We start from the raw sequence: 47,841 nt of genomic DNA, 5'->3' as shown, positions 1-47,841 counted from the left end.
GCTCAAGAACTTGAGCTGTTAGATAGCACTAATATCGTGTTTGCTTAACCAGATCTGAGGTTAACTTATACGTACTCATATGACATCGAGTACGACAGGACAACACCACACAAGGACTTATCATGTTAAAAACTCTGCTTATTACTAGCGCGTTAATGCTAACCAGCTTTGCCAACATGGCCAAACCTATCGCCAGTGACGAAAACAATGTCATGCCATTACTCAATGGTCACCAAATTCCCGCAGTTACCTTGCAAGATGTTGATGGCACCTCGGTTGATTTAGCAACATTAGTCGCCCAAAAACCAACTATTTTCTTTTTTTACCGTGGCGGTTGGTGTCCGTTTTGTAATTCACAAATGGGGCAGCTAAAAGCCATTGAACCTAAACTTATCGAAATGGGTTTTCAGCTTGTGGGGATTTCACCTGATACACCTGAGAAAATGCGCGCCTCATTAACTGATCAAAAGCTTGATTATTTATTGCTATCAGACAGCTCATTGACCGCATCACAAGCCTTTGGTTTAGCTTATTATACCAGTGCTGATATCACCCAAAAATACACCGCCAGTGTGGTGACTAATGAATTGTTTACCACGCCACAAGGCGAAAAACGCCTAGTATTGCCTGTGCCAGCGGTGTATTTAGCGGATACAAAGGGTCTGATTCATTTTCAATACGTCAACCCAAACTACAAAGTGCGCCCAGCTCCTGAGCTTATTTTGGCCGCTGCGGGTCTTTTGGCTAAATAAGTTGCACGTAATAATTTAGTCTCTATAACAAGCCAGTAATAGCATTGCTGGCTTGTTATTATCTCCCCTTGTTAACTCACTCTTACCGAGTTGCTTCAAGCCACTTATCGTAATTAAACACAATCTTACATCACAAAAAATCATACCTATTGTGATAAAATAGCGATTTAATGGTTTTTCTATTGGATTTTTTGTCCTTGGGAACGTTACACTGTTCGGCATATAAAAATATCCCTACATAAAGGCTATAAATCATCATGTCCATTCCTACTATATTCGGCACAGCAAACACACCTGGCACAATAAAAGCCATGTTATTAGGTTGCGGAGAGCTTGGTAAAGAGGTCGCCATTGAACTGCAACGTTACGGTATTGAAGTCATTGGTGTTGACCGTTACCCCAACGCGCCAGCAATGCAAATCGCTCATCGATTTCATGTGATTAATATGCTCGACGCTAACGCGTTAAAAGCGGTGATTGAGTTAGAACAACCCGATTTTGTTATCCCAGAAATTGAAGCCATTGCCACTCAAACCCTAGTAGAACTTGAGCAGCAAGGTTTACATGTGGTGCCAACCGCCAATGCCACTAAGTTAACGATGGACCGTGAAGGTATTCGCCGCCTTGCAGCAGAAACCCTCAATGTGCCGACATCAAAGTATTACTTTTGCGATACTCAAACCGAGTTTGAACAAGCCGTGGCTGACATTGGTATTCCTTGCGTGGTAAAGCCGGTCATGAGCTCGTCAGGTAAAGGCCAAAGTGTTATTAAGTCGAGCGATACCATTGCCAAAGCGTGGGCTTATGCACAAGAAGGTGGCCGCGCTGGGCAAGGCCGTGTAATTGTTGAAGCCTTTATTCCATTTGATTATGAAATTACCCTATTAACTATTAGCGCCGTTAATGGCATACATTTTTGCGACCCAATAGGTCACAGACAAGAAGATGGCGATTATCGTGAGTCATGGCAGCCGCAGGTGATGACGGATGTTGTTCTGCAAAAAGCTCAAGCTGTCAGCCAAAAAGTGGTCGAAGCACTAGGTGGCTTTGGTTTATTTGGTGTCGAACTGTTTATCAAAGGCGATGAAGTGTATTTTTCTGAAGTGTCTCCAAGACCACACGACACTGGCCTAGTAACTTTAATTAGCCAGGACATCTCTGAGTTCGCCTTGCATGTACGTGCTATTTTGGGTTTACCCGTCAGCAATATCGTTCAGCATGGTCCAAGCGCTTCTGCTGTGATTTTAGCAGAAGGCACCTCAACCAATATTCGCTATCAAGGCATGGCACAGGCGTTAGCACCTGCCGATACTCAATTACGTTTATTTGGTAAACCAGATATTGATGGTCGCCGCCGTTTAGGTGTTGCCCTAGCACGTGACACATCGATAGAAAGCGCCATTGAAAAAGCCAAGACTGTCGCCAGCCACATTAAAGTATTATTTTAATCTGCACAGCCTTGAGCGAGGCAAATAGCCTTGAGCTAAACCCAAAAGAAAGCCGCAAATCATTGCGGCTTTCTAGTAAGTTATTCATCAAACATCTTTTAACCGTTTACGCAATTAACCACATTCCCCTGCTGGAACTGCTTTACATTATCAACAGCAATGTTGAGCAGGTTTTGTCTTGCTTGCAAGGTTGCCCAAGCAATGTGAGGCGTAATGGTAATATTGGCAGCACTTAATAACGGGTTGTCGGGGCTTGGCGGCTCTGTCGATAACACATCAACGGCAGCAAAGCCGTTATTTTGATTAAGCCATTGCGCTAAATCAGTTTCATTAATTAAATCGCCGCGAGCGGTATTGACTAATAAACACCCCGGTTTAAGCAAGGCTAAACTGTCACGGTTTATCATGTATTGTGTGGCAGCAGTAAGCGGGCAATGCAGCGAAATAATGTCAGCTTGTTTAAGTAAGATGTCGCGCTCACACCATTGAATTGAAGGTGGTAACCCCGTTTTAGGCTTGGCACTGGTCACCAACACTTTCATGCCAAATGCGGCACCTAAATTAACCACTTGCTGGCCAATATCACCATAACCGACAACCCCTAAGGTGAGCCCTTTTAATGACGTTAACGGCGATAACGTAAAACAAAAATCGCGGTTGCGACTCCACTGTCCTGCTTTTACAGCTTGGTCGTGTAATGCCACTTGTTGATGGTGATGTAAAATATGGGCAAACACCATTTGCGCTACGGCATCAGGGCCGTAAGCAGGAATATTGGTCACGCGAACGCCATGTTGGCTGGCACAGGCTATGTCGACCACATTGGTGCCAGTTGCCAGTACACCGATGTAAGTTAATTGCGGCAGTTGGCTGAGGGTTTGGGCATTAAGCGGCGTTTTGTTGGTTAATACTATTTGCGCATCTTGACAGCGCGCCACAACCTCGTCGGCTAAGGTATGATCGTAAATAGTACATTCACCAAGTGCCTGTAATCCTTGCCAATCTAAATCACCTGGGTTGAGCGTATAACCGTCTAATACCACTATTTTCATCTATGACCTCAGTCCGTTGTTTGCATAAATTTGAGCGCCCTGAATTTAGCGCATTCCTCGAGATGTTTTAATACATTCATACGCAGCTTGAATGTCTTGCGCTTTGGTTTTGGCCAGGGCCATCATTTCTTCTGGCAACCCTTTAGCCACTAATTTGTCGGGGTGATGTTCATTCATCAATTTACGATAAGCACGCTTAATCTCTTGGTCGGAAGATGACTCTGAAAGGCCTAACATCACATAAGCGTCAGTCAACGGCATTTTATTGCCTTGCGGCGATTGATGATGGCTAAACTCAGCTTGCCAGCGAGCTAATAACGCATCAAGTTGCGATGCCATCCCCAGCTTATTAGCGATAATTGATAAAATTTGTTTCTCGTTTGCGTGCAATTCACCGTCAGACAATGCCGTTTGAATTTGGATCTCTAAAAACATTTGCGATAATTCAGCACGACCTTGAGTGACATGACGAAATTGCTCTAACTCTTTAGTTAAATCAAAGTCAGCCTGGCGACCATGCCTAAACGCTTCTTGAGCATCGATACGCGACTGCCCAGTTAACTTCATTTGATCCATTAGCATGGTGGCAATACGAATGTCGTTTTCAGTGACACGGCCCGACGCTTTCGCCATGTGTCCCATCACAGCAAAAGTGGCGTTAAAAAATATTGCCTGACGTTCGCTACCTTTACGCATTAACGACGCCAAACCCTGGCGTTTATCGTATGCATGCCCAAGCCACAATCCTAAAAATGCGCCAAAAAAACGGCCGAACATAAACCCGATAATAAACCCGAAAACTTTACCCCAAATGCGCATTTTACCTTCCGCTTTATTTAATGATTAACGTCTCTCATACCAGTATTTATTACACTAATGCTGAGCCTGTAACCTTGTATGTAATTGTTCAAGCCTTGCAATGGTGCCCACATCACACCAATAACCACTAAAGTGTTCGCCTTCTATACGTTGCTGCGCTATCGCATTTTTGAGTAAAGGGCCTAACGCTTGCTTACCTGCAGGCAAATTTTTAAATAATCGCGGATGATAAACCCCCAATCCCGAAAAGGTAAACTTTTGTTCATCGCTAAGGTTAAGCTTTGCCTGTGCGTTAATGGCAAAATCCCCTAACGGGTGATGCTGTGGATTATCAACCAACCATAAAAATGCATCGGCTTGATGCTGAGCAACCCGTTGGTAAGCCAAACTCACCTCAGGTAAATAGTCGATAAAAATATCACCATTAATCACTAAAAAGGGCTCATCACCTAAAAAGTTGAGCGCCTGTTTAATGCCTCCTGCGGTTTCTAATGCTTCGGTTTCATCGCTGTAGTTAATTTGCAGCCCCCAACGTTGTCCATCGCCAAGTTGCTCAGGCAGTTTATGCCCTAACCAAGCATGGTTAATCACCACCTGCTTAACCCCTAAGGCGGCGAGTTTTTCAAGATGATATTCAATCAAAGGTTTGCCGGCAACATTAACTAAGGGCTTTGGCAAGGTGTCGGTTAACGGGCGTAAACGCTCGCCTCGGCCTGCGGCCAAAATCATCGCTTTCATGGTTAATAACCTTTATTGGTTGTGTCTAATTGCTGTTTAACGGCAGTTTGTTCGACTAACGGGGCAATAACCGATTTAACCCAAGCACTAAACTCGGCAATTTGAGGGTATAACGCACCTATATCAACAATGTATTGCAAGGTTAATGGAATATCAGCCAAATAACCGCGCTTACCATCACGATGATATAAACGCGCAAAAATGCCAGCAGCTTTGATATGACGTTGTAACCCCATTAAATCAAACCATTGCTGGTAAGTTGCAAAATCAACCTCATCACCAAGTAACTTGTGCTGCTTGATTAATTGATAATGATATTGCATCAATTGTTGCACCTGCTGATTAGGCCAGCGCACATAACAATCGCGCAATAACGATACGGCGTCGTAAGTGATTGGCCCTAATACCGCATCTTGAAAATCAATCACTGCAAGTTCATCGGCATTGATGAGCAAATTGCGGCTATGGTAATCACGATGCATACCCACTTTAGGTTGCGACATGGCACTGTCAGTTAACGCGGCAAATGTGGCTGTGATCATTTGTTGTTCATTGTTCGTTAACGTGTAATCTATGTGCTTATTTACCAACCAATCAATGAAAATCATTAATTCTCGCTGCACAAACTCACCATCGTAGTCGGTTAACGGCCCCAGCTCAGTGTCTGTGACACTTGCAATGGTGGGTAATAGATTAAGCGCTTGTTGGTAATAGCTAATGACATTTTGCAGGTTGAGCACAGACAACAATTGCAGCTCACCCACATCTGTTTGCAAAACAAACCCTTGCTCATTACAGGTTGCAAGCACTTCTGGCACACATAAACCTGCATCATGGTAAGCCTTGGCAATAGCCACAAACGGTGCAATAGGCACTAGGTGTATAGGTGAATCTGACACAATGTAATGCTTGCCAAAATGCTGAATGCGAAAATAACGACGAAAACTGGCATCACCACAAATTAATGAAGGCGTCACCTCTGCCTCAAAATAATGGTTTAACCAGTGGCTTAAGGCGACAAATCTTGGATCGGATAAACTCATCTCAATGGCTCTTAACGAAAAATTGCTTTATTATAGCCAGCATAACATTTGGAAACAGCTAATGAATGGAATGTTTCATTTAGCTGAGTATCTTTTTCTCTCCAAAACTTTTCCTGAATATGAAATCATAAATTATTGACAACAATGCAGATCCGTTATTTTCTGGCACTATGCCTACTTCCCAATATCGTTCTAGCTGACGAAGCAGACTCGACTGAACTGCCAACATCGCAATGCTTTGTTACGCCACCGGTTTCTCGCTCTTTTGATGACAGAGCAGCATTAACAGGGATCGATGACGAACAAATCGTGATTATCAGTGATTTTTCTAACGCTGCATTTAACGCGCAAGCTGAATTTACTGGCGATGTCAGCTTTAGCCAGGGTCAACGTCATATTGCGGCTGACAGCGCGATTTTAGATCAAAAAAATCAACGATTAAACGCTAACGGCAACTTAATTTTTAAAGACGAATTGTTTACGGTTACTGCTGACTCACTTGAGGCCCAAATGAGCACCAACAGCGCCACATTACAAAAGGCGCAATACTGGTTGCATGGTCAACAAGTCCATGGTGACGCGAGCAAGCTGCAAATCACATCAGATAACAATTTATTACTGACCAAAACCAATTTTACCACTTGCCCTCCGGGCGATGAATCATGGCTGTTAGAAGCCGACATGATTAAAATCGACAGCACAGAAGAGTGGGGGGAGATTTGGAATGCAAAATTACGGATTGCCGATGTCCCAATTTTGTATATTCCATACATGACAGTCCCAGTGTCAGACAAACGTAAAAGCGGCTTTTTGTTTCCAAGCTTTAGCACCAGCACCACCAACGGTGTAGAAATCAGTACACCTTATTATTGGAATATTTCACCAGAATATGACCTGACCTTTACACCTCATTACATGTCATCTCGCGGTTTATTCACTAAAACTGAGTTTCGTTACCTTGCTGGTGAACAACAAAATGGCCAATTTAATGTTGAATATTTAGACAGTGATGACAACTTAAGCACAAAAGCTGACCGTTATCTTTATCACTGGAGTCACCAAGGTGCCGTTAATGCCAATTGGCGTGTCAGAGCTGACTACACTAATGTATCAGACAACAACTATTTCAATGATTTAGATTCAGACGTTAACCAGTCAACGGACAATCAATTATCACGTATTGGTGAGGCAAGCTACTTTGAACGCAATTGGGATTTCAATATACGCGTTCAAGATATTAAAGTATTAGGCGAAGATGAGAAACCGTATCAAGTGATGCCGCAGTTAAATTTTAATTACCGTACTGAAGATATTATTGAGTCAATTGATTTTAAATTTAACTCTGAGTTAACTAATTTCCGCCACCAAGATGACGAATACAATACCGCTAACCGCTTACATTTAGTACCGAGTTTAATCTGGCCAATTCAAGGACCTGCTGGATCATTTACCAGCGAAGTCAAATTGATGCAAACTCAGTATTGGCAGCAAAACTTAGACGATGATTCAACCTTAGATGAAACTGTAAGCCGTACTATTCCGCAAGCACGCTTGCACGGTCAGGTTAACTTTGAACGAGCAACACAGATGTTTGGTGAACAATATCGTCAAACATTAGAGCCGCAAGTGCAGTATTTATATGTGGGTTATGAAGACCAATCAAATATTGGTATTTATGACACCGCAGAACTACAAGAAGATTACTACGGTTTATTCCGTGACCGTCAATACTCAGGCCTAGATCGTATTGCTGATGCAAACCAATTTACTTTAGGTTTTACTACTCGCTTATTTGATCACTCAAACCGTGAAAAATTTAAGTTCAGTGTCGGGCAAATTATGTATTTGCAAGACTCTAAAGTGAGTATTGATGACACTTACGAAGAGAGTTCACCATCAACGTCAGTGTTAGCCGCTGAATTAGATGCCCAATTATATGATGATTGGTTTATTAGTGGTTCAGTGCAACATGACACTGAAACAGGCGAAAACAAAAAGAACGAAGTGACTTTAGATTTTCGTCCAAGCAATGACAAATTATTGCAGTTAAGTTATCGTTACGTACCTGATTTATTGAACACTAACACCAATGACCAGGTCGATATTTCACAGGCTGGTTTTCGAACATCATGGCCAATCAGCGATGACTTGTATTTTGTCGGTAACTACTATTACGACCTAAATGAGGATCGTAACATTGAAACCTACACAGGGGTTCAATATGAGTCTTGCTGCTGGGCGGTTCGCTTAAGTTACCATTACCGCATTAAAACCAATTATGACGATGATTTAACAGACATCGACAGCACCAGTGAAAAGTTTGAAAGCGGTGTATACCTCAACTTCGTGATTAAAGGTTTAGGCGGTTCTGGTCCATTAGGTGTCGCAGACATGCTAAACGAAGGCTTATTTAACTACCGTAAGCCACTTTACATGAGGAATTAGCATTCTTTTGTGATAGATTGCTGAACCTAGCGATAAACTCATAGTCCAATAACAACAAACATGCTGTTGAGTATGAAGTAGTAACCTTATTTTGGCGATATATCGCCAGTTTATATTGAATTGAATGTGCCAAGGATTTTGTGGATGAAACACAGTAAAAAAATGATTTTTGCATTACTTGCGCTGGCGATTAGCCATACTAGTGTTGCAGCACCAGTGCAATTAGACCGCGTATCAGTACAAATTAATGATGGTATTGTTCTCGAAAGTGAAATCAAAAACATGATTGTCACTGTAAAAGCTAACGCAAAAGCGGCTAATCAAACACTGCCTTCTGAAAGTGCGCTTCGCACCCAGGTGATTGAACGCCTCATTTTAACCCATTTACAAATGCAAATGGCAAAGCGTATTGGTTTACAAATCGGTGATTTACAATTAGACCAAACCATCCAAAATATCGCGAAAGAACAAAATATGACTGTGGCACAAATGCAACAGACAATCGAAAGCGAAGGTACCAGCTTTAGTCAATACCGTGAGCAATTACGCCAAGAAATCACCCTAGGTGAGATTCAACGTATTCAAGTTCAACGTCGTATTCAAGTGTCGCCACAAGAAATTAGCGGCCTGGTTAAACTGATTGAAGAACAAGGCTTAAAAGATGTTGAGTTTCAAATCGGTCACATCTTAATTGAAATTCCAAGTAACCCAAGCAGCGAACAGTTAGAAAACTCAAGTCGTCGTGCTGATATCGTATTAAAGCGCCTTAACGATGGTGATGATTTCCGCAGCACAGCTATTGCAGCGTCATCAGGCCCTAAAGCCCTTGAAGGTGGTATTTGGGACTTTATGAACATTAATGAAATGCCAACCTTGTTTGCTGAAGTGGTTAATGGTGCTAAAAAAGGCGACATTATTGGCCCAATTAAGTCAGGCTCTGGTTTTCATATCATCAAAGTTGTCGAAACGCGTGGTCTGCAAACGCAAGAAGTGTCAGAAGTTAAATCTCGCCACATTCTATTAAAGCCATCGCCAATTTTATCGGAAGAACGCGCTAAAGCGATGCTAGAAAGCTTCTTAACGCAAGTGCGTAGCGGAGAAGCAGACTTTGCTAAGCTTGCAAAACAGTATTCAGAAGACCCAGGTTCAGGCGCTAAAGGCGGTGAACTAGGCTGGGCAGACCCTAGCATTTATGTGCCTGAATTTACACAAGCATTGGCTAACTTAAACGAAGGCCAATACAGCGAACCGTTCCGCACTAGTCATGGTTGGCATATCGTTCAACTCGAGTCGCGCCGTAAAACAGACGCAACCGATCAACTCAACAGCAATCGTGCTCACCAGTTAATTTTCCGTCGCAAATTTAACGAAGAATTACAAAACTGGTTGGATGAAATGCGCTCAGAAGCTTATATTGAAATTATTGAGCCAGAAACGCAACGAGGTTAAACAAGATCAATGACTAAACGTATTGCCATTACTCCGGGTGAACCAGCAGGCATCGGTCCCGACTTAGTCATCAAACTCGCTCAGCAGGCATGGCCTGTTGAGTTAGTTGTTTGTGCCGATCCAGATCTTTTGATTAGTCGGGCAAAACGACTCGGGGTACCGTTACAATTAAGAACTTATAACCCAAACCAGCCACCGCAGCCCCAAGCGGCGGGCACACTGACGATTTCACCTTTTGCACTTGCAGAGCCTGCAGAGTGCGGCGTGCTAAATGAAGCCAACAGCGCTTATGTCGTCGACACCTTGCGTTATGCAGGTGAAAAAAACATGTCTAATGAGTTTGATGCTGTTGTTACAGGCCCTGTGCACAAAGGCATAATCAATCAAGCCGGTATTCCCTTTAGTGGCCATACCGAATTTTTTGCCTTACAAGCAAACTGTGCCGACGTAGTGATGATGTTAGCCACACCAGGATTGCAAGTCGCCTTAATGACGACCCACATTCCATTGGCGTATGTCGCTAAAGCCATTACACGCGACAGACTGCATCACATTATCAGTATTTTACACCGTGAACTTGTTAGTAAGTTTGGTTTAGGTTCACCAAAAATTTATGTGTGTGGCTTAAACCCACATGCAGGAGAAGATGGCCATTTAGGTCGTGAAGAAATTGATACCATGATCCCCGCGCTTAACGAGTTACGAGAGCAAGGAATGGACATTGTTGGCCCACTGCCAGCAGATACCCTATTCCAGCCTAAGTACCTTGAACAAGCTGACGTGGTGCTCGCGATGTATCATGACCAAGGATTACCTGTGCTTAAATCGTTAGGATTTGGCAAGTCGGTCAATATCACCTTAGGTTTACCTTATATCCGTACCTCTGTCGATCATGGCACTGCACTTGAACTTGCAGGCACTGGCAAAGCGGATAGCGGCAGTTTTACCTGTGCATTAAACAAAGCCATCGAATTGGCCTCAAAAAGTAAGTAACCCATTTTAATGAGCAATAAAGTACATTTAGGCCACACGGCCAGAAAACGTTTTGGACAAAACTTCCTCACCGACCAAGGGGTTATCAGCAGTATCGTTGGCGCGATAGCACCGGATAATGATCATGTGATGGTAGAAATTGGTCCAGGTCTTGGTGCGTTAACTGAACCTGTAGCAGACACAATCGACAACTTAACCGTTGTTGAATTAGACCGTGATTTGGTGGAACGTTTGCAAGTGCATCCGGTTCTTAAAGATAAGCTGACCATTCACCAAGGTGATGCGTTACAGTTTGACTTTATGAAGCTACAACAGCCTGGCAAAAAGATGAAAGTGTTTGGTAACTTACCTTACAACATCTCAACCCCGCTGATGTTTCATTTGTTTGAGTTTGCTGAGCAAATTGAAACTATGCACTTTATGCTGCAAAAAGAAGTGGTATTACGCCTGTCTGCCAGCCCAGGCACTAAAGCTTATGGCCGTTTAACTGTCATGGCCCAATATTACTGCCAAGTTGTGCCAGTACTTGAAGTGCCACCACATTGCTTTACTCCACCACCCAAAGTGGACTCAGCTGTGGTACGTTTATTGCCATATGAAGTTAAACCTTGGCCATGTAAAGACGTGAATGTATTACGTCATTTGTGCTCTACTGCGTTTAGTATGCGCCGTAAAACATTACGAAATAATCTAAAAGCCTTGCTGTCTGATGATGATTTTGCGTCATTAAACATCGACTCCAGCATGCGGCCAGAACAAATCAGTGTTCCGCAGTATGTCGCGATGGCGAATTTACTGTGTGACAACAAAAAGTAATAATAAGGGCATGCCAATTCGAGCATGCCCTTTTGTTTTAAAGACAGGAAATAGAATGAGCCAAGTCGAATCACCGATAAAAATAAAAATCGACACCCAATATCTAGAGCAACAATCGGATGTCGCTGACAGTAAATACCTGTTTAGCTATACCATTACTATCATTAATCTAGGTGATAAAAATGTAACCTTAAAAGACCGTCATTGGATCATTACTGATGCAAACGGAAAAGAGAGTGAAGTCAAAGGTCCTGGCGTGGTAGGTGAAACCCCAACTATTACCCCCAATACCGCATACCAATACTCTAGCGGAACCGTAATGGAAACGCCTGTCGGCTTTATGCGGGGCTTTTATGGCATGGAAGACGATAAAGGCGAGAGATTTCTAGCCACCATTCCAACATTTCGGTTAGCGGTACCAGGAATATTACAATAACCATGGCTCATTATTTTGTCGGCGATATTCAAGGCTGCTTTAACGAATTAACCTTATTACTGCAAAAAGTCGATTTTAATCCCTCAAAAGATCAACTCTGGGCTGTAGGAGACTTAATTGCTCGCGGCCCAGAGTCGTTAGCCACACTGCGCTTTTTTAAGTCACTCCAAGACGCTGCACAAGTGGTGCTAGGCAATCATGATCTGCATTTATTGGCACTTCATGGAAAATTAAAACGCCCCCACCCGCAAGATCACCTTAGCGAATTACTTAACGCCCCTGATATAAACCAATTAACGGATTGGATTAGACTACAGCCATTAGTTCGTACATTGCCCGAACACAAAATCATCATGACGCATGCAGGTGTTCCACCACAATGGGATATTGCCACCTTGCTACAAGAAGCAAAGCAGGTCAGCGTTGCCTTGCAAAGAGATGACTACTTAACGGCACTCATTGCACAGATGTATACCGAGGATTCAGAGCAGTGGTCAACGGAGTTGCAAGGCATTAATCGATTACGTTATTGTATCAATGCCTTAACTAGAATGCGCTTTTTGCACTCAGATGGTCGCCTTGATTTTAAATGTAAAACGCCACCACAACAGCAAACATCGCCTGAACTCTCCCCCTGGTTTGAGTTTCCATCACGCTGCGCCCCACAAAACACACTCGTATTTGGCCATTGGGCTGCACTAATGGGACAAACTCCTTATCCTCATTTTATGGCATTAGACACAGGCTGTTGCTGGGGTGAACACCTCACACTATGGCATCTCGAAAAGAATGAAATAATTACCCAAAAAAGGGTCATTTAACGTTAAACTAAAGTAGCAGTTTGCCGATAGTAAACTATAGGATTTATTACATTTGCCTGAGAAACAATTGTTCAAAAATAAATTCAATCTCTATCACTACATATAAAAAATCAGGATCAAATAATAATAATCGGAGTATTGTATGAAAATTAACGTAGCGACTAGAGTGATAGGTGGCTTTTCTGTCGTCACACTACTCATCGTGTTCTTAGGCGTTGTTACCCTACTGAGCAACAACAGCATTAAAGACGGTACCACGATCCTTAAAACGATTAGCTTACCTGCGCTTGAATCGACCAGTGTATTAAATGAAAACCTCAATACCCAACAAATTGAAGCGTTAGTGGCTTATTACAGTACGCATTCATCAAATATCCCCACTATTGAGAAAAAACTATCTAACCTCAATAATAGCTTCGAAAATGATTTAGCTAACTTAAGCGACTTAGTCAGTAAACAAACACAACTTACAGCCCCCTTAAATGCATTAACCCAAAGTTATAACGCTTATGAAGCAAGCGCAAACAATATGCTTAATGAGCGCAAAGATGCATTAAGTTTACAAGAAACGCTCAATGATATGCGCAGCGACCTTGAAAATGCCGCTGATGATTCTTCATCAATCTTACTCGACATTATCGATCTTGAAACTAGCGAAGATACAACAGAGCGCAGTCTTGCCGCCTCTGCTAGCCTTGTTGATGGCACCTTTATTAATATCATTACCACCATTTATGATTTAGTTGCTACTACTGAGCAAAATAAATATGACCTAATCATCAAAGAGTTGGATTATATGGTTAGTGAGGCCTCAGGCAAACTTGACTACATTAATCGTCAAGGTAGCGGTGTGATCAAAGACTCACTCCTTGAAGACTTAACAACAGAAAGCACCAAAGTGTTTGCCTTGCTTAAAGGTAATGACTCCATTCTAAACCTTAAGCAGCAACAATTAACCCACAGCTTTGCCGCAACCAAACAACTTGCTCAAACCCAAAGCGCTGCAAAAGACGTTAATACCACAATGACCGTATTAGCCAAATCAATTGACTCATTTGCAGGTGATATCAGTAACGAAGCGCTAAGTATTATTGACTCGGCATTTTATAAAACCCTCGGAGTGGTTCTTTTTGCCATTGTGGTCGCTATTGTGGTCAGTATTGCCGTTATAACCCCGCTCACCAAATCCTTAGAAAAAGTGAACCAAGCTTTAACAGTACTAGCCTCTGGCGATTTAACTCATAAGTTAGATGACACTGGCCATGATGAATTTGCCGAGCTGGCCAAAAACTGTAACCGTTTGGTCGACAGCTTACGCAGCCTTATTGTGGGTATTGTTGACAGGGCAAATCAACTCGCCGCAGCAGCAGAACAAACATCTGCAATTACCTCGCAAACAACGATTGGTATCCAAGAGCAAAAAAGCCAAGTTGACCAAGTAGCAACAGCAACAACAGAATTGAGTTCTAGCGCACAGCAGGTTTCAATGAGCGCGGATCAAGCCCTCAATGAAATCAAGCAGGCTGACCAAGAAGCACAGCACATGCGATCACTAGCCGAAGAGAGTAAAAATACGATTCTTGCCCTCGCTGACGAAGTCGCAAAAGCCGGTATCGTCATTAACAAAGTGCATTCAGACAGCGCCTCAATTGGCTCTATATTAGATGTTATTCGTGGTATTGCAGACCAAACCAACCTGTTAGCACTTAACGCAGCTATTGAAGCTGCAAGAGCTGGCGAACAAGGACGAGGCTTTGCCGTCGTCGCCGACGAAGTACGTAACCTCGCATCACGCACTCAGCATTCAACCAGCGAAATCCAGCAAATGATTGAAGTATTACAAGTCGGTACTCAAGAAGCCGTTGCCGTCATGGAGCTCGGTCGCAACCAAGCAAACAGTTGTGTTGAAAAAAATGAACAAGCTAACGTCGCCCTAGAAACGATCAGTCAATCAGTGCATAGAGCTTACGATTCAGGCAATCATATTGCCCACGCTGCACAAGAGCAAAACATTGTCAGTCAGCAGGTTTCTGAAAAACTAGAACACATTGCGTCGATTTCAGAAGAAACCGCAACAGGTGCAGATCAAACAGCACAATCAAGCCATCAAGTTGCAGTGCTTGCAGAAGAGCTACAAGCTTCTGTACGAGAGTTTAAAGTGTAACTAGCACCAACACTTTAACCCATCTCAAAAAGGCCCATTAAGGCCTTTTTTGTTCCTCGTAAAAACATAAAAAAATACCGATAACATGTTATCGGTATTTTTAGTTAACCCGGTCAATATCGGTTAACACTTTATCGTCTGATTAAGATTAGCCACCAACGCGGTCTTTAATCGCTGCAGTGATAGGACCGCCATCATGACCATTGGCCGCTGCCCAGTCTAAAATGGTTGTGCCGTCGGCCTCTGGGGCTGCTAAGTCAGACGATGGCATACGTTTTGCGATAAACTCACCGACATCATTAGCACTTGAATTGTAGGCAGTACGCAATAAACTGCTGCCATCACAAGAAATGCTTGAATAAACATTACGTAGTTTAACGCGACTTTCTTTTAACTTTTTACGTAAGCGGTTTTTGTCGTCTGATTGTACATAGTCACAAATGTTTGCTACTAATTGTTCTGTATTGGCAACAGCAGGGGCTGACACAGAAGATGCTGCAATCAGGGCCGCAATAGCCACAGGCAATAGGCGCATCTGACTCTCCTTTATCTATTTATTGTTATATAGCTTGTACATGAAGAGCATTACACTCCGCAGAGATACATTATTCTCAGGGTTTACGTGACCAATTTAACATTTTTTCACGAGTGTGTTAAAGCTATATTGCAAACCTTTGTCGTTTGTTAAAGTTTCTGAATTCTCTAATTTCCACGAGCCGTCATCCCAGGCAGGAAATACCGTATCGCCATCGACATCTAAATCAATCATAGTTAAGTACAATACGTCAGCTTGAGGCAGCAATTGTTCGTAAAGTTGACCGCCACCAATAACGACAACCTCAGCACAATCGCCTGCGGCTTTGAGTGCAGCATCAAAGTCAGTAACACAGGTCACACCATCAATGGTCAGCTGAGAATTACGACTAATCACAATATTGTGACGCCCGGGTAAAGGTCGACCAATGGACTCATAAGTTTTGCGTCCCATGATCACCGGCTTAGAAACTGTCATAGCCTTAAAATGGCGTAAGTCTTCCGGTAAATGCCATGGCATTTTATTGTCCTTACCTATGACTCTATTGTTAGCCATAGCGGCAATCATTGCGATACGCATTGAGTTAAATCCTTATTATCTCGAGGAGTAGACGAACAGACTGGCTTACGGAACATTCAGCTCAGTAGATCAACCTAAATAATTGGTCTGGTACGGTAATACAGCAGGCTTGGTAATGCTAACCCCACAGCCAGAGCACCAAGTATAAACACCGTTTTAAGGCCGTTTACAATCACCTGTGCAGTAAGCTCTGGGCTCACCTGGCTTTGAGCCGTTAATTGAATCAGCGCAATCACGGTATTAAATGCGTAAGTTCCAGGCACCATAGGAATAATAGCCGCAACGGCATACATCAATGGTGGCGCTAAATGACGCTTAGCAAAACGAATAGTGATAAGTCCAACGATGGCAGCAGCAACAAACGTAGCCCACTCAATTGGCATAGAAAATTGCAGTAGTATGGTTCTCGAGCTATGACCAATGGCACCAGCAATTGCGCAATAAACTAAATAACGTTTAGGTACGTTAAATACCATGGCAAAACCCACTGCGGGAATCGCCGAGAAAAACGCATCATGGAGCAGTAAATTTAAAAAAGATAACATTTAAAAAATACCACCCATTTGCATCGCAATGGTAATGCCAATCACCGATGCTAGAGTCAGAAGGGTTGCATGCCCCCAACGTGATATGCCCACATTCATATGGCCTTTAACCATATCAGAAATGGCATTAATCAACGGGAAGCCAGGCACTAGCATGAGCACACTCGCCGCCATCGCGGCTTGCGGCGTTTGAGTGATAGGCCACAAATACCCCACTTGAGCTACGGCGGTGATAACAAACGCGGTAAGCGAAAAATTAACTAATAAATTAAAGTGACGTGATGCTAAAAATAAACGCACCATCATACCAATTGCAGAGGCAAAAAAAGTAATGATACAGGCAATTAAGTCACCATCAAATAAGTGACAAAAGCTGGCACAAGACAAGCCAATCATGGGTATAACAGCAATTGCTGGGTAAGATTTAGGTTTGATATGGGCTAGGCGTCGTCTGACTTCATTGGCACCATAAATGCCCTTTTCGGTCAGTAAACAAATACGCTGTAACTCACATATGACCATCATATTAATGCCATGAGCACGAATGCGTCTCGTCGTCGTAATACAACGCCCATGAACAAGACTCGTGAGTACCAGAGCATTGGAAGAGATTGATAATTCAATACTGGCAAGCCCGAGAGCCTTACCAAGACGCTGACTGATCTCTTCAACGAGATCAGACTCAGCACCATAGGCCAACAGTAATTGCGCACAGCGAACTACAAGACGGGTTATATCATTTTGGCTATCTGCGTACACGATATCCTCAAATGAGCAAATTAACGTTGGTAGATGACTTCTACATCGTAATCATCATCGTCGAAATCATCATCAAAGTCATCATCATAATCTTCATTAACTGAATCATCTGCACCTTGGTGATAATTATCCCACTTAAACTCAACATCTTTGTCTTCTGGCAATAACTCTTCAACCACCGGAATACTACTGATGTAATCAAGCATCTTAATACTTAACTCTTCAGTTCCTGTGCGGTTGTATGCTGACATAGTGTAAACATCACCTTGCCAATCTAACTCTTTCACAATGTGGTCGATTTTCTCTTGAAGTTCTTCTTCAAGTAATAAATCGGTCTTGTTAAACACTAACCAACGTGGCTTAGAGGCCAACTTAGGTGAATATTTTTCAAGCTCGCCCACAATTGCGCGTGCAGAGTGCACAGGATCGCTGCCATCAATAGGCTCGATATCAATAATGTGCAACAACATACGACAACGCTCAAGATGCTTTAAGAAGCGAATACCTAAACCAGCACCTTCAGCGGCACCTTCAATCAGCCCAGGGATATCAGCAATAACAAAACTTTGACCGGGACGAGGATTAACAACCCCCAAGTTAGGCACTAGCGTAGTAAACGGATAGTCAGCCACTTTTGGTGTCGCACGTGAAACCGCACGAATAAAGGTCGATTTACCCGCATTTGGCATACCGAGTAAACCAACGTCTGCTAGCAACAACAGCTCAAGCTTAAGCGCGCGAACTTCACCTGGCGTGCCAAGTGTCTTTTGACGCGGGGCACGGTTAGTGCTGCTTTTAAAGCGTGTATTGCCTAAGCCGTGGAAACCGCCTTTAGCCACAAGCAGTTTTTGTCCATGCGTAGTTAAATCGCCTAATGATTCTTCAGTTTCTTGATCGATAGCACGAGTACCTACGGGTACTTGAAGAACCAAATCAGCACCGCCATGACCTGTACAGTCACGTCCACGGCCATTTGATCCTCGTTCAGCCATATGGAAACGAGTAAAACGGTAATCGATTAGGGTGTTTAAGTTTTCGTTAGCTTGCAGATAAACACTGCCGCCATCGCCACCATCACCACCATCTGGACCACCATCTGGAACATATTTTTCGCGTCTAAAACTCACGCAACCGCTTCCGCCGTCACCTGCTTCTACGCGAATATTCGCTTCATCAACAAACTTCATACTGACTCCTGACGCCACTTATTCTGTAATTATAACCCCAAATCACTGGGATTTGCAGAAAAGCGCTGAAGATAGCATTCATCACGATATCGCCTACTGCATATAAACTAAAATCATCAAACTTCCCACGGAAATTTAATGATATAAAAAACACAAAAGCCCCACCATAGGCAGGGCTTTCGAGATCTAGCTTTGTAAAGAATTAAGCTTCGATGCTAATAAACTTACGGTTATTAGGACCTTTAACTTCAAACTTCACTTTACCGTCTGTTAATGCAAATAGTGTGTGGTCACGACCAACACCTACATTAATACCAGCGTGGAATTTAGTACCACGTTGACGAACGATAATGTTACCAGCTAGAACTGATTCACCGCCAAAGCGCTTAACACCAAGACGTTTACTTTCTGAATCGCGGCCGTTACGAGTAGAACCGCCAGCTTTTTTATGTGCCATGAGTTAGACTCCTAAATTATGCGTTAATCGCAGTGATTTTAACTTCAGTGAACCACTGACGGTGGCCCATCTTCTTGTCGTGGTGCTTACGACGACGGAACTTAACGATAGTTACCTTTTCGCCGCGACCGTGGCTTACTACTTCAGCTACGACTTTACCGCCAGCAACTAAAGGAGCACCAACATGTACTGTTTCACCATCAGCAATCAATAAAACTTGATCGAATTCTACGGTTTCACCAGTAGCAACTTCTAATTTTTCTAAACGAACTGTATGACCTTCAGCAACACGGTGTTGCTTTCCGCCACTTTGAAAAACAGCGTACATAGCTATTTTACTCCAAATGACTAACACGCTAACTCATATTATTGACGAGACTAGGTGCTAAAAAACTTTTAATGACAATGGGCGCGGATTCTACGCGAAGATTTAGCATCAGGCAAGCCCTAATTCGCATTCAAATAAAAAAGACGACATAACCGCACACTATTCATTAATAGCTAATGTGCCTTACCTAAAAATTAGCTAATATATGTTGCGTAAGAAGCTTGCGTAAAAACAAACGTCTTAATGCATGTTTTAACCTCATTTTGCAGCATTGCTAACTTAAATAAAGTAACCAAATTCGCAATATGCGTGATGTAACACAAGCTTAGTAGAATAGATACTTTGAAAAATAGTGGCCATATCCTGTAAGATGTGCGCTCAAATTCGATATGACTTATTAAGGGTGCAAACTCTGTTCCCCAACAACCAGAGACTATTATGGATTTAAACGCCATTCGTCAACTGGCTGACACTGATATGCAAGCAGTCAATCAGCTGATATATAAACAACTTGAATCTGATGTAGCCTTAATTAACCAACTCGGTTTTTACATCATCAATGGCGGCGGTAAGCGTTTACGTCCGTTATTATCAGTATTGGCGGCGAAGGTCGTCGATTATCAAGGCGATCAACACCTTAAACTTGCGGCTATTATCGAATTTATTCACACAGCATCTTTGTTACATGACGATGTTGTTGATGAATCTACCTTACGCCGTGGCCGCGAAACCGCCAATGCATTATTTGGTAATAGTGCCAGTGTGTTGGTAGGAGACTTCCTGTATACCCGCTCATTTCAAATGATGACCGAGCTCGACAGCATGAAAGTGCTCAAAGTGCTTGCGCATACCACCAATATTCTTGCTGAAGGTGAAGTTCTGCAGTTAATGAACTGTAATGACCCTAATACCAGCGAAGAAAACTATATGCGGGTGATTTACTGTAAAACAGCCAAGTTATTCGAAGCCGCCACTCAACTTGCAGGTGTGCTCGCCAATGTGACTCCAGAGCAAGAACAAGCCCTTGGCGATTATGGCAAGTTTTTGGGCACCGCATTTCAGCTCACAGACGACTTACTCGATTACACCGCCAACGCCGATGAATTAGGCAAAAATATTGGTGATGATTTGGCTGAAGGAAAACCGACACTACCGTTAATCTATGCTATGGAACATGGTTCAGATGCCGCTAAAAAGCTCATCCGAGAAGCCATTGAACAAAGCGATGGCACTAAAGCTATCGATGAGATTTTAACAGCATTAGATGAATCTGGCGCGTTAACTTACACCGAAAAAAAAGCACAATCAGAAGCACAAAAAGCCATTGATGCACTAGCCGTGTTTGCTGACAGTGATTATAAGCAAGCGTTGATTTCTTTAGCTCACTTATCAGTAAACCGTAATAATTAATCGCCATGGCGCATTTAACTGGAGTTAAATGCGCCTAAGTGACTACACTTGCCAATCGATGACCTTTTCATTTCTGCTAAGTAACATTTTGTTAATTTTAGAAAAATGCTGACACCCAAAAAAACCGCGATATGCCGATAATGGCGACGGGTGGGGCCCTGTTAATACCTCATGCTGCGGTGCCGTAATTAATCGACCTTTTTTAATTGCATGATTTCCCCAAAATACAAAAATAATTGGCCTAGTTTGGGCATTTAATAGCTTTAATACTTCATCGGTAAAGGTTTCCCACCCCATTTTTGCATGAGAATGCGCCGCCCCTTGCTCTACCGTTAATACCGTGTTTAACAGCAATACACCCTGCTTTGCCCATTTTGTTAACTCGCCATGTTCTGGCAACGTAAAACCGTCAATATCATTGCAAAGCTCTTTATACATATTGGCTAATGACGGCGGAGGCTTTATCCCCTTTTTAACCGAAAAAGACAGTCCATGCGCTTGATTAGGGCCATGATAAGGATCTTGTCCTAGTATCACCACTCTCACCTCGTTTAACGGGGTTAAATCAAATGCAGTAAACACTTCGTCACTGGGGGGGTAGATCACTTTACCTTCAGAACGTTGTGAAGCAATAAACTGTTGCAGCTGTTGATAATAAGGTTGATTAGCTTGTTGTTCTAGCAAGGCCTGCCAACTGTTTAGCATCGCATTCTCTCTAACACATAATATAAACGGATAAATATGATGCCATGACAGGTCGGCAAACACGAGTATGCAAATAAAGCATTGCTGTTTATTTGAGATGACATGTGCAAGTGTTCTGTCGATTAAGATCTCATTCGTTAATTTTTTTACCTGATATTTTAAATAGAAATCGTTACACTCGATAGAAACTAACTCACCAAAAGTGGATATGATGTCTGAAGAAAAAACTGAACTCACCATGTATCAAATAGCTGACCAATTTATTGCTCTTGCCAATCAATTAAGCCAACAAGAAAATGATATTGGCAAAGTCGGTACCGCGATGAGATTTGCATCAGCACGCTTTAATGCGTTTGAAGCCGCGATTAAGTCAACTGACTTAGCAGCAGAAAAAGACAATGCTTTAGAATGGTTTTCTAACGAATTTAAAGCCATGCTCAATGAAAACCTTGATGACCATATTGCCCACCCTCCTGTACCAGCACAAAAGCCTGCAGATGACGGCGTACAGGTATTTAACGGAGAGTAACACTCGCTGTTTATAGCAAAGCTAAAAACCATCTTATGATGGTTTTTTTGTTTCTAACACGCGTTAAAGCAAAGAATAAATTACTCTCATCGCCAGTAAAATCAGCACCACGCCAGACAAACGGTCAATTAATTGCGACTTTTCACGCAGCCTAGGTAACACTGATGCATGTGATAATACAAATGCGATGATGGTGTACCAAAGGCCGTCAACCACTAACGGAGTAAAAACAATTAACCCCTGACCCACAGTGGTTTGTGCCGCAAGTACAAACTGGCTAAATAATGCTAAAAAAAACAATAAAATTTTAGGGTTGAATAATGAAATCGCAATGCCATCACGTGCAGCCTCCCACAAACGGCTCGGCTTACCCGCGGCTAATTTTTGCTGCATTCCCCCTTTAGAACGCAATGACTGAATCCCTATCCAGGCCAAATACAGCGCGCCCACTACAGCAATGGCATTAAAAATCATTGGCGAGGCTTTAAGTACTGCTGCTAATCCAAGCAATGTCACTAACGCATATACACCGATACCAATCGAGTGCGCCCAGGCACACACCACGCCATGTAAACGACCACCACTCAAAGTATGCCTTACTACCATTGCTAAGCTCGGCCCTGGCGACATCGCTCCCAAACAACAAATGGCTAATAATCCTAACCAAGCACTAAACGTCATAACACCTCTATTTTATTTTTAACAACCAATTAAGCGTGTGCTGCTAATGTAACGCCACTTTTGTATTTGATAAAGCAATAACAGAGAAAACCATGACAACAATGATGATGATATTGTTAGGGATTATTTTTGCAGCAGTCGCGGGACTCACCTTGGCTAAAATCAAAGGGAAATCAATCCCAACCTTAGTCATTGTAATGTTAATTATAATGGGTATTTGTTTTGCTGGCGTGCTTGCATTTATCAATAAAGGCGAAGATTATCTGGCTTATCAAGCGCTACGTTGGCAACCACTGCAACCAGACACAATTGCCCAATATGTGTCGCAAGGGAAAATCGTATTCGTGGATATTACCGCCGACTGGTGCGTGCCATGCCAAACGAATAAAGCGAATGTGTTACACCGAGAACAAGTGGTCAATCAATTAGATCAAGCTAACATTATCCTTATGCAAGGTGACTGGACCCAACCCGATACAGTAATCGAGCAATACATGGGGCAACAATCCGTAGCCGGAACCCCCTTTAATAAAGTATATAGCTCCGTTTACCCAGACGGTATTGAACTCCCTAAAGTATTGATGATTGACGACATACACTATGCTTTGTCGCTAGCCCAGCCCCCACAATTGAACACAAAATAAAAAAGACTGCCAAGGCAGTCTTTTTTATTAAAAGTAACCGCAAGCACGGTTAACATATCTTAAAGTTTAGAAGCGATAGTTTACACGGCCGTAGTAGTAGCCACCGTTGTAATCAAAAGGACCACTTTCGTAGTACACCGCACCTAACACACCTAGAGTACCATCTTTAAGCTTTTGCGCTTCTTGATCGAAGATGTTGTTAGCACCTACAGATAGCGTAAGGTTATCCATAACCGCATAACTCACTTCAAGGTCAATTGTCACAGCAGCATCAGCGGTTTCAGAACCCCAATCAGATGTATCATCCGCATGAGTTGCATAGTATTCACCAAAGTAATTACCACGCACAGACATACTTAAGTCATCCCAGCTTTGTGCCCAGGTTAAGGTTGCACGATGTGCAGGGATACCATCTTCTAAACGACGCACTTTCCCTAAATCCGTTGTCGCTTCGTCAAACTTATCAACTTTAGTGTCTGTCCAGCCGTACGCTAAGCTGAACTTAGCATCACCAGAAAACAGATCCATGCTGTAAGAACCCACAATATCAATACCTTGAGTAGTGGTATCAAAGTCGTTGGTGTAATAAGTTACCGCAGAAATTAACTCAGGGAACTCAACACCAGCAGCTCTTAGTGCATCATAGTCACTTTCTTCTACAGCTATTTGGCTAGACTGAGCAATACGACCTGTGACTTCAATGTTGTAGTAATCAACGGTTAAGAAAAGGTTTTCATATTCATACACAAAACCTGCAGCATAACTCACCGACTCTTCAGGCTCTAACGTTTTACCGCCATAAAATGCTGACAGTGGATTCGTGGGTGGGGCAATAAAGGTTTGAATCAAATCACCTTCAATAATGGATGTTTGGGTATTCACCACGTTTTCTTGGCCGACTGTCGGTGCACGGAAACCGGTACTGTGCGAAGCACGGAATGATAATTCATCAGTTGCAATGTACTGTGCCGTTAACTTGTAATTTAACGTGTCACCAAAGGTTGAAAAGTCTTCGTAGCGTAATGCTAAGCCAACCAATAAATCATCAGTTAAGTGCGCTTCTACATCGGCATAAACGCCAATATTACTACGGTCATTTTTGCCAGCAGATTCAGGACCAAAACCTTTAAACCCGTGTGAACCAATATTGAATTCTTGGCTAGCATAAGGGCCTGCAATCCAAGACGCTTCTTCACCTTGGCCAATCTCGAATGACTCTTCACGCCATTCAAAACCAGTCGCAAAGCTAATGTCTTCTAAACTACCGATAGTAATGTAACGACTAAAATCGACGTTAACCGTCGTTTCAACTTGTTCGTACGAACCGGTGTCAAAGTCAGTTGGTGTATCTAACCCCATAGATGGGTTAAGTGAGTTTTTTAAACCAAAACTGGCTTTGTTGCTACCAGTACCGGCACTGGCATCATACATCCAGTGGCCTAACTCACCTTTAATACCCGCAAAGAAAGACATGTCTTCAATTTTACCGGTAAATTGAGGTGTATACCCACCTGGACGAATTTGGTTCATTGAGAAACAATTTGGATCGGCTACCATGGCTTGGTATTCAGGAGTATCAAGCACGTTACCGACGTTAGCAGGTACATTACCCACCCAAGAGCACGACGCCACACCGTTTTCAGCTAACCCAACATCACCGACTAATAATGTTTCGCCACCATCAACCGAATAAACATTGCCACGATTGTGTGGATTACGATAATAAAAACCACCTGTTGCTTTACGCGAAGATACGTTACCAAAAGCGTATAAATGCGTATTATCATTAATATCAAAACCTGAGTTTACGAATACGGTAAAATCATCTTTAATTTCTGGGTTACCCCAAGTTTGCGCAGGGTCTTGAATAAACTCGTTACCCTCCGTTAAATCGTCACCATTGGCAATTGCAGCAGCATCTGGACGCTGCACACTGCGACTGGTTGCATCGGCAGTTTTATATTGCGCGCTGATGTTAATAAAACCATCATCTGTTAGCGGTAAACCAATATTACCGTCAATCGTTGTTGCTGCGCCGTCACCTTCGTAATACTCGCCTTGACTCACGGTAATCGAACCGCCTTCTGAGGCATCTTTTAATACAAAGTTCATTACCCCTGCAATCGCATCCGAGCCATACTGCGCAGCCGCACCGTCTCGTAAGACTTCAACTTGCTTTAATGCCACGCCAGGAATAACTGAAATGTCAGGGCCTTGAGCGCCATCGTTAATGCCGCCCCCCTGGAACGCAATAACCGATGCTCGGTGACGACGTTTACCGTTAACCAAAATCAGCGTACTGTCTGATGGCAAACCACGTAGGTTAACAGGACGAACAAGCGTCGCCGCATCACTAATTGGTTGAGCGCGAGAGTTAAAAGAAGGTACAGAAGTCACCAACATGTCGATCATGTCGGTGGAGCCGTTCTTTTTAAGGTCGTCGCTACTGATGATGTCTACTGGTACAGGCGAGTCACCAATCGAGCGTGGTGCTGCGCGAGAACCTACAACTGCGATTTTTTCAACATTTTCCTTGACCGCAGTTTCTTCATCAGCAGCGAAAGCTTGGCTGCTAACAACGGTACCGGCAAGCGCGAATGATATGGCTAAGCTCAATGAGCTAAAACCAAATTTAGTCTTTTTTGATTGCATCATTATTATCTTCCCAACGACTTATTGTTTTAGTGTGTCGAGTGGTTTTTAGGTGATTCAGTCCTAAATCCAACCCTTTATTGTGTGAAATTACCCCATCAATTTACATTTTTATAACAATAAAAACACAATTGCTAACACTTTCTAAAACAAAATCAGCGATATCTAAATAACAATTTGGTAATTAACCATATAAACCTATGATTTATTTGTGATATAGATCACAGGTGATTTTTTTTGAAATATACCAATTTAGTCGTAAAAATGGCTTAAAAAAACCATTGTAAAGGCAGGTTTACACATAAAATGAATGGTAATGATTTTAAACAACGGTAAACAGAAGATATTTTCAATTTCAATACAATCTTTGCCAATTAACCTAGAGGAGTGTAGGTTAGTAATGCAATCTAAACGGACGTTTGATTTTATTACAATAACAACTCAAAATTTACTGGGGGTATGCATGCCTTATGATGCTGATTCAACACTCGATTTACATCAATATACTTCTATCGTCGACCTGATCGAAAAGTCGTGTCAAAAATATGCGCAAAACACCGCTTACGCATGCTTGGGGAAAGACACCACATTTAGCGAAATAGAACGCGATTCACGTCATTTTGCAGCCTACTTGCAACATTGCACTACTTTACAACCTGGGGATAGAGTAGCACTTCAACTGCCTAATATTACGCAGTTTGTTATCGCAGCTTATGGCATAATTCGCGCAGGTATGGTGTTAGTTAATACTAACCCTATGTACACCGAACGAGAATTGACCCATCAATTTAACGACTCAGGCGCAAAAGCCTTAATCGTACTATCAGACCTGCTGCCAACACTCACCAATGTCGTCAATAACACCCCTGTTGAACTGGTTATTTCGACACATGCAATGGATCTTATCCAGCCGCAACCTCAGCCCGACACACCGTTTGCAAAAGTGACATTTTTAGATGTATTAACCGAGGGGGCAAAACATCCTTACCAGGCTGTTAAGCCAACCCATGATGATTTAATTGCCTTACAATACACAGGCGGCACAACGGGTTTATCAAAAGGTGCCATGCTCAATCATGGCAACCTTTTAGCTAACTCAGGCCAAGTAAAATCACGTATTGCAAGCACTATGAATCCGGGGCATGACGTATTTGTAGCTCCTTTACCTATTTACCATATCTATGCATTTATGGTGAATTTAGTCCTGTATTTTGAATCGGGTAGTTGCTCGGTGTTGATCCCTAACCCACGCGATATCGCAGGATTAATCAATACAATGAAAACCTACCCTTTTACCGGGTTTGCAGGTTTAAACACCTTATTTGTGGGTTTATGTCATCAACCAGAATTTAAAGCACTAGATTTCAGTAAGATGACCATTACTATTTCAGGCGGAACTGCATTGACTAGCGCCGCGGCAAATTTATGGCAACAAACCACAGGTTGCATGATTTCTGAAGGCTATGGCTTATCTGAAACCTCGCCCGTTGTAAGCTTAAATGCTCCAGGACACCAACGCCTCGGCACTATTGGAAAGCCCGTATTAGCGACTGAAGTGAGAGTGCTGGATATGGAAGACAATGAAGTGGCGACAGGGCAAGCTGGGGAGTTAGCCGTTCGTGGACCTCAAGTAATGCAAGGTTATTGGAATAAACCCGAAGAAACCGCCAAAGTCATGACCCGAGATGGTTTCTTTAAAACCGGCGATATTGGTATTGCCAGTGAAGATGGTTATCACACCATTGTTGATCGTAAAAAAGACATGATTATTGTGTCTGGTTTTAACGTTTATCCGAATGAAGTTGAAGATGTCTTATCAACCAATGAGCTGGTACTTGAATGCGCCGTGGTCGGCGTTGAAAATGAACGCACAGGCGAAGCCGTTAAAGCTGTGATTGTTTTAAAGCAGCAACCGGATAATATCGAAGCAACGAAAAAAATTATTGATGACTATTGTCGCAGCCAATTAACCGCGTACAAAGTACCGCGAATAATTGAGTTTACCGACCAATTACCGAAAAGTACGGTAGGTAAAATTTTACGCAGGGAACTGCGCAAATAACCTGAACTAGGGATAATAATCACACTACCACTAATAAAAAAGATGCTTCGGCATCTTTTTTTATCAGCTTTAGACCCTTTGTTTTTCACCTATGCTGGCTCTGAATCCATCAATAACTGCAGATTGGCAAACTCGCGATATAATGTATTGCTGTGCATTAATTCACTATGGGTACCGCTAGCAACTAATTGGCCCTTATCCATAACAAAAATACGATCCACGTTAATCACTGTCGCCAAACGATGAGCAATAATGACAGTAGTGCGTGAGGCCATCAATGTATCCAAAGCTTGTTTCACTTTCACTTCACTCACCGCATCTAAGGCACTGGTTGCCTCATCAAGTAATAGTAAAGGTCTGTTAGCTAATATAGCTCTGGCAATGGCAATACGTTGTTTTTGGCCGCCAGACAAACGTACACCACGCTCGCCCAAATAGGTTAAATAGCCCTCGTTAAACTCAGTAATAAACTCATCTGCTTTCGCTGCAATACAGGCTTGAATCACTTCATCGTCAGTGGCATCTAAACGCCCATAACGCACGTTTTCGAATACATTCATTGCAAATATCACCGACTCTTGAGGCACGAGTGCATACTGCTGTCGCAACGCCGCTAGCGACAGTGTTGAAATATCAATACCATCTAATAATATCTGCCCAGATTTAGGTTGATAAAAACGCATCATTAACTCAAACAAGGTACTTTTACCCGCGCCGCTAGGTCCAACGAGCGCAACTCGCTCCCCAGGTTGAATCCGCATTGATAACTGTTTTATCACCTCTTGATTAATATCAGATGGATACGCAAACACGACTTGATTAAAATCTAACTGACCCATTACGGGTGTCGGTAATTGTTGCGGTAATGCTTGCTGGGGAATATCAATCGGCGTATTCACTAACTCAAGTAAACGCTCCGCAGCGCCAGATGCACGCTGGATCTCACTAAAGACCTCACTGATGGTTGCCACTGCGCCAGCCACCATCACCGCATAAAACATAAATGCAGATAACTCTCCACCAGTAATATTGCCGCTCATTACATCTTGAGCGCCCACCCAAGTGACAAAAGCGATGGCAGCAATACTTAAAAACATCACTGTCGAAATAAGCAAGGCTCTATACTTAATCCGCCCCTTAGCAACATGCATAACGGCTTCGACACGATCAGTAAATAGTTGACGGTCTTTCGCCTCATGCGTGTAGGCCTGAACAGTGTGGATTTCATGTAAGGTTTCATCGATGTAGGCGCCTAAATCACCCACCCTATCTTGGCTTTTACGCGATAACACCCTAACTTTACTACCAAAAAAGCTCACAGGCCCCAGCACTAAAGGCACCGCTAACAACACCAACAAAGTCAGTTTTACACTGGTAAAGCCCATCATCACTATGCCACCAGCCACCGTGACAACCGATCTCAATGCCATCGACAAACTCGAACCCACCACGCTCTGGATCAGGGTACTGTCGGCAGTAAATCTCGAAATGACCTCACCCGTTCGTTGAGTGGCAAAAAAGCCTGGCGATAACGACAATAAGTGCTGATAAACTTGCAAGCGAATATCTGCACTGACACGCTCGCCAAGCCAAGTCATCAAATAAAAACGACAAAACACCGCAGTACCACTGATTGCAGTAATTCCGATAATAAGCCATATAATTTCATTTAATCGACTGGCGTTGTCTGCAATAAACCCTTCATCGACCATCAGTTTTACGCCTTGCCCTAACGACAACCACGCCAATGAGCCAATAAACAAAAACACAATTGCGGCAACCACCTTAATTTTATAAGGTGATAAAAACTGTAAAATCCAGGGTAAAACGCGGTAAGGTGTAGTAGCGCTTTTAGAAGAAGCTGTTGCAGTCGTTGAATTCGTCACAGTATTAACCAACAAACAAATCTAAGATAAACCGATAATAACAACAAAACGACATCAAGTAGATCAATGATCGCTGATTTAACACTTTAATGAACCAATAAATAATAATAAAAATATCCCATGAAAAAATCACATATTTTAAACTCTAAACAATCACGGGGCTTCACCTTAATTGAACTCGTCGTGGTGATCATTATTTTGGCAATACTTGCCATTGTGGCAAACAGCCGCTTTATCAATTTACGTAAAGATGCAATTGTCTCAACAATGGTTGGCATGGAAAGCGCGATGCAATCGGCTGCCACATTAACGTATTCAAAAGCTGCGATTGCCGGCGTTGAAAGACTCGAAACCACAACACTTGATATTGATGGCGTTGATGTCGTACTTGCTTATGGTTACCCAGACGGCACGGCAGCAGGGATAGACCTATTAATGAATATTCCAGACAAAGACTGGAAAAAGCGCCCCAGCGTATATGATGGTGCCTGGATTTATTGGCATGGCGTAATAGATGAAGATGCAGGCGTTGCGCAATGTTATTTACGCTATAGGCAAGCCACATCGACCACAGCACGGCCAGTTATTGATGTTCAAACAAGCGGCTGCTAGATACTTGTTTAAGCATCAGGATAACGGTTATCGATAGCTTTTAGTGAGCGTAAAAACAAACCTAAGCCACCAATGCTTAACACTAAAATTACGATTAAATCGAAAGCGCTCATGTAAGAAAAGCGAAAGTTAATCGAACTTATCACCCCAAAAATAAGCGCAACCAGTGACCCAAAGGTCAGCAGCCAACCAAACGGATTTTTAGCATTGTAAAACATCATCCCAACCCCAAATATAAACGGGATCATCACCATACCACTGGTTAGGCCGAACCCACCAAAGCGATACAAATGGCTGCCGAGCCCAAATGAACTGGTGATTTTAATAGCGTTAAGTAGCATATAAAACCCACCACACATCATCACCAACCCAATAAAAAACTGCCCTATACCACCTGATGTTCCACCAGCACCTTTCATCATTATCCCTTGAAACTGTTTATGATATTGCCAATTTACTCAACCGCTTAATGAATAGCAATCTTTGCTCGCGTCGCTATGTCTCGCACCGTTTACTGATATCTGAGATAATACGCTTATCTATTGGGTTACAACGTCCGCAATAGACTCATTTAGGTACACATTCATAAAATTTCTATTTAGGTAACACACCCATGACCACCCAATTTGCTTGTGAAGGCATTGAACTTGAGCTATTTCGTTATCCCACTCAACAAGCATCTAATTTACAAGCATGGGATGCTGCCGATGAGCATTTAATTAAGCACTTAATTGATGCACAACAAACTGTAGTGCCAACAGCAATCCTAAACGACAACTTTGGCGCATTAACCTGTGCGTTAGCGGCTCAAGACCCACAATGGCCTATTACCCTAGAAACTGATGCTAAAACCAGTTTACTTGGCTGCCAACATAATTTGCAGCACAATCACTTAGTACCTAAATCATTAAGCATTATAAATAGCCGCCAGATACTCAATAACCATACTCAACTGGTGTTGATGAAATTACCTAAAAACTTACATTATTTTGCCCAACAACTGGCGCGCTTATCCACCAGACTTGCGCCAGGAACCCAAATACTAATAGGTGCCAAAGCAAAATCCATTAATGCCGCGTTACTGTCATTGATAGTGAAAAATCTCGGTCCCGCAAATGCTAGCCTCACCTGGAAGAAAACACGTGTTATTACCTGTGTTAGCGACGGTAAGGCGCGTAAGATAGCCCCTGCGGTAAACTGGAAAATTGACGAGTTAGGTCTTAATATCAGCAATTTGGCTAATGTATTTGCCGCGAATAAATTAGACATCGGCGCGCGGATTATGCTCGACAACATGCCAAAAGGTGACTTTACGCAAATCGTTGATTTAGGCTGTGGTAATGGTGTTTTAGGGCTACATGCCAAACAATGTTATCCACAAGCTCAAGTGCATTTTGTTGACGATTCAGACATGGCGATTGCCTCAGCACAACATAATTGGCAAAACAATGCATTAGACAATACCGAGCAAGACACACCACAAGGGCATTTTTATTGGGACGATTGTTTAACTCACCTTCCGTCAGAAGTGACTCCCGATCTTGTCTTGTGCAATCCACCGTTTCATCAAGGTGAAGCCATTACCGATCATATTGCCTGGCAAATGTTTGTCGATGCCTATAAACGACTAAAAAAAGGCGGCATACTGCACGTAGTGGGCAATCGTCACTTGGCATACCATGTCAAAATAAAACGTATTTTCAACAACTGCACAACGGTTGCCTCTAACGGTAAGTTTGTCATCTTACAGGCTAAGAGATAACCTCTAAACTCACCCTAATCGATTGGCTCAGCACTGTATCTGGGCCAATGGTTAGCTCTCTGTCGATTTACTCCCCTTCACCACCCGCACATTTGGTATGACCAAAACTTAATATTGGTTGACAACAAAAACAACCAGGGCTTATTATCAATCAACTTAATTTACGACAAGTTATGTGTTTTATGTTGGATGATGGCATTGAATGACATCATCCCGACTTTATAACGAGTGCAACTAACTAGCAAAAATCGCATTATTAGTTCCATTTTACAGTTATAAAGTCACCCAATTAGTGACATTTAGCTGACAAAACCTGTTTCATGAATGACAAAGTTCGACAAGGATGTCGATATTTACAGGTAGAGCTTCTCTGTCTCATACCGATAGTCGGCCCCTTAGATCATTTCTAAGGGGTCTTTTTTTGACTGCTAAACCACAATGTTTAGAGCATTTAAAAAGGTGATTTTTGTCAGGCAAATAAAAACGCGCCAATACTGGGTATTGACGCGTTATGTTGCTAAGCATTGATAAAAGGCAATTAACTTTTAATTTTAACCAAATTCTCAATCGAGTATAAATCGCGGTTCGCACTGTTTTTACGGCGAACTTCTTCTAATGCTTGTTGCTCTAGTTTGTCAAATAACACATTGATTAAACGATTAAAATGTCGATGCATCGCTAAACGAGCTTCAGCAGCGTCATGGGCAGACAGCGCCTCATAAATTGAGGTGTGCTCAGCCAGGGTCTTATTATTGTCAGTACTACAAACAATATTGTAATCTTCAATGATTTCATTGCTCGATGAACGCAATGACCACATGTTTTCGAACAAATTAATTAATGCGCCATTACGGGTTGAATAGGCAATAATTTGATGAAATAACTCATCAGCTTCTTCAACATTCTGCATGTCTTTCATCATAACTAAAGTGCCATGAAGTTTTTCAAGCTCTTCTGTTGTAATGGTTTTTGCCGCCAAGGCCGCGATTTCGCCCTCAACTAGAGCTCGTGCCTGGGTTAATTCAAAGGCATTAACCTTGCTAGCAGTCACCGTTTGCGACTGATGATTAACAACATACACACCAGAACCGGTTTTTACCTCGACTTTTTCACGTACTTCTAAAGCAATAATCGCTTCACGAATAGTGGGACGGCTAACATCAAATTTTTCAGCTAATTCACGCTCTGGCGGTAAACGGCTGCCGACCGGATACTCACCACTAGCAATAGAAGCTTCAATTGTATCGACTATTCGCCAAAATAAACGACGGTTTTTCATATACCTTCCTTCGAAAAGTAAAACCAATTTACAGGTTTAGTGCTGACATTTTATCGGTATTTACTATCGCAGCAAACCATTAATTAACATGTTAATTAGATCAAACTATTACAATTATAGCACATTGTCATACCCACACAAATCATTGGTAATAACGAAAACCATTAAACCACCAAAATTGGTAAAACCATTTAATTGACAACAAGCCATTAATTGGTTAGTTTCTACTCAAGCGTAGCGTAATTTTAGCCAAGTCCTTAAATGGACTTGCTAATGAAAAAAAGCGAAGTCGTTGATCTGGGGAGATTAAAGTGAAATTCAACAAAACAACATCCGTTGTAAAAGCACTCATGGTGATAATTTCAGCCATTCCGTCGATTCATATTCCGCGTTTATATCGTCATTAAACCGCCTTTCATTTCATCCCCTATGAAGCAAATTAATCGCCATCAAAGTAACTGATTGATTTGGTGTAAACACAAATAATATTGCTGTTTAGCAGTGACGATTAACCTAGGCTACCTATCGATAAAGTTTACGGTGGTGGGCATAAAAACAGTGAGATTCGAGAGAGCATATGAAACCATTTAATAACAAAACACCCTTATATTATGGGTTATTAACTCAATGGTTACTCTTATTACTGTTTATTCCCTTATCTCTTTCGGTGAATGCCCAAGAGCATTTAGTGGCATCACAAGCACAATACCAACAAGCATTAAAACACTTGCAACCAGGCGATAAAATCATCTTAAAAAATGGTATTTGGCAAGATTTTGAAATCGACTTTATCGCAAAAGGAAGCGCAGAAGCCCCAATCGAATTAACCGCACAAACTAAAGGCAAAGTGATTTTATCTGGTCAATCCAATTTAACGTTAGCCGGTGAGTATTTAACAGTATCCGGTTTGGTATTTAAACACGGCTTTACGCCTAGTAATGAAGTCATTTCCTTTAAAAAAACCGATACTCAAGTCGCTAACCACTCACGAGTGACCGAAGTGGTAATCGATAATTACAATAACCCAGACCGTCAAGTGTCAGACAATTGGATTGGCTTGTATGGCCGGCACAACCGCTTAGATCACAATCATTTTACGGCTAAACGCAATGCAGGCGTAACTTTAGCCATTCGCCTTGAGGGTAAACATAACCAACAAAATCAACATCGCATTGATCATAACTATTTTGGCCCTCGCCCAATTTTAGGCTCTAACGGCGGCGAAACCATTAGAATAGGCACCAGCCATCACTCGCTTTCAGACTCATTAACCGTGGTCGAAAATAATTTTTTTGACCGCTGCGACGGTGAAGTTGAAATTATTTCGGTTAAGTCAGGTAAAAACCGAATACAAAACAATTTGTTTTATCAGTCTCGTGGCACATTAACCTTAAGGCATGGCAACGGTAATATCATCGACAGTAATGTGTTTTTAGGTAATGGCATTGACCATACTGGTGGGATCAGGATTATTAATCGCGATCAAATCGTCACCAACAACTATCTTGAAGGATTAACCGGCACTCGCTTTGGTAGTGGATTGACCATTATGAATGGTGTACCTAACTCGCCGCTCAATCGCTACCATCAAGTGGTCAATGCCAATATTAACCACAATAGCTTTATCAACCTAGAGCATATCGAGCTAGCAGCAGGCAGTGACAGCGAACGCTCAGCCCCACCTCAAGATAGCACACTGACTCAAAACCTATTTATCAACTCAACCGCCCCCTTTTCCGTACATGACGATATCAACGGATTAACATTTACAGACAACCTCAGTAATATTAACCTCAACAAAATCAATCCAATTATCGCCAAAGGACTTAACTCTCGACAGGTTCCCCTTGCGCGGGCAGCTAATGGCTTACTCTACCCAAGCGATACAGCCTTAACCCATTACGGTGCAACGCTAGAATTAACGCCTACATTAAAACAACATACCGGCGTAAGTTGGTACCCAAAATCTGAACTTAGTGTTGCGTTTCAATCTGGCAATATCATCACGGTGAGTTCAGAAGAAGGCGAGCTAGACATTGCGGTGCAAAGCGCTCAGCCGGGCGATACCTTGTTGCTAAAAAATGGCCATTATAACGTCAGTAACATCTTAGCCATCACTAAACCCCTTACGTTTAAAGCCCTAAATAAGCATCAAGCCATTATCAGTTTTAAGCGCCCTAGCTTATTTGAAATTCAAAATAACGGTAATTTACAACTCGACGGGTTACGTATAACCGGCATAAACAGCCCCAATGCTAGTGGTAACAGTGTTGTTAGAACTCGCTCAACAGGGATGTTAACTAATTATCGTTTTGAGATGTTTAACAGCATCGTTGAGCAGCTCAATACTCACCATCAATTCCATTTTTTCGACTCGGGTAATCGTGCATTTGCCGATGAAATAAATATCTCTCATAACCTGTTTAGTCACATATCAGGTGATCTTTTTCGCCTAGATAAAGAAACAGACGACAAAGGCATTTATAACACCGAATACCTCACACTCAGTCATAACCAATTTGAACATATACAAGGTAGCGTCGCTTCTGTATATCGCGGTGGAAAAGATGAAAGTACCTTTGGCCCACATGTTTCAATTAAGCATAACCAATTTAATGATGTTGCCATGGGCAAAAATAATTTATCTGGCGCGTTGATAACACTACATGGCGTGCAAGTGAGCCAAATAGATCACAACAGTTTTAGCGACAGCGCAGCCATTGTTGTTGAACATACTGTCGGCGAACCCAAAACAAATATCACTAACAATAAACTCATCAACAGTGCACTCCCACAGGTCAGCGAATTAGTCACCACGGGTAAGCACACTGCCAACATCAACAATAATGAAGTGCAAACAAGATGAAAAAAAACGTCCTAAAACAGCAGTCAACAACCAGTATTGGCCGAACGCTGCGTTACTTTGGCGTCATATTGGTTGGCATTGCACTGGCTCTATTGGGCATCAATTTACCGGCGAATGCAGCCAGCCATCCCAACCTTGTAATTAATCAACAAGACGTCGCAGCCATGCAGCAGGCTATTACCGAGCAAGGGGCTTTTCAAGATGCATTTAAGGCCAAGCTTAATCAGGTTGATATTGGCCTAAATCAATCTATTGAAGTGCCATTACCTCAAGATGGCGGTGGAGGTTATACCCACGAAAAGCACAAACGCAATTATCAGCAAATGTATGACACCGGCATTATTTATCAGCTTACTGGTGATAAAAAATATGCAGAATATGTAAAAAACATGCTGCTGCAATACGCTGCGCTCTACCCCGAACTACCTGTGCACCCTAAACGCAAAAACAGCAACGCAGGCAAACTGTTTTGGCAAGGCCTTAACGAAGCCGTTTGGTTAGTGCATACCATTCAGGCTTACGACTTTATTTACCCTGTATTGACACAAACCGAGCGTAATACAATCGAAACAGGGGCAATTATTCCCGTAGCATTGTTTTTATCAGAGCAGTCGCCTCACACCTTCAATAAAGTACATAACCACGGCACTTGGGCCACTGCAGCCGTAGGCATGACAGGTTACGTACTTAACAAGCCCTTGTGGGTTGAGCGTGCTTTATATGACCTTGACCTCGCTAAAAAAGGCGGCTTTATGCGCCAGCTAGACGAGTTGTTTTCACCTGATGGTTATTATAACGAAGGGCCTTATTATCAACGCTATGCGTTAATGCCGTTTGTTACCTTTGCCAAAGCAATTGAACAAAATGAACCACAACGTAAAATCTTTGAGTATCGAGACGGCATAATACTTAAGGCGATAAATACCACAGCAGCGCTAAGCTACAATAAATTGTTGTTCCCGTTAAACGATGCCATTAAAAGCAAAGGAATAGACACCATCGAATTAGTCAATGGTGTTGCAATAGCGTATGGCTTAAATGCCGACCCAACATTACTCGATATAGCCAAACAACAAAACACCATTTTATTAACCGGTGATAGCCTTAAAGTCGCACAAGGATTAGACCAGCAACTGCAACAACCTTTTACTTTTAACTCTGAGTTATACCGTGATGGTAAACAAGGCGATGAAGGCGCACTTGTGGTCATGCGTAATGGTAAGCCAACCGACCAAGCCTTAGTCTACAAAGCCACGGCACAAGGTTTGGGCCATGGGCACTTTGATAAACTCACCTGGCAGTTTTACGACCAAGGAAATGAAATTGTCTCTGACTATGGTGCAGCTCGATTTTTGAATATAGAAGCTAAATCTGGCGGAGGGTATTTACCAGAAAACACCAGCTGGGCTAAGCAAACGATTGCCCACAACACGTTAGTTGTCGATGAAACAAGCCATTTTAATGGCAAGGTAAAGCAAGCTAATAAACATCATCCGACAATCCATTTTTACGACCAACAACAAAACTTAACCCTTGCGTCAGCCTCGATTGACAGTGCTTACGATGATGTCGCCTTTAAGCGAACTTTTGCTCTGATTAATATTCCACAGCGCGAAGCTGTTATTGCTGTCGACATACTCAGCGCAACATCGAGTCAGTCGCACCAATACGACTTACCAGTGCATTATCAAGGCCAATTGATTGACACCAACTTTGAACGAGAAGCATCACTCACACAACTGTCTACACTGGGCAGCGATAATGGCTATCAACACTTATGGTTGTTAGCAACCGCTAACTTAAGCCAATACCAACCTCGTGATTCACTCGCAAGAGTTACCTGGTTAAATGACAATGGTCGTTTTTATAGCCATAGCACGTTAGTCAGCACTAACACTGGCAAACATCAGCAAATGTTGTTTACTCAGTTAGGCGCAAATGATCCCAATATGAACTTACGCCAACAAACGGCGTTTATTTACCGGGTTGAAGCCAGCGATCACACTTTTGTCAGCGTGCTAGAACCACATGGCAAATACAACCCAGCAAAAGAGTTCACTCTAGGCGCCACCAGCAACATTGCAGCCTTGACTCACCATCAACAAGCAGAACTATCCGCCGTGCACATCCGTTTTACCGATGGTGAACAATATTTATTGGCAATAAACCATCTCGAGCAAGCATTAACCGAACAAAACCAAAGTGTCATCAACATTAATGGTGTGCAGTACCCGTTTAATGGTCGCGCCCAACTTTTAGGGCCGCTCAACACTGGCTCATTTAATTAAGCAAAAATTTAAAACAAAATTAGGAGCAACACACAATGAAACAGAATCAACATTTTGGCTTTGGCGATAAAACAGAAATACAAGACATTGGCGGCGGATTAAAGCGTCAAATGCTGGGTTATAACCACGAACTAATGGCAGTAAAGATTTGGTTTGATAAAGGTGCAGAAGGTTATGTGCATGCTCATCGCCACTCTCAAGTATCGTATGTTGTTGAAGGCGAGTTTCATGTCAATGTGGACGGTGTGATTCAAATACTTCATGCCGGTGACAGTTTCTTTATACCACCTCATGTTGAACACGGTGCAGTGTGCCCAACCGGCGGCATTTTAATTGATACCTTTAGTCCGCCGCGTGAAGACTTTGTTGAGGACTTATCATGAAAAACAGCCCGTTTAAACTAAACCATTTACGTTGGCTTGTGGTCAGCTTAGTTGCCCTAGCCACCGTAATTAACTATATCGACCGCTCCGCCCTGGCCATTATGTGGCCGGGCATTGCCGAAGATTTAGGCTTAGACAAAAGTGATTATGCCAATATTATCACTGTGTTTATGATCTCCTACGCCATTGGCCAATCGCTGTTTGGTAAAATATTTGATGCCATTGGTACGCGTTTAGGCTTTTTACTGTCAATTGTGGTGTGGTCGGTGTCAATTGCATTACATGCCATCGCGGCAACGGCAATGTCATTTGCCGTGTTTAGAGCCATTCTTGGTATCGGTGAAGCCGGTAACTGGCCCGGTGCAACCAAGGCCAATGCTGAATGGTTTCCCATTAAAGAGCGTGCTCTTGCCCAAGGTATTTTTAACTCTGGCGCTTCGCTAGGTTCTATTATTGCCCCGCCTCTTATCGCCTTTTTATATGCATTTTTAGGCTGGCAAGCGACGTTTATCGTGATTGGTGCACTGGGGATTATCTGGATCATTCCATGGATGATTATCTATAAATCTGCGCCTGATGCCCACCCATGGATCACCGAAACCGAACGCCAATATATTCTTAGCGGTCAGCAATGCGCCACCGAAACCAACCAAACTGAAGAATATGTACCTACCACAGGGCAACTACTCGGCCATCGACAAGCCTGGGGCGTGATTGCCGCACGTTTCTTTATCGACCCTATTTGGTGGTTATTCGTTGCCTGGCTACCATTATATTTAAATGAAAAGTTTGGCTTTGATGTGAAAGAAATTGGCGCATTTGCCTGGCTACCCTATGTAGGCGCAGCAATTGGTGCATTGTTTGGCGGTTGGTTCAGCGGCCATTTATTAAGCCGTGGCTGGACAGTCAACAAAGCTCGTCGTAGCGCGATTGTATTAGGTTGTGTTGTGATGCTTCCGGCACTGTTATTAACCTCACAAGCCGCTACACCTTGGTTAGCAATGGGATTGATTGCGGTTATTTTGTTTGGTTTTCAAACCGCCATTGGTAATGTGCAAACCTTACCAAGTGATTACTTCTCGGGTAAAACAGTGGGGACGTTAGCAGGCATTAGTGGTACATCGGCAGTGTTGAGTGTGATTATTACCATCCAGCTGGTCCCTATGATGACCCAGGGTGGTGACTATACGCCATTCTTTATTTTAGGTGCGGCATTAGTACCGTTAGCGTTAATTTCATTATGGTTAGGTGGAAAAATTGAACCGGTAAAACCCAAGTAAGCAGAATCACTTAAAATCTAAAAAGGCTTGCTCAACTCACGTTGGTAAGCCTTTTTGATTTATATCAATCAATAAAGCCGCTGACTCGTCATAGTGATGTCAACCCAGTATAATTTAACAAACGAGAATACATAAGACACAAGCAATGGACTATATCGAAATCAATAAACAAGCTTGGGATAATCGAACTAAAATTCATCTAGCGTCATCTTTTTATGACTTACAAGCGTTTATTGACGGTAAGACATCATTAAATCCCATTGAATTAGCACAAATGGGCGATGTTAATCATAAAAGCTTACTGCATTTACAGTGTCACTTTGGCCAAGACAGTTTATCGTGGGCACGATTAGGCGCCAAAGTCACCGGTGTTGATTTATCGAGCGAGTCAATTGCAACCGCTCAACAACTGGCAAACCAATTACAACTCGACACAAACTTTATCAACAGTGACATTTATCAGTTTGGCCTCAGCAACACCCAGCAATATGACAGGGTGTTTACTTCATATGGTGTGTTAGCCTGGCTACCCGAGTTGACGAGTTGGGCACGCACAATTGTCAACGCACTCGTCCCTGGTGGTGAGTTCCATTTAGTTGAATTTCATCCATTTAATGATGTGCTATATGGTTACGGTTATTTCTCGCAAACACAACCTGATATTGAAAATGAAGTCACTTACACAGAAAACCATAATAACCAAATCGAAACTGTGGCAACCTGGCCGCATCCGATAAGTGAAGTCATCAATGCGCTTATTCAAGCTGGGCTGACGATTGCGTCATTTAACGAACATCCATACAGCCCTTACGATTGTTTTGAGGGGCTAGAATATGTGCAAGATAAAGGATATCGATTACAACATAAAGGCCAAAACATCCCTTTAATTTATGCAATAAAGGCCATTAAACCGTTATAAGCTTGGTGTTGTATCTGACGGAGTAGTATCTGATGTTGTTGATACCGATTGATGAGTTGCTGGTGGCGCGAACAATATGCCAAAGCGCTGCGCCAACGTTAATTGTGGCTGGCTCACCTCACGCCACATATCACGCCATTCGCTAAACGTGACCACAAGTGGGTTAAAACTGTTGACTGGTTTGGTAATGCCATATTGCACAGTTTCATTTTCTGGCTCAAACGTACCAAACATTTTGTCCCAAATAATCAGCACTCCCGCGTAGTTTTTATCAATGTATTGCAGGTTACGCCCATGGTGAACGCGATGATGTGACGGCGTATTAACAATCCACTCTAACGGGCCTAAAGATTTTATTGCCTGGGTGTGGACAAAAAACTGTAAGCCCAAATTGAGCAATACAGCAAACACCACCCAGTTAGGATCAAATCCAATCACCACCAAAGGCAACCAAAATAACCACATACCCGCGAGTGGATACATTAGGCTTTGCCTAAATGCAGTAGTGAAATTCATGTTTTCTGAACTGTGATGCACAACATGAGCAGCCCACATCCACCGGATACGATGGCTGGCGCGGTGAAACCAGTAATAACAAAAGTCTTGAGCAACAATTAATAGCGCAAACGTTAATAAGGTCATTTCAATATCAAACAAACGCCAACCAAAAAAGTGTAAATACACTTTCGCAATCAGCAAGCCTGCAATAATGTCTGCCACCTGATGCATTCCTGCTAATATAAAATTACACACCACTTCTGCTGGGCGATACTGGGCGCTGGTAGGTAAACGTCTTAGGCGCACGCCAAACCACCACTCCAGAGCAATACAAATAAAAAATAGTGGCGCTAATGCCAGTAATAGCCACTCAGGGTGGGTAATCAGTAAATCCATGTCCATATGATTTTCCATTTGTTATTTTTGTTTTTTGTGTGGTTGCTGAACACTAGTTTATTACCATTTAGCAAAATGATCTTCGGTGAGTCCAAGCTGATTATGTAGTCGGTATTGATTACCGTTGTTATCGCTTATGACACCGCTAAAATAGCCAATATATTGCCTAAAGTTATTCTTAAGCCAGAGTAAATTGAGTTTCTCACTGCGCTGGTTAAGCGGCCTAAAATACAAATCGACTTGACCGTCATTGGTGGTGATATGCCATATATCTTGTTGCGAGTGTCGATTAAACTCAAACTGTGCGCTGCCCAATAAGTGACGTTCGCCATTTATCCACATCACATTCTCAGTGACGCCGGTTTCGTTAACCCCCGCGGCTAAATTGAGTCCAATAATCCCTGCATCGGTTTGTGCATTAATTGATGCCCAACGCCAACTGGTTTCGCGGCGCATAAAGCCAGCAGAAAAGTCATAGCCCGCCAGCGCATATTGCAAAGGTTGTGGTTCATGATGAATGGTTAATTGGCCACTCACGGCCAAACCATTGTGTTTTTGCGTATAGGTCCAGCCGTTATACCCCGTTGGAGTGCACAAGCTTAATGGTAAACTTAGCGGTGCCGGTTGTAACCGTAAATGAGCTTGAATATGTGCTAAATGAATATCGACTTGCCATTGGCCATCCACAATATCAATAGTGACGCCTTTACGATGACTGCCAACTTTTGCCCGACCTTGTTTAGGTGACTGACTCACCTGGCTACCTAAACCTAGCGGTGTTAGCCATTGGGTTTGAGTTAGTTTATTGCTTTTTATCTCGTATAAATAACAAAATCCATTCGTGACATAGCGAATGTCTGCCACCGCGAATGCCACAATGTAATGCGGTGTCACTATGCTCGCAAACTGAAATTGTTTATAAGCAAAATGCTTAGCAAGAGCTGACGCCGGCTTGTCCATGTCATTGTAAAACGTAAACTGCTTAACGTTGAGTGAGTCGACCATACCATCAAAAACACCAAACACCGGCTGCCCATCTGATTGAATTAATTGCAGTGGAGCTAATTGCGGTTGCACATGTTGCATTAGGAGTCCTGTGTCGTAAGTCATCAATGGAATTAAATTTAATCAACTTAAACTGTATTAGTTGGCGCTTCAAGTCAACATTAACACTGATAACATAACAATCAGCGACGTCGCTAAACGAGGTAAGTTAACCGTCAATATAATTGTATTAACGATCTGCTATTACACTGGAATGGTGAACAATTTCTGGTATCCTTTACTTACCTTTTGTTCAAAATAGTTGCCAAATGAAATCATTTTTACCGATTTTACTATCATCACTATTACTCACCGCTTGTGCCAGCTATGAGCCGACTCACGTGGGCTTAAATCCAACGCTTGGCGCAGTAAGCTTGCAAACCGAAATAGACTTCCCTGTAAAAGTAGAAACCATTGATACACGAGAAGCCAGCTTTGTGGTGAGATTTAATGATCCTGACACCACACCACGGTTAGTTAGCACAAGCGAGCCGGTTCGCCAACAATTGGACAAACTGTTTCGCGATGGGATGATAAGAGCGGGCTATGTGGTTGACCCCGCAGCATCAACTTCGGTGCAATTTCAACTTAATTATTTGCTTGCCGATGTCACCGATAGCACGTTTAGCTTCGAGTCTAATACCAGGTTAGTCATTAATGTGCTTGCTAAAAATGCCCAACAGCAACTGACAAAATCATATAACGCGAATGGTTACCTTAAAGGTCCGTTAAGCCCTGACTTTGCCACACTTGAACTCGACATTAATCAATTAATAGACAAACTCACCACTGAAATCCTTAATGATGAAGAACTACATCAATTTATTCAGCGTAAATAATTAGTTAGCCTCAGTTAAGTGATATGCGGCATCCGTATGATGCCGCCAAAAGGACTCTCAATATGTTTAAATGGCTTACCACTAGCTTGTTGCTTGTAACCAGTTTATCCGCTTCTGCCGCTGTTGATATTCAAAAAGACACTATTTACCCGCAAGTCGAGTTTGATACTTCAATGGGTAAAATTGTGGTTGAATTAGACCGCACTCGCGCGCCATTAACCATTGATAACTTTTTAACCTATGTGGTGAAAGGTGAATACGACAACACGATCTTTCATCGGGTTATTGCCGAATTTGTCGTCCAAGGTGGCGGGCTTACCACTAAACTAGAAGAGCGTCCATCAATGGACCCTATCGTAAATGAGTCTGGTAATGGTTTATCAAACTCATTGGGCACCATTGCCATGGCACGAGACAACGATCCGCACTCGGCCACAAGACAATTTTATTTTAATGTCGGTGACAACAAAAAATTAGATCCGTCTAAGCGTCGTTGGGGTTATACCGTATTTGGCGAGGTCACCCAGGGCATGGATGTACTTGAAGCCATCTCATTGGTTGAAACCGCGCACAACAGCACTTTAAATTGGCCAGATGTGCCAGTAAAAACGGTGTTACTCAAAAAAGCGACATTATTACCACGCTAAGGCCTCTATGGCGCGCTTAATCACCATAAACCGTTAAGCGCGTTATCGGCACTATGTTTACTTTCTGAACACCCATCACATTTCTGCTTGTTGTTTTTACTCACAATTTTATTCCACACGCCTTCAACTATCTAATTTAAATAGTAATTATCTAATCATTTAACATAAATTAATTTTGTCATATTTTCTGTCATGGCCAAAATTTGGGTCTATACTCTAATTTTAATCAATGTAGTCGCTGTTTCATCATGCATTCATTACCAAGGACATTCCTCATGACAGCAAATGATTTTATCGAAACTAAAGCGCCACAATTAGCTTATTACGGCAAAGCCTTCTTAGAAAACCAACTTGATTACAAAGAAATTCAACTCTATATGTGGGACGTGTTAGAAGAGTGGCAATGTATTTCAAGCAAGCAACTGGCCGACCAACCCAGTGACACTGAAAAAGTATTTTGGCATTTACTCTATTGCTTCGATCATTGGTCTGGTTGGGCAATTAAAGGCAATCAGTATCTTCGACAACAAATACATGACTGTTGTGACTACATCAATATCGGCGGCAATATGCCCCAAAGCTGTATTGGTATCAGACCTTAATCATTTTTAACTCAAACTCGTTCAATAAACTGCGTGAATGGCTTGAACCTAAACCCCTTGCAACATAAGCTAGAGCCATTCTCCTTTATCCAGTTGTCTTATGTCGGTTTTCTTTTCTCAAGCGCGTGAAGCCTTATCGGTTTACTACCATAAACGTGTATTCATTTTATTATTGCTGGGGTTCTCTGCTGGCTTACCGCTTATGCTGGTCTTTTCAACGCTTAGCTTTTGGCTGCGAGAAGCAGGCGTTGACCGAGCCGCCATAGGATATTTCAGCTGGATAGCCCTGACCTACGCCTTTAAATGGGCATGGTCCCCTCTAGTCGACCGCATGTCACTGCCATTGTTTACCCGCTTTTTAGGACGGCGACGAGGCTGGATGCTGTTTGCCCAGCTTTGCCTAGTCGGCGCTATTCTTGGTATGTCGGTTAGTGACCCATTAGTTAACCTTGATCGTTTAGCCTTATGCGCTTTATTACTCGCATTTGCTTCGGCCACCCAAGATATTGTGATTGACGCCTTTAGGATTGAATCTGCACCCGAAAAAATGCAAGCGGCACTGGCTGCGGCTTACCAAGTGGGTTATCGCAGTGCGATGATTATTGCCACCGCTGGCGCATTAACTATCGCTGCTTGGGTTTCCCCTGGTGATGACTCTTATAATTTAGAAGCCTGGCAAACCGCATACTTTGCGATGGCAATGCTAATGGGAATTGGTATTTTAACGACTCTGTTTAGTCAAGAGCCGCAAGTCAATACCAAACATGCCGACGAAAAAGAACGTCAACTACGGGCAGACTTTGCCGCAAAATACCCAAAGAAAATCGCTGGCGCTCTGGCTTGGCTATATAGTGCCAGCGTTTTACCGTTTATTGACTTTTTTAAACGTTATGGCAAGAGTGCAGTTTTAATCTTACTGCTGATTTCTTGTTATCGTATTTCAGACATCGTCATGGGCATTATGGCTAACGTGTTTTACGTTGATATGGGCTTTAATAAAGAAGAAATCGCCTTTATCAGTAAGGTTTACGGCTTAATCATGACCTTAGTGGGTGCTGCTTTTGGTGGTGTGTTATTGATGCGCTATGGCACCATGAAAATTCTATTCTTAGGTGCATTGTTAGTGGCCATCACTAATTTATTGTTCGCGTGGCAGGCTTATATTGGCTACAACATTCCCTTTTTAACCTTTGCCATTTCGGTCGATAACTTCAGTGCTGGTATTGCTACCGCAGCATTTATTGCTTACTTGTCGAGCCTAACCAGCAGCGGCTACAGCGCGACACAATACGCGTTATTGTCGTCGATTATGCTACTGTTCCCAAAGTTTATCGCCGGGTTCTCAGGCTTATATGTCGATGCATTTGGCTACATCAACTTCTTTGTCGCTGCAAGTTTGATAGGGTTTCCGGTATTGCTGTTAGTGGTATTGGTCAATCGATCGCAAAATCAAGCAGTGGTTGTGGACGGAGCATCGGCAGGTGACGCACTTGATGGGGCAGCGGATAAAGGTAAATCATCACTTTAAGCAGTGTATAGCCCATTATTTTGGATATTATACCAATCAACATTAATAAGTGACCACGCAGAATGCGTTCAGCGTTTTTGATAGCTTGGTTATTATTGAAGCTGTTTTTTACACCTGTAATTCATTAGTGTTAATTGCCTTTCGTAGGCTTCCTGCAGATGATTAAACGAAATGCCGCAAGCCATCTCCTAAAAACAATAAAGCCGATAAGGTTTCCCCTATCGGCTTTATTATTTCGGTGTTCAACGCTAACGCATAGGTCGCTTTAAGAATTAATCTTTAAAATTATCAAACTGAAACGGTTGACCTAGCTCTGACTCTTTAGCTAATCGCATTACGGCTTGTAAATCATCACGCTTTTTACCGGTAACACGTACTTTGTCGCCTTGGATGGCTGACTGTACTTTAAGCTTGCTGTCTTTAATTGCTTTAACCAATTTTTTGGCCACTAAGGTATCAATACCTTGCTTGAAGCTCACTTTTAAGCTGAATGTTTTACCGCTGTGTACCGCTTTGTCGTCCACTTCCATTGCCGATGGGTCGACATTGCGCTTAGTCAACTGCATACGCAACATGTCCACAAGTTGCTTACAAATAAAATCATCTTCCGCTTTTAAGTTAACGACATTATCTTTTAAATCAATATCAATTTCTTTGCCACGCAAATCAAAGCGGCTCGACACTTCGCGGCGGGTGTTTTCAACCGCATTACGTAGTTCTTCTTCGTCAATTTCTGATATTACATCCATAGATGGCATGTTAATTCCTCTTTGATACTTCAACGGGCTCTCACCCAAATAATGGCAATTAAGGCGTATTTTACACTAGGTCAGTATGACGGGATAGTAAAGTGCAAAACGATTGAGTTTTCGAGCTAAAAGTGTGGCAAAGATTTACTTAATTAACCTGAGCTTCGGATAAGAAATTAGCTCCCCAAAGGAACTAAATGCTCGTTCCTTGATC

General features: G+C 42.5%; 44 protein-coding genes. 24 read left to right on the top strand and 20 right to left on the bottom strand.

All coding sequences use genetic code 11. From position 1 onward, the window contains the following. Window positions 1-122 precede the first annotated feature (122 nt). Together IEY42_RS16035 and purT are read left to right on the top strand one after the other, a co-directional pair. Window positions 123-752 (top strand): peroxiredoxin-like family protein, encoded by a 630-nt coding sequence (locus IEY42_RS16035; protein WP_188926178.1) that lies wholly within the window; start codon window positions 123-125, stop codon window positions 750-752. A 272-nt stretch (window positions 753-1,024) separates the two neighbouring features. Further along, the gene (purT, locus tag IEY42_RS16030; RefSeq protein ID WP_373292868.1) at window positions 1,025-2,200 is read left to right on the top strand and encodes a formate-dependent phosphoribosylglycinamide formyltransferase; all 1,176 of its coding nucleotides are present in this window, start codon (window positions 1,025-1,027) and stop codon (window positions 2,198-2,200) included. 98 nt (window positions 2,201-2,298) lie between these two features. Here purT and IEY42_RS16025 read toward each other — a convergent pair whose 3' ends face one another. The 4 genes from IEY42_RS16025 to IEY42_RS16010 are packed head-to-tail and all read right to left on the bottom strand — an operon-like array spanning window position 2,299 to window position 5,852. Continuing rightward, complete coding sequence (locus tag IEY42_RS16025) at window positions 2,299-3,252, bottom strand: D-2-hydroxyacid dehydrogenase (protein ID WP_188926176.1); 954 nt, start codon at window positions 3,250-3,252, stop codon at window positions 2,299-2,301. A 45-nt stretch (window positions 3,253-3,297) separates the two neighbouring features. Beyond that, a complete protein-coding gene (djlA, locus tag IEY42_RS16020; protein WP_188926175.1) occupies window positions 3,298-4,071 on the bottom strand; it encodes a co-chaperone DjlA in 774 nt (257 codons plus the stop codon). Between the two features lie 54 nt (window positions 4,072-4,125). Continuing rightward, window positions 4,126-4,809, bottom strand: coding sequence for an N-acetylmuramate alpha-1-phosphate uridylyltransferase MurU (gene murU / locus IEY42_RS16015; protein ID WP_188926174.1), 684 nt, complete (start codon window positions 4,807-4,809; stop codon window positions 4,126-4,128). Window positions 4,810-4,811: 2 nt separating this feature from the next. Further along, window positions 4,812-5,852 carry an aminoglycoside phosphotransferase family protein gene (locus IEY42_RS16010; RefSeq protein WP_188926173.1) on the bottom strand — a complete coding sequence of 347 codons (1,041 nt, stop codon included), beginning with the start codon at window positions 5,850-5,852 and terminating at the stop codon, window positions 4,812-4,814. Window positions 5,853-5,996: 144 nt separating this feature from the next. Between IEY42_RS16010 and lptD the strand changes: the two genes are divergently transcribed. The 7 genes from lptD (at window position 5,997) to IEY42_RS15975 (ending at window position 14,976) form a co-directional block, all read left to right on the top strand. Next, the gene (lptD, locus tag IEY42_RS16005; protein WP_188926180.1) at window positions 5,997-8,297 is read left to right on the top strand and encodes an LPS assembly protein LptD; all 2,301 of its coding nucleotides are present in this window, start codon (window positions 5,997-5,999) and stop codon (window positions 8,295-8,297) included. A gap of 144 nt (window positions 8,298-8,441) precedes the next feature. Next, entirely contained in the window at window positions 8,442-9,746 is a 1,305-nt protein-coding gene (surA, locus tag IEY42_RS16000) for a peptidylprolyl isomerase SurA (protein ID WP_188926172.1), read from the top strand. 9 nt (window positions 9,747-9,755) lie between these two features. Then, entirely contained in the window at window positions 9,756-10,739 is a 984-nt protein-coding gene (pdxA, locus tag IEY42_RS15995; RefSeq protein ID WP_188926171.1) for a 4-hydroxythreonine-4-phosphate dehydrogenase PdxA, read from the top strand. Window positions 10,740-10,748: 9 nt separating this feature from the next. Further along, window positions 10,749-11,555: a 16S rRNA (adenine(1518)-N(6)/adenine(1519)-N(6))-dimethyltransferase RsmA gene (gene rsmA / locus IEY42_RS15990; RefSeq protein ID WP_188926170.1), complete on the top strand. Its 807-nt coding sequence runs from the start codon at window positions 10,749-10,751 to the stop codon at window positions 11,553-11,555. A 55-nt stretch (window positions 11,556-11,610) separates the two neighbouring features. Beyond that, the gene (gene apaG / locus IEY42_RS15985) at window positions 11,611-11,991 is read left to right on the top strand and encodes a Co2+/Mg2+ efflux facilitator ApaG/CorD (protein WP_188926169.1); all 381 of its coding nucleotides are present in this window, start codon (window positions 11,611-11,613) and stop codon (window positions 11,989-11,991) included. Between the two features lie 2 nt (window positions 11,992-11,993). After that, a complete protein-coding gene (locus IEY42_RS15980) occupies window positions 11,994-12,812 on the top strand; it encodes a symmetrical bis(5'-nucleosyl)-tetraphosphatase (RefSeq protein ID WP_188926168.1) in 819 nt (272 codons plus the stop codon). Window positions 12,813-12,954: 142 nt separating this feature from the next. After that, the gene (locus IEY42_RS15975; protein ID WP_188926167.1) at window positions 12,955-14,976 is read left to right on the top strand and encodes a HAMP domain-containing methyl-accepting chemotaxis protein; all 2,022 of its coding nucleotides are present in this window, start codon (window positions 12,955-12,957) and stop codon (window positions 14,974-14,976) included. Window positions 14,977-15,124: 148 nt separating this feature from the next. On the opposite strand, the gene IEY42_RS15970 is transcribed toward IEY42_RS15975, so the two are convergent. The 7 genes from IEY42_RS15970 to rplU form a co-directional block, all read right to left on the bottom strand. Continuing rightward, window positions 15,125-15,511, bottom strand: coding sequence for a DUF3718 domain-containing protein (locus tag IEY42_RS15970; RefSeq protein WP_188919572.1), 387 nt, complete (start codon window positions 15,509-15,511; stop codon window positions 15,125-15,127). 96 nt (window positions 15,512-15,607) lie between these two features. Then, a complete protein-coding gene (folA, locus tag IEY42_RS15965) occupies window positions 15,608-16,090 on the bottom strand; it encodes a type 3 dihydrofolate reductase (RefSeq protein ID WP_188926166.1) in 483 nt (160 codons plus the stop codon). Between the two features lie 74 nt (window positions 16,091-16,164). After that, complete coding sequence (locus IEY42_RS15960; RefSeq protein WP_188926165.1) at window positions 16,165-16,635, bottom strand: threonine/serine exporter family protein; 471 nt, start codon at window positions 16,633-16,635, stop codon at window positions 16,165-16,167. Further along, window positions 16,636-17,394 (bottom strand): threonine/serine exporter family protein, encoded by a 759-nt coding sequence (locus IEY42_RS15955; RefSeq protein WP_188926164.1) that lies wholly within the window; start codon window positions 17,392-17,394, stop codon window positions 16,636-16,638. 20 nt (window positions 17,395-17,414) lie between these two features. Further along, on the bottom strand, window positions 17,415-18,581 hold the full coding sequence (cgtA, locus tag IEY42_RS15950; RefSeq protein ID WP_188926163.1) for an Obg family GTPase CgtA: 1,167 nt from the start codon (window positions 18,579-18,581) through the stop codon (window positions 17,415-17,417). A 202-nt stretch (window positions 18,582-18,783) separates the two neighbouring features. Next, window positions 18,784-19,038, bottom strand: coding sequence for a 50S ribosomal protein L27 (rpmA, locus tag IEY42_RS15945; RefSeq protein ID WP_160054094.1), 255 nt, complete (start codon window positions 19,036-19,038; stop codon window positions 18,784-18,786). Between the two features lie 16 nt (window positions 19,039-19,054). Continuing rightward, window positions 19,055-19,366, bottom strand: a complete 312-nt coding sequence (rplU, locus tag IEY42_RS15940) for a 50S ribosomal protein L21 (RefSeq protein ID WP_188919577.1) — start codon at window positions 19,364-19,366, stop codon at window positions 19,055-19,057. A gap of 438 nt (window positions 19,367-19,804) precedes the next feature. On the opposite strand from rplU, the gene ispB reads away from it, so the two are divergent. Then, window positions 19,805-20,776 carry an octaprenyl diphosphate synthase gene (gene ispB / locus IEY42_RS15935; RefSeq protein ID WP_188926162.1) on the top strand — a complete coding sequence of 324 codons (972 nt, stop codon included), beginning with the start codon at window positions 19,805-19,807 and terminating at the stop codon, window positions 20,774-20,776. A gap of 42 nt (window positions 20,777-20,818) precedes the next feature. Here the strand turns inward: ispB and ung are convergent, their stop codons facing one another. Beyond that, complete coding sequence (gene ung / locus IEY42_RS15930) at window positions 20,819-21,481, bottom strand: uracil-DNA glycosylase (protein ID WP_188926161.1); 663 nt, start codon at window positions 21,479-21,481, stop codon at window positions 20,819-20,821. Between the two features lie 211 nt (window positions 21,482-21,692). Here ung and IEY42_RS15925 point away from each other — a divergent pair, with 211 nt between their 5' ends. Next, window positions 21,693-22,010 carry a DUF3144 domain-containing protein gene (locus IEY42_RS15925; protein ID WP_188926160.1) on the top strand — a complete coding sequence of 106 codons (318 nt, stop codon included), beginning with the start codon at window positions 21,693-21,695 and terminating at the stop codon, window positions 22,008-22,010. A gap of 63 nt (window positions 22,011-22,073) precedes the next feature. Here the strand turns inward: IEY42_RS15925 and IEY42_RS15920 are convergent, their stop codons facing one another. Beyond that, the gene (locus IEY42_RS15920; protein WP_188926159.1) at window positions 22,074-22,691 is read right to left on the bottom strand and encodes a LysE family translocator; all 618 of its coding nucleotides are present in this window, start codon (window positions 22,689-22,691) and stop codon (window positions 22,074-22,076) included. Window positions 22,692-22,783: 92 nt separating this feature from the next. On the opposite strand from IEY42_RS15920, the gene IEY42_RS15915 reads away from it, so the two are divergent. Continuing rightward, window positions 22,784-23,335, top strand: a complete 552-nt coding sequence (locus IEY42_RS15915) for a thioredoxin family protein (protein ID WP_188926158.1) — start codon at window positions 22,784-22,786, stop codon at window positions 23,333-23,335. 66 nt (window positions 23,336-23,401) lie between these two features. Here the strand turns inward: IEY42_RS15915 and IEY42_RS15910 are convergent, their stop codons facing one another. After that, on the bottom strand, window positions 23,402-25,990 hold the full coding sequence (locus IEY42_RS15910) for a TonB-dependent receptor plug domain-containing protein (protein WP_188926157.1): 2,589 nt from the start codon (window positions 25,988-25,990) through the stop codon (window positions 23,402-23,404). Window positions 25,991-26,450: 460 nt separating this feature from the next. Here IEY42_RS15910 and IEY42_RS15905 point away from each other — a divergent pair, with 460 nt between their 5' ends. Beyond that, complete coding sequence (locus IEY42_RS15905; protein ID WP_188926156.1) at window positions 26,451-28,049, top strand: AMP-binding protein; 1,599 nt, start codon at window positions 26,451-26,453, stop codon at window positions 28,047-28,049. 89 nt (window positions 28,050-28,138) lie between these two features. Here the strand turns inward: IEY42_RS15905 and IEY42_RS15900 are convergent, their stop codons facing one another. Further along, complete coding sequence (locus tag IEY42_RS15900; RefSeq protein WP_229780105.1) at window positions 28,139-29,935, bottom strand: ABC transporter transmembrane domain-containing protein; 1,797 nt, start codon at window positions 29,933-29,935, stop codon at window positions 28,139-28,141. Between the two features lie 120 nt (window positions 29,936-30,055). Between IEY42_RS15900 and IEY42_RS22680 the strand changes: the two genes are divergently transcribed. Then, window positions 30,056-30,547, top strand: a complete 492-nt coding sequence (locus IEY42_RS22680) for a prepilin-type N-terminal cleavage/methylation domain-containing protein (RefSeq protein WP_188926154.1) — start codon at window positions 30,056-30,058, stop codon at window positions 30,545-30,547. A gap of 8 nt (window positions 30,548-30,555) precedes the next feature. On the opposite strand, the gene IEY42_RS15890 is transcribed toward IEY42_RS22680, so the two are convergent. Beyond that, entirely contained in the window at window positions 30,556-30,966 is a 411-nt protein-coding gene (locus IEY42_RS15890) for a hypothetical protein (protein WP_188926179.1), read from the bottom strand. Between the two features lie 194 nt (window positions 30,967-31,160). On the opposite strand from IEY42_RS15890, the gene IEY42_RS15885 reads away from it, so the two are divergent. Beyond that, complete coding sequence (locus IEY42_RS15885; RefSeq protein WP_188926153.1) at window positions 31,161-32,309, top strand: methyltransferase; 1,149 nt, start codon at window positions 31,161-31,163, stop codon at window positions 32,307-32,309. 538 nt (window positions 32,310-32,847) lie between these two features. Here the strand turns inward: IEY42_RS15885 and IEY42_RS15880 are convergent. Beyond that, window positions 32,848-33,588, bottom strand: a complete 741-nt coding sequence (locus IEY42_RS15880) for a FadR/GntR family transcriptional regulator (RefSeq protein WP_188926152.1) — start codon at window positions 33,586-33,588, stop codon at window positions 32,848-32,850. 577 nt (window positions 33,589-34,165) lie between these two features. Between IEY42_RS15880 and IEY42_RS15875 the strand changes: the two genes are divergently transcribed. From IEY42_RS15875 to IEY42_RS15855, 5 genes are all read left to right on the top strand, one after another. Next, a complete protein-coding gene (locus IEY42_RS15875; protein WP_188926151.1) occupies window positions 34,166-36,454 on the top strand; it encodes a polysaccharide lyase 6 family protein in 2,289 nt (762 codons plus the stop codon). Beyond that, window positions 36,451-38,742: a heparinase II/III domain-containing protein gene (locus IEY42_RS15870; RefSeq protein WP_188926150.1), complete on the top strand. Its 2,292-nt coding sequence runs from the start codon at window positions 36,451-36,453 to the stop codon at window positions 38,740-38,742. Before IEY42_RS15875 ends, IEY42_RS15870 begins: the two co-directional genes overlap by 4 nt. Window positions 38,743-38,777: 35 nt before the next feature. Further along, the gene (locus IEY42_RS15865) at window positions 38,778-39,125 is read left to right on the top strand and encodes a cupin domain-containing protein (protein ID WP_188926149.1); all 348 of its coding nucleotides are present in this window, start codon (window positions 38,778-38,780) and stop codon (window positions 39,123-39,125) included. Further along, a complete protein-coding gene (locus IEY42_RS15860; RefSeq protein ID WP_188919608.1) occupies window positions 39,122-40,405 on the top strand; it encodes an MFS transporter in 1,284 nt (427 codons plus the stop codon). The genes IEY42_RS15865 and IEY42_RS15860 overlap by 4 nt, the downstream gene beginning before the upstream one ends. Window positions 40,406-40,550: 145 nt before the next feature. Next, window positions 40,551-41,324, top strand: coding sequence for a class I SAM-dependent methyltransferase (locus IEY42_RS15855; RefSeq protein WP_188926148.1), 774 nt, complete (start codon window positions 40,551-40,553; stop codon window positions 41,322-41,324). On the opposite strand, the gene IEY42_RS15850 is transcribed toward IEY42_RS15855, so the two are convergent. Then, window positions 41,319-42,224: a sterol desaturase family protein gene (locus IEY42_RS15850; protein WP_188926147.1), complete on the bottom strand. Its 906-nt coding sequence runs from the start codon at window positions 42,222-42,224 to the stop codon at window positions 41,319-41,321. The two genes, IEY42_RS15855 and IEY42_RS15850, sit on opposite strands and share 6 nt — an antisense overlap. A gap of 54 nt (window positions 42,225-42,278) precedes the next feature. Then, window positions 42,279-43,304, bottom strand: a complete 1,026-nt coding sequence (locus tag IEY42_RS15845) for a DUF2804 domain-containing protein (RefSeq protein ID WP_188926146.1) — start codon at window positions 43,302-43,304, stop codon at window positions 42,279-42,281. 227 nt (window positions 43,305-43,531) lie between these two features. Here IEY42_RS15845 and IEY42_RS15840 point away from each other — a divergent pair, with 227 nt between their 5' ends. The 4 genes from IEY42_RS15840 (at window position 43,532) to IEY42_RS15825 (ending at window position 46,878) form a co-directional block, all read left to right on the top strand. Continuing rightward, window positions 43,532-44,101 carry a YajG family lipoprotein gene (locus tag IEY42_RS15840; protein WP_188926145.1) on the top strand — a complete coding sequence of 190 codons (570 nt, stop codon included), beginning with the start codon at window positions 43,532-43,534 and terminating at the stop codon, window positions 44,099-44,101. 62 nt (window positions 44,102-44,163) lie between these two features. Beyond that, window positions 44,164-44,748 (top strand): peptidylprolyl isomerase, encoded by a 585-nt coding sequence (locus IEY42_RS15835; RefSeq protein WP_188926144.1) that lies wholly within the window; start codon window positions 44,164-44,166, stop codon window positions 44,746-44,748. 275 nt (window positions 44,749-45,023) lie between these two features. Then, window positions 45,024-45,350 (top strand): hypothetical protein, encoded by a 327-nt coding sequence (locus IEY42_RS15830; protein ID WP_188926143.1) that lies wholly within the window; start codon window positions 45,024-45,026, stop codon window positions 45,348-45,350. 100 nt (window positions 45,351-45,450) lie between these two features. Continuing rightward, window positions 45,451-46,878: an AmpG family muropeptide MFS transporter gene (locus tag IEY42_RS15825; RefSeq protein WP_188926142.1), complete on the top strand. Its 1,428-nt coding sequence runs from the start codon at window positions 45,451-45,453 to the stop codon at window positions 46,876-46,878. A 272-nt stretch (window positions 46,879-47,150) separates the two neighbouring features. Here IEY42_RS15825 and IEY42_RS15820 read toward each other — a convergent pair whose 3' ends face one another. Next, the gene (locus tag IEY42_RS15820) at window positions 47,151-47,636 is read right to left on the bottom strand and encodes a YajQ family cyclic di-GMP-binding protein (protein WP_188926141.1); all 486 of its coding nucleotides are present in this window, start codon (window positions 47,634-47,636) and stop codon (window positions 47,151-47,153) included. Window positions 47,637-47,841: the final 205 nt, after the last annotated feature.

Source organism: Shewanella algicola (assembly GCF_014648035.1).
GTDB lineage: Bacteria > Pseudomonadota > Gammaproteobacteria > Enterobacterales > Shewanellaceae > Shewanella > Shewanella algicola.
Note: the sequence above shows the minus strand (reverse complement) of the source record. Positions and strands in the feature narration are given on the sequence as shown.

Coding starts and splice junctions, on each gene's coding strand:
- IEY42_RS16035 (WP_188926178.1), top strand. CDS start 123: ATGTTAAAAACTCTGCTTATTACTAGCGCGTTAATGCTAACCAGCTTT.
- IEY42_RS16025 (WP_188926176.1), bottom strand. CDS start 3,252: ATGAAAATAGTGGTATTAGACGGTTATACGCTCAACCCAGGTGATTTA.
- djlA (WP_188926175.1), bottom strand. CDS start 4,071: ATGCGCATTTGGGGTAAAGTTTTCGGGTTTATTATCGGGTTTATGTTC.
- murU (WP_188926174.1), bottom strand. CDS start 4,809: ATGAAAGCGATGATTTTGGCCGCAGGCCGAGGCGAGCGTTTACGCCCG.
- IEY42_RS16010 (WP_188926173.1), bottom strand. CDS start 5,852: ATGAGTTTATCCGATCCAAGATTTGTCGCCTTAAGCCACTGGTTAAAC.
- lptD (WP_188926180.1), top strand. CDS start 5,997: ATGCAGATCCGTTATTTTCTGGCACTATGCCTACTTCCCAATATCGTT.
- surA (WP_188926172.1), top strand. CDS start 8,442: ATGAAACACAGTAAAAAAATGATTTTTGCATTACTTGCGCTGGCGATT.
- pdxA (WP_188926171.1), top strand. CDS start 9,756: ATGACTAAACGTATTGCCATTACTCCGGGTGAACCAGCAGGCATCGGT.
- rsmA (WP_188926170.1), top strand. CDS start 10,749: ATGAGCAATAAAGTACATTTAGGCCACACGGCCAGAAAACGTTTTGGA.
- apaG (WP_188926169.1), top strand. CDS start 11,611: ATGAGCCAAGTCGAATCACCGATAAAAATAAAAATCGACACCCAATAT.
- IEY42_RS15980 (WP_188926168.1), top strand. CDS start 11,994: ATGGCTCATTATTTTGTCGGCGATATTCAAGGCTGCTTTAACGAATTA.
- IEY42_RS15975 (WP_188926167.1), top strand. CDS start 12,955: ATGAAAATTAACGTAGCGACTAGAGTGATAGGTGGCTTTTCTGTCGTC.
- IEY42_RS15970 (WP_188919572.1), bottom strand. CDS start 15,511: ATGCGCCTATTGCCTGTGGCTATTGCGGCCCTGATTGCAGCATCTTCT.
- folA (WP_188926166.1), bottom strand. CDS start 16,090: ATGCGTATCGCAATGATTGCCGCTATGGCTAACAATAGAGTCATAGGT.
- IEY42_RS15960 (WP_188926165.1), bottom strand. CDS start 16,635: ATGTTATCTTTTTTAAATTTACTGCTCCATGATGCGTTTTTCTCGGCG.
- cgtA (WP_188926163.1), bottom strand. CDS start 18,581: ATGAAGTTTGTTGATGAAGCGAATATTCGCGTAGAAGCAGGTGACGGC.
- rpmA (WP_160054094.1), bottom strand. CDS start 19,038: ATGGCACATAAAAAAGCTGGCGGTTCTACTCGTAACGGCCGCGATTCA.
- rplU (WP_188919577.1), bottom strand. CDS start 19,366: ATGTACGCTGTTTTTCAAAGTGGCGGAAAGCAACACCGTGTTGCTGAA.
- ispB (WP_188926162.1), top strand. CDS start 19,805: ATGGATTTAAACGCCATTCGTCAACTGGCTGACACTGATATGCAAGCA.
- ung (WP_188926161.1), bottom strand. CDS start 21,481: ATGCTAAACAGTTGGCAGGCCTTGCTAGAACAACAAGCTAATCAACCT.
- IEY42_RS15925 (WP_188926160.1), top strand. CDS start 21,693: ATGTCTGAAGAAAAAACTGAACTCACCATGTATCAAATAGCTGACCAA.
- IEY42_RS15920 (WP_188926159.1), bottom strand. CDS start 22,691: ATGACGTTTAGTGCTTGGTTAGGATTATTAGCCATTTGTTGTTTGGGA.
- IEY42_RS15915 (WP_188926158.1), top strand. CDS start 22,784: ATGACAACAATGATGATGATATTGTTAGGGATTATTTTTGCAGCAGTC.
- IEY42_RS15910 (WP_188926157.1), bottom strand. CDS start 25,990: ATGATGCAATCAAAAAAGACTAAATTTGGTTTTAGCTCATTGAGCTTA.
- IEY42_RS15905 (WP_188926156.1), top strand. CDS start 26,451: ATGCCTTATGATGCTGATTCAACACTCGATTTACATCAATATACTTCT.
- IEY42_RS22680 (WP_188926154.1), top strand. CDS start 30,056: ATGAAAAAATCACATATTTTAAACTCTAAACAATCACGGGGCTTCACC.
- IEY42_RS15890 (WP_188926179.1), bottom strand. CDS start 30,966: ATGAAAGGTGCTGGTGGAACATCAGGTGGTATAGGGCAGTTTTTTATT.
- IEY42_RS15885 (WP_188926153.1), top strand. CDS start 31,161: ATGACCACCCAATTTGCTTGTGAAGGCATTGAACTTGAGCTATTTCGT.
- IEY42_RS15880 (WP_188926152.1), bottom strand. CDS start 33,588: ATGAAAAACCGTCGTTTATTTTGGCGAATAGTCGATACAATTGAAGCT.
- IEY42_RS15875 (WP_188926151.1), top strand. CDS start 34,166: ATGAAACCATTTAATAACAAAACACCCTTATATTATGGGTTATTAACT.
- IEY42_RS15870 (WP_188926150.1), top strand. CDS start 36,451: ATGAAAAAAAACGTCCTAAAACAGCAGTCAACAACCAGTATTGGCCGA.
- IEY42_RS15865 (WP_188926149.1), top strand. CDS start 38,778: ATGAAACAGAATCAACATTTTGGCTTTGGCGATAAAACAGAAATACAA.
- IEY42_RS15860 (WP_188919608.1), top strand. CDS start 39,122: ATGAAAAACAGCCCGTTTAAACTAAACCATTTACGTTGGCTTGTGGTC.
- IEY42_RS15855 (WP_188926148.1), top strand. CDS start 40,551: ATGGACTATATCGAAATCAATAAACAAGCTTGGGATAATCGAACTAAA.
- IEY42_RS15850 (WP_188926147.1), bottom strand. CDS start 42,224: ATGGACATGGATTTACTGATTACCCACCCTGAGTGGCTATTACTGGCA.
- IEY42_RS15845 (WP_188926146.1), bottom strand. CDS start 43,304: ATGCAACATGTGCAACCGCAATTAGCTCCACTGCAATTAATTCAATCA.
- IEY42_RS15840 (WP_188926145.1), top strand. CDS start 43,532: ATGAAATCATTTTTACCGATTTTACTATCATCACTATTACTCACCGCT.
- IEY42_RS15835 (WP_188926144.1), top strand. CDS start 44,164: ATGTTTAAATGGCTTACCACTAGCTTGTTGCTTGTAACCAGTTTATCC.
- IEY42_RS15830 (WP_188926143.1), top strand. CDS start 45,024: ATGACAGCAAATGATTTTATCGAAACTAAAGCGCCACAATTAGCTTAT.
- IEY42_RS15825 (WP_188926142.1), top strand. CDS start 45,451: ATGTCGGTTTTCTTTTCTCAAGCGCGTGAAGCCTTATCGGTTTACTAC.
- IEY42_RS15820 (WP_188926141.1), bottom strand. CDS start 47,636: ATGCCATCTATGGATGTAATATCAGAAATTGACGAAGAAGAACTACGT.